The 57,671-nt window shown below is 43.7% G+C and carries 53 protein-coding genes and 2 riboswitches (1 of these 55 cut by a window edge); of the genes, 15 read left to right on the top strand and 38 right to left on the bottom strand.

Translation table 11 applies throughout. The features are described from left to right. From KHA99_RS08660 to KHA99_RS08645, 4 genes are all read left to right on the top strand, one after another. Nucleotides 1-363 carry the 3' end of a FixH family protein gene (locus KHA99_RS08660; RefSeq protein WP_249366567.1) on the top strand. The gene continues 555 nt to the left of window position 1, outside the view, so 363 of the gene's 918 nt are visible here — the last part of the coding sequence; its start codon lies off the left edge, out of view; its stop codon occupies nt 361-363. A 160-nt stretch (nt 364-523) separates the two neighbouring features. Next, nucleotides 524-700: a hypothetical protein gene (locus KHA99_RS08655; protein ID WP_213117061.1), complete on the top strand. Its 177-nt coding sequence runs from the start codon at nt 524-526 to the stop codon at nt 698-700. Nucleotides 701-730: 30 nt separating this feature from the next. Beyond that, nucleotides 731-958, top strand: coding sequence for a hypothetical protein (locus tag KHA99_RS08650; protein ID WP_213117060.1), 228 nt, complete (start codon nt 731-733; stop codon nt 956-958). After that, on the top strand, nt 949-1,116 hold the full coding sequence (locus KHA99_RS08645; protein ID WP_213117059.1) for a hypothetical protein: 168 nt from the start codon (nt 949-951) through the stop codon (nt 1,114-1,116). Before KHA99_RS08650 ends, KHA99_RS08645 begins: the two co-directional genes overlap by 10 nt. Before the next feature lie 130 nt (nt 1,117-1,246). Here the strand turns inward: KHA99_RS08645 and KHA99_RS08640 are convergent, their stop codons facing one another. From KHA99_RS08640 to KHA99_RS08630, 3 genes are all read right to left on the bottom strand, one after another. Then, nucleotides 1,247-2,320, bottom strand: a complete 1,074-nt coding sequence (locus tag KHA99_RS08640; RefSeq protein ID WP_213117058.1) for a PQQ-dependent sugar dehydrogenase — start codon at nt 2,318-2,320, stop codon at nt 1,247-1,249. A gap of 13 nt (nt 2,321-2,333) precedes the next feature. Beyond that, nucleotides 2,334-3,185, bottom strand: coding sequence for a Cof-type HAD-IIB family hydrolase (locus tag KHA99_RS08635; protein ID WP_307852028.1), 852 nt, complete (start codon nt 3,183-3,185; stop codon nt 2,334-2,336). 73 nt (nt 3,186-3,258) lie between these two features. Then, on the bottom strand, nt 3,259-3,897 hold the full coding sequence (locus KHA99_RS08630) for a DNA alkylation repair protein (protein ID WP_213117955.1): 639 nt from the start codon (nt 3,895-3,897) through the stop codon (nt 3,259-3,261). A 127-nt stretch (nt 3,898-4,024) separates the two neighbouring features. On the opposite strand from KHA99_RS08630, the gene KHA99_RS08625 reads away from it, so the two are divergent. Next, nucleotides 4,025-4,201, top strand: a complete 177-nt coding sequence (locus tag KHA99_RS08625) for a hypothetical protein (RefSeq protein WP_213117056.1) — start codon at nt 4,025-4,027, stop codon at nt 4,199-4,201. An 84-nt stretch (nt 4,202-4,285) separates the two neighbouring features. Here KHA99_RS08625 and KHA99_RS08620 read toward each other — a convergent pair whose 3' ends face one another. The 5 genes from KHA99_RS08620 to KHA99_RS08600 form a co-directional block, all read right to left on the bottom strand. Further along, nucleotides 4,286-5,386, bottom strand: a complete 1,101-nt coding sequence (locus KHA99_RS08620) for a PRK06851 family protein (protein WP_213117055.1) — start codon at nt 5,384-5,386, stop codon at nt 4,286-4,288. A gap of 139 nt (nt 5,387-5,525) precedes the next feature. Next, the gene (ybaK, locus tag KHA99_RS08615) at nt 5,526-6,002 is read right to left on the bottom strand and encodes a Cys-tRNA(Pro) deacylase (protein WP_213117054.1); all 477 of its coding nucleotides are present in this window, start codon (nt 6,000-6,002) and stop codon (nt 5,526-5,528) included. 428 nt (nt 6,003-6,430) lie between these two features. Beyond that, entirely contained in the window at nt 6,431-7,831 is a 1,401-nt protein-coding gene (locus KHA99_RS08610; protein ID WP_213117053.1) for a S8 family serine peptidase, read from the bottom strand. A gap of 228 nt (nt 7,832-8,059) precedes the next feature. Then, nucleotides 8,060-8,719, bottom strand: a complete 660-nt coding sequence (locus KHA99_RS08605) for a response regulator (protein WP_213117052.1) — start codon at nt 8,717-8,719, stop codon at nt 8,060-8,062. After that, on the bottom strand, nt 8,694-10,559 hold the full coding sequence (locus KHA99_RS08600; protein WP_213117051.1) for a GAF domain-containing sensor histidine kinase: 1,866 nt from the start codon (nt 10,557-10,559) through the stop codon (nt 8,694-8,696). Before KHA99_RS08600 ends, KHA99_RS08605 begins: the two co-directional genes overlap by 26 nt. A gap of 457 nt (nt 10,560-11,016) precedes the next feature. Between KHA99_RS08600 and KHA99_RS08595 the strand changes: the two genes are divergently transcribed. After that, nucleotides 11,017-12,819, top strand: a complete 1,803-nt coding sequence (locus tag KHA99_RS08595) for a TIGR04190 family B12-binding domain/radical SAM domain protein (RefSeq protein WP_213117050.1) — start codon at nt 11,017-11,019, stop codon at nt 12,817-12,819. 29 nt (nt 12,820-12,848) lie between these two features. Here KHA99_RS08595 and KHA99_RS08590 read toward each other — a convergent pair whose 3' ends face one another. The 11 genes from KHA99_RS08590 to KHA99_RS08540 all read right to left on the bottom strand — a co-directional run bounded on the left by KHA99_RS08590 (nt 12,849) and on the right by KHA99_RS08540 (nt 25,940). Beyond that, nucleotides 12,849-13,556: an ABC transporter ATP-binding protein gene (locus KHA99_RS08590; protein ID WP_213117049.1), complete on the bottom strand. Its 708-nt coding sequence runs from the start codon at nt 13,554-13,556 to the stop codon at nt 12,849-12,851. Nucleotide 13,557: 1 nt separating this feature from the next. After that, the gene (locus KHA99_RS08585) at nt 13,558-14,337 is read right to left on the bottom strand and encodes an ABC transporter ATP-binding protein (RefSeq protein WP_213117048.1); all 780 of its coding nucleotides are present in this window, start codon (nt 14,335-14,337) and stop codon (nt 13,558-13,560) included. Next, nucleotides 14,312-15,286: a branched-chain amino acid ABC transporter permease gene (locus KHA99_RS08580; RefSeq protein WP_213117047.1), complete on the bottom strand. Its 975-nt coding sequence runs from the start codon at nt 15,284-15,286 to the stop codon at nt 14,312-14,314. The genes KHA99_RS08585 and KHA99_RS08580 overlap by 26 nt, the downstream gene beginning before the upstream one ends. Before the next feature lie 14 nt (nt 15,287-15,300). Further along, nucleotides 15,301-16,182 (bottom strand): branched-chain amino acid ABC transporter permease, encoded by an 882-nt coding sequence (locus KHA99_RS08575; RefSeq protein WP_213117046.1) that lies wholly within the window; start codon nt 16,180-16,182, stop codon nt 15,301-15,303. Nucleotides 16,183-16,321: 139 nt separating this feature from the next. Continuing rightward, the gene (locus KHA99_RS08570; protein ID WP_213117045.1) at nt 16,322-17,506 is read right to left on the bottom strand and encodes an ABC transporter substrate-binding protein; all 1,185 of its coding nucleotides are present in this window, start codon (nt 17,504-17,506) and stop codon (nt 16,322-16,324) included. A 315-nt stretch (nt 17,507-17,821) separates the two neighbouring features. Next, nucleotides 17,822-19,033 carry an MFS transporter gene (locus KHA99_RS08565; protein ID WP_213117954.1) on the bottom strand — a complete coding sequence of 404 codons (1,212 nt, stop codon included), beginning with the start codon at nt 19,031-19,033 and terminating at the stop codon, nt 17,822-17,824. 199 nt (nt 19,034-19,232) lie between these two features. Next, nucleotides 19,233-21,092: an ABC transporter ATP-binding protein gene (locus KHA99_RS08560; RefSeq protein ID WP_213117044.1), complete on the bottom strand. Its 1,860-nt coding sequence runs from the start codon at nt 21,090-21,092 to the stop codon at nt 19,233-19,235. Beyond that, nucleotides 21,082-22,824: an ABC transporter ATP-binding protein gene (locus tag KHA99_RS08555; RefSeq protein WP_213117043.1), complete on the bottom strand. Its 1,743-nt coding sequence runs from the start codon at nt 22,822-22,824 to the stop codon at nt 21,082-21,084. Before KHA99_RS08555 ends, KHA99_RS08560 begins: the two co-directional genes overlap by 11 nt. Before the next feature lie 150 nt (nt 22,825-22,974). Beyond that, nucleotides 22,975-23,319, bottom strand: a complete 345-nt coding sequence (locus KHA99_RS08550) for an ASCH domain-containing protein (protein ID WP_213117042.1) — start codon at nt 23,317-23,319, stop codon at nt 22,975-22,977. Between the two features lie 96 nt (nt 23,320-23,415). Continuing rightward, the gene (locus tag KHA99_RS08545; protein WP_213117041.1) at nt 23,416-25,137 is read right to left on the bottom strand and encodes a GMC family oxidoreductase; all 1,722 of its coding nucleotides are present in this window, start codon (nt 25,135-25,137) and stop codon (nt 23,416-23,418) included. A 59-nt stretch (nt 25,138-25,196) separates the two neighbouring features. Next, nucleotides 25,197-25,940 (bottom strand): gluconate 2-dehydrogenase subunit 3 family protein, encoded by a 744-nt coding sequence (locus KHA99_RS08540; RefSeq protein WP_213117040.1) that lies wholly within the window; start codon nt 25,938-25,940, stop codon nt 25,197-25,199. Nucleotides 25,941-26,206: 266 nt separating this feature from the next. Here KHA99_RS08540 and KHA99_RS08535 point away from each other — a divergent pair, with 266 nt between their 5' ends. Continuing rightward, on the top strand, nt 26,207-26,893 hold the full coding sequence (locus KHA99_RS08535) for a hypothetical protein (protein ID WP_213117039.1): 687 nt from the start codon (nt 26,207-26,209) through the stop codon (nt 26,891-26,893). A gap of 41 nt (nt 26,894-26,934) precedes the next feature. Here KHA99_RS08535 and KHA99_RS08530 read toward each other — a convergent pair whose 3' ends face one another. The 4 genes from KHA99_RS08530 to KHA99_RS08515 form a co-directional block, all read right to left on the bottom strand. Next, complete coding sequence (locus KHA99_RS08530) at nt 26,935-27,732, bottom strand: ABC transporter permease subunit (RefSeq protein ID WP_213117953.1); 798 nt, start codon at nt 27,730-27,732, stop codon at nt 26,935-26,937. 16 nt (nt 27,733-27,748) lie between these two features. Then, the gene (locus KHA99_RS08525; protein WP_213117038.1) at nt 27,749-28,546 is read right to left on the bottom strand and encodes an ABC transporter permease subunit; all 798 of its coding nucleotides are present in this window, start codon (nt 28,544-28,546) and stop codon (nt 27,749-27,751) included. Nucleotides 28,547-28,549: 3 nt separating this feature from the next. Then, on the bottom strand, nt 28,550-29,437 hold the full coding sequence (locus tag KHA99_RS08520; RefSeq protein ID WP_213117037.1) for an ABC transporter ATP-binding protein: 888 nt from the start codon (nt 29,435-29,437) through the stop codon (nt 28,550-28,552). Nucleotides 29,438-29,523: 86 nt separating this feature from the next. Then, complete coding sequence (locus tag KHA99_RS08515; RefSeq protein WP_213117036.1) at nt 29,524-30,147, bottom strand: TetR/AcrR family transcriptional regulator; 624 nt, start codon at nt 30,145-30,147, stop codon at nt 29,524-29,526. A gap of 198 nt (nt 30,148-30,345) precedes the next feature. On the opposite strand from KHA99_RS08515, the gene KHA99_RS08510 reads away from it, so the two are divergent. Both KHA99_RS08510 and pepT read left to right on the top strand, forming a co-directional pair. Then, the gene (locus KHA99_RS08510) at nt 30,346-31,308 is read left to right on the top strand and encodes a nuclease-related domain-containing protein (protein ID WP_249366566.1); all 963 of its coding nucleotides are present in this window, start codon (nt 30,346-30,348) and stop codon (nt 31,306-31,308) included. Between the two features lie 333 nt (nt 31,309-31,641). Continuing rightward, nucleotides 31,642-32,874: a peptidase T gene (gene pepT / locus KHA99_RS08505; RefSeq protein WP_213117035.1), complete on the top strand. Its 1,233-nt coding sequence runs from the start codon at nt 31,642-31,644 to the stop codon at nt 32,872-32,874. Nucleotides 32,875-32,911: 37 nt separating this feature from the next. On the opposite strand, the gene KHA99_RS08500 is transcribed toward pepT, so the two are convergent. From KHA99_RS08500 to gltC, 3 genes are all read right to left on the bottom strand, one after another. After that, complete coding sequence (locus KHA99_RS08500) at nt 32,912-33,856, bottom strand: phosphotransferase family protein (protein WP_213117034.1); 945 nt, start codon at nt 33,854-33,856, stop codon at nt 32,912-32,914. Nucleotides 33,857-33,920: 64 nt separating this feature from the next. After that, nucleotides 33,921-35,510, bottom strand: coding sequence for a glutamate synthase-related protein (locus KHA99_RS08495; protein ID WP_249366565.1), 1,590 nt, complete (start codon nt 35,508-35,510; stop codon nt 33,921-33,923). 127 nt (nt 35,511-35,637) lie between these two features. Continuing rightward, nucleotides 35,638-36,543 carry a glutamate biosynthesis transcriptional regulator GltC gene (gene gltC / locus KHA99_RS08490; protein ID WP_213117033.1) on the bottom strand — a complete coding sequence of 302 codons (906 nt, stop codon included), beginning with the start codon at nt 36,541-36,543 and terminating at the stop codon, nt 35,638-35,640. A gap of 157 nt (nt 36,544-36,700) precedes the next feature. Here gltC and gdhA point away from each other — a divergent pair, with 157 nt between their 5' ends. The 3 genes from gdhA to KHA99_RS08475 all read left to right on the top strand — a co-directional run bounded on the left by gdhA (nt 36,701) and on the right by KHA99_RS08475 (nt 39,009). Continuing rightward, a complete protein-coding gene (gene gdhA, locus KHA99_RS08485) occupies nt 36,701-38,083 on the top strand; it encodes an NADP-specific glutamate dehydrogenase (protein ID WP_213117032.1) in 1,383 nt (460 codons plus the stop codon). Between the two features lie 109 nt (nt 38,084-38,192). Further along, complete coding sequence (locus KHA99_RS08480; protein ID WP_213117031.1) at nt 38,193-38,327, top strand: DUF4023 domain-containing protein; 135 nt, start codon at nt 38,193-38,195, stop codon at nt 38,325-38,327. Between the two features lie 373 nt (nt 38,328-38,700). Beyond that, nucleotides 38,701-39,009: a hypothetical protein gene (locus tag KHA99_RS08475; protein ID WP_213117030.1), complete on the top strand. Its 309-nt coding sequence runs from the start codon at nt 38,701-38,703 to the stop codon at nt 39,007-39,009. Between the two features lie 75 nt (nt 39,010-39,084). Here the strand turns inward: KHA99_RS08475 and KHA99_RS08470 are convergent, their stop codons facing one another. The 5 genes from KHA99_RS08470 to queF form a co-directional block, all read right to left on the bottom strand. After that, the gene (locus KHA99_RS08470; protein ID WP_213117029.1) at nt 39,085-39,678 is read right to left on the bottom strand and encodes a hypothetical protein; all 594 of its coding nucleotides are present in this window, start codon (nt 39,676-39,678) and stop codon (nt 39,085-39,087) included. A 15-nt stretch (nt 39,679-39,693) separates the two neighbouring features. Beyond that, complete coding sequence (locus tag KHA99_RS08465; RefSeq protein ID WP_213117028.1) at nt 39,694-40,860, bottom strand: ParM/StbA family protein; 1,167 nt, start codon at nt 40,858-40,860, stop codon at nt 39,694-39,696. 1,902 nt (nt 40,861-42,762) lie between these two features. Continuing rightward, nucleotides 42,763-43,209 (bottom strand): DUF3052 domain-containing protein, encoded by a 447-nt coding sequence (locus tag KHA99_RS08460; RefSeq protein ID WP_213117027.1) that lies wholly within the window; start codon nt 43,207-43,209, stop codon nt 42,763-42,765. A 114-nt stretch (nt 43,210-43,323) separates the two neighbouring features. Beyond that, complete coding sequence (locus tag KHA99_RS08455; protein ID WP_213117026.1) at nt 43,324-44,751, bottom strand: L,D-transpeptidase family protein; 1,428 nt, start codon at nt 44,749-44,751, stop codon at nt 43,324-43,326. 205 nt (nt 44,752-44,956) lie between these two features. Continuing rightward, nucleotides 44,957-45,457 carry a preQ(1) synthase gene (queF, locus tag KHA99_RS08450; protein WP_213117025.1) on the bottom strand — a complete coding sequence of 167 codons (501 nt, stop codon included), beginning with the start codon at nt 45,455-45,457 and terminating at the stop codon, nt 44,957-44,959. A 122-nt stretch (nt 45,458-45,579) separates the two neighbouring features. Continuing rightward, a riboswitch (PreQ1 riboswitch) is annotated at nt 45,580-45,626 on the bottom strand. Between the two features lie 219 nt (nt 45,627-45,845). On the opposite strand from queF, the gene KHA99_RS08445 reads away from it, so the two are divergent. After that, on the top strand, nt 45,846-47,312 hold the full coding sequence (locus KHA99_RS08445; protein ID WP_213117024.1) for a S8 family serine peptidase: 1,467 nt from the start codon (nt 45,846-45,848) through the stop codon (nt 47,310-47,312). An 84-nt stretch (nt 47,313-47,396) separates the two neighbouring features. Here KHA99_RS08445 and KHA99_RS08440 read toward each other — a convergent pair whose 3' ends face one another. Next, nucleotides 47,397-48,956, bottom strand: a complete 1,560-nt coding sequence (locus KHA99_RS08440) for a flavin monoamine oxidase family protein (protein ID WP_213117023.1) — start codon at nt 48,954-48,956, stop codon at nt 47,397-47,399. A gap of 295 nt (nt 48,957-49,251) precedes the next feature. Then, on the bottom strand, nt 49,252-50,343 hold the full coding sequence (locus tag KHA99_RS08435; RefSeq protein WP_213117022.1) for an LLM class flavin-dependent oxidoreductase: 1,092 nt from the start codon (nt 50,341-50,343) through the stop codon (nt 49,252-49,254). 246 nt (nt 50,344-50,589) lie between these two features. Between KHA99_RS08435 and KHA99_RS08430 the strand changes: the two genes are divergently transcribed. Continuing rightward, nucleotides 50,590-51,189 carry an NADPH-dependent FMN reductase gene (locus KHA99_RS08430; RefSeq protein WP_213117021.1) on the top strand — a complete coding sequence of 200 codons (600 nt, stop codon included), beginning with the start codon at nt 50,590-50,592 and terminating at the stop codon, nt 51,187-51,189. A 50-nt stretch (nt 51,190-51,239) separates the two neighbouring features. On the opposite strand, the gene KHA99_RS08425 is transcribed toward KHA99_RS08430, so the two are convergent. The 5 genes from KHA99_RS08425 to KHA99_RS08405 all read right to left on the bottom strand — a co-directional run bounded on the left by KHA99_RS08425 (nt 51,240) and on the right by KHA99_RS08405 (nt 55,867). Further along, nucleotides 51,240-51,953, bottom strand: coding sequence for an ABC transporter ATP-binding protein (locus KHA99_RS08425; protein WP_213117020.1), 714 nt, complete (start codon nt 51,951-51,953; stop codon nt 51,240-51,242). Beyond that, nucleotides 51,946-52,719 carry an ABC transporter ATP-binding protein gene (locus KHA99_RS08420; protein WP_213117019.1) on the bottom strand — a complete coding sequence of 258 codons (774 nt, stop codon included), beginning with the start codon at nt 52,717-52,719 and terminating at the stop codon, nt 51,946-51,948. Before KHA99_RS08420 ends, KHA99_RS08425 begins: the two co-directional genes overlap by 8 nt. Further along, on the bottom strand, nt 52,703-53,662 hold the full coding sequence (locus tag KHA99_RS08415; protein ID WP_213117018.1) for a branched-chain amino acid ABC transporter permease: 960 nt from the start codon (nt 53,660-53,662) through the stop codon (nt 52,703-52,705). The genes KHA99_RS08420 and KHA99_RS08415 overlap by 17 nt, the downstream gene beginning before the upstream one ends. A gap of 4 nt (nt 53,663-53,666) precedes the next feature. Beyond that, the gene (locus tag KHA99_RS08410; RefSeq protein WP_213117017.1) at nt 53,667-54,551 is read right to left on the bottom strand and encodes a branched-chain amino acid ABC transporter permease; all 885 of its coding nucleotides are present in this window, start codon (nt 54,549-54,551) and stop codon (nt 53,667-53,669) included. 155 nt (nt 54,552-54,706) lie between these two features. After that, a complete protein-coding gene (locus KHA99_RS08405; protein ID WP_213117016.1) occupies nt 54,707-55,867 on the bottom strand; it encodes an ABC transporter substrate-binding protein in 1,161 nt (386 codons plus the stop codon). Nucleotides 55,868-56,165: 298 nt separating this feature from the next. Then, a riboswitch (ZMP/ZTP riboswitch) is annotated at nt 56,166-56,244 on the top strand. A 49-nt stretch (nt 56,245-56,293) separates the two neighbouring features. Here KHA99_RS08405 and KHA99_RS08400 point away from each other — a divergent pair. After that, on the top strand, nt 56,294-57,493 hold the full coding sequence (locus KHA99_RS08400; RefSeq protein ID WP_213117015.1) for a phosphoglycerate dehydrogenase: 1,200 nt from the start codon (nt 56,294-56,296) through the stop codon (nt 57,491-57,493). The last annotated feature ends 178 nt before the right edge of the window (nt 57,494-57,671 follow it).

Here is a 57,671-nt window from a genome sequence, read left to right as displayed (position 1 = left end):
CAAAACAAATTGCTAACGCAAATTATCCGCCTCCGCTCGATGGCGTTGCTCGCTGAGGAAAAGGGACATAAGGTTGAGGCAGCGGAGGTCGATGCGGCTGTAGAAAAGGCGCGTGGACAATATGCGCAATTTGCCTCAGCCCAAGCATTAATCCAGCATTATGGGGAAGAAAAATTCTGGGACGTTGAAAAGCAGCAATACAAGCTAATTGTCCTTGCTCAAAAGGTCCAAAAGGATTTAGTCGACCAAGCAAAAAAAGAAAACCCTAAAGCAGGGGATCAGGAAATCTACTATCAAGCACAAAAACAATATGAAGACCTGCTTATCTCGCAAATTAACTCGCTTAAGATTGAAATATTATAAAGTGCCAGGCACTACGAGTCTTATGAAGGACATCTCTTGGTTGGGAACCATGAAAAATGTCCTTCATTCGGTTTATGATGGACATCTCTTGCTCTGGAATCATTCAAAATGGTCTTCATCATGGCTATGAAGGACATTTATCGCTCTGGAATCATTCAAAATGGTCTTCATCTCGACTATGAAGGACATTTCCTGCTCTGGAATCATCCAAAATGGTCTTCATCACGGCTATGAAGGACATTTCCTGCATGGTATCATCCAAAATGGTCTTCATCTCGGCTATGAAGGACATTTATCGCTCTGGAATCATTCAAAATGGTCTTCATCATGGCTATGAAGGACATTTCCTGCTCTGGAATCATCCAAAATGGTCTTCATCTCGGCTATGAAGGACATTTATCGCTCTGGAATCATTCAAAATGGTCTTCATGGCTATGAAGGACATTTCCTACTCTGGAATCATCCAAAATGGTCTTCAATCATGGCTATGAAGGACATTTCCTACTCTGGAATCATCCAAAATGGTCTTCATCTCGGCTATGAAGGACATTTATCGCTCTGGAATCATTCAAAATGGTCTTCATCATGGCTATGAAGGACATTTCCTGCTCTGGAATCATCCAAAATGGTCTTCATCTCGGCTATGAAGGACATTTATCGCTCTGGAATCATCCAAAGTGGTCTTCAATCATGGCTATGAAGGACATTTCCTACTCTGGAATCATCCAAAATGGTCTTCAATCATGGCTATGAAGGACATTTCCTACTCTGGAATCATCCAAAATGGTCTTCATCTCTGCTATGAAGGACATTTCTTTACCGAACCCCTTTGAAAATGTCCTTCATCTGGAATTTCCTCCATGATGCTGACACCTTTCCCTATTTATTTCAAATCCCTCAACAAAACCCGGTATAGTTTATCATCTTTTTCGTCAGGCGTACCGCGGCCGTCGGTGTTGTTGCTGACGAAGTAAAGGTATTCTCCATCTACAAACAAATCGCGGATGCGGCCCAGTCCGGTGATGACCGCCGTGGTGCGGCCGGCCGCGAGGTCAAATTCACGGACAGCGTTGCCGCGCAATGCGGCTACGTAAAGTTTCCCATTATAAGCAGCCATCCCTGATGGCGCCCATGTTTCATTCCCAGATTGAAAGAGCGGCGTCACCATTCCCGCCTTCCGCTCCGTCCCTTGAATCACCGGCCAGCCATAATTCGCCCCGGGCTTAATCCGATTGATTTCATCGTGTGCCGATTGTCCATGTTCACTTGCATAAAGCGTTTCACCAATCCAGACCAGCCCCTGCGGATTCCGGTGGCCGTAGCTGTACACATACGAGTTAGGAAATGGATTATTCGCCGGGATAGTCCCGTCCAAATTCATTCGCAAAATTTTCCCGTTGATGGATCCTCTATCCTGCGATGATTCCGGAACAGTCGCATCACCCGTTGTCACATAAAGCTTTCTGTCAGGACCTATTTTCATCCTGCCGCCATGATGGTAAGCTGCACTCGGGATACGGTCCAACAGTATTCGCCCCTCATCCCATTCAGCACCGTTCCAAGTTAACACGACGACCCGATTGAACTGGCCCTGCCCCTCTTCCGAATATGTGTAATAGGCGAAGGCCTGGTGATTTTCTGCAAATTGGGGATCCAGCACAAAGCCGAGCAGCCCAGCTTCCGCTGCCTCAGCCAGCGGTTTCCGTAAAACCACTCGCTGCCGTTCCATTTTGCCGTTTTCGATTTTGGCAATGCTTCCTGTGCGCTCACTGATGTAAAATGTTCCATTTACTTTATCAATTGACCATGGTACAGATAAATTTTCAGCGACAACCTCAATATCAGGCAGAAGGACAATGGCTTCATCGCCCTCTGGTTCCTCTTCTTTTTTTTCAAAAAAGGAACAGCCTGAAAGCAGCAAAATCAAAACTAACACGATGGACCTGGCTTTGTACATTTGGAGCCCCCTTTTATAAAACGTCCAATATTGCCTTTCCTACACCGCTATTTTCATTTGTATCGGTAATCACATCGCACAGCGATTTGATAGCTGGGCTGGCGTTGCCCATCGCCACTGCTCGTCCGGCTTTTTCAAACATCGATACATCATTATAATTATCGCCAATCGCCATTGTTTCCGACAAATCTATCCCTTTTCCATTGACGAAGGCCTCCAGGGCAATCCCTTTTTGAGCATTTTTATGGGTGATTTCAATATTTTCAATGCCCGATTTGGTGACCTCAAGCTCGCTAAACTCTTTTATGGCGCTGGCTGCATCGCCAAGTTTATCTAAATCAAAGGAGAATACTAAAAACTTATAAATCTGATACTCATCACTTTCAAAAAGAAGTTCATATTTTTCAATTGAATGAATCAAGCCATCTCTGATTCTTCCTCCCGCCGCGTGAACGACATAGTCCCGGTCAGCTTCAGGATTGGCGCTCATCACGATGTCCACGAGAATAGAAACAGCCTTGTCGGTATCGACGGAAAAAGCTCCCTTATTCGTGTATACCTCGAAATAGATATCCTTTTCGTACAATACTGCCGCCGCATCCTTGGCCATTTGTTTGGCAATCGGGGAAGCAGAAATAATCTCTCCTTCTTTTGAGCGGACCTCAGCGCCGTTCACACAAATAACTGGGCATTTCAACCCGGCCGCATTTAAAACATAGGTCGCTTCCTGATACGATCTTCCGGTAGCAACCACCACTTCCACTCCGGCTTCCTGTGCCTTTAAGATCGCCTGTTTATTTTCCTCGGTAATCACCTGCATGGAATTCAATAATGTGCCATCCATATCTGTCGCAATACATTTCATCATGATGTTCTCCTTCATCTCTTTTCAATATTGCCATTCTACCATGAACAACTGGCATTTTCTCCTAATTGGCTCAGTTTAAGTACTTGCTGCCTTCGCGAATACTTAGAGGTGCTAATTGGTGCCCCTCTATAAACCTCCCGACGGATCCAGGTTTTGTCTTCGAGTATTCCCGCAACGCCCAGCCAATTGCTTTTTGGATAAAAAATTCTTTGCTTAAGGCGTTCTCACGTATGTATTGATATAGCAGTTCATCATCCGTTTTTTCTTTATATTTCAGTTGAAAAAGAATCGCGGCTCTTCTTAGCCAGAGGTATTCATGGACTGCCCAGCCGTTAATTGTTTCTTCAATTACCTCAGGAAAGACCTGTGCAATTGTTCCAACTGGCTTTGGGGCAATCGCATCGACCGTGTCCCACCAGGATTTCGTGGTGATCAACCGCTCCATGAAAGGCAAATCTGACTTGTCCAATTTGTTTATCGACTTTTCTATATAAACAAGGGCAGTATATTGATATTCCCGTTCTTCTTTCACCCAAAGCCCCCAAACAAAATCTTGGTTGAAAGGATTCTTTAAAATTCCGGTTTCTTTAAAAAATTGCTTTTCCATTTCTGCTCGTAAAGGTTTCTTAATGCCGAGAAATGGGAAATGCCCTTTCATATATTTTTCCATCGGCCCGGCATTTTCTACATTTCGGTTCTTCTCAAACATCTCGGTTAAGAGTGCAATCTCTTTCAATAAACGACATCCTTTCTTTTTACCTTATTTTTGGTGAAGAAACTCGTGTATAAACTAATAGGCAGACGACAAACTAACATGTGCAGAAGGAGGGATGAAGATGACGAAAAAATTTAATAAAGGCAGCCGAAACCAAAATTCAGCGAGCGCCGGCCAGACGTCAGCTGAATTTGCCGCCGAATTCGTAAGCGGCGATAACAGCAAGGGAAACAAACGCAACAAGGACCAGCAAAGCAAAACAAAACAAACCCACACACATAACGGAAATAGGGCCTGACCCCCGCCGTTAACGAATTAACACAGTGGGGGCCTGACCCCAACGCATTAAATCTTATTGCGGGAGGGATCAGGCCCCTTGGTTCTAAGCGTTTACCCCAGCTAATGCATTGATTTCTGAAGCAATTTTAGTCTGGATTTTTTCGACCACTGTGAAGTCCATTGCGGAAATATAAATGGCTTCAAGCTCATCGTGGAGTTCTTTCGCTTTGGCGAGCCAGCTTGTGGCCTCTGTCATTTTGTTTCTATACTTGGTGGAAATTTTGCTGATAAAATCGGCGAAGATCTCATCTGTTCCCTGCTCGATTAGAATTTCATACATATCAATGATTTCATCACCGTCGCGGCTTGGGAAATACTCGTGCGGTGCGGTGCTGTCGAAAATGGCAATCCCCAGCTCTCTAAAAATACACATATCGAGGCTATTAGGGTCAAAGCCGCAATGATAGATTTCTACATCGACGCCCCGCTCCTCTGCTGCAGCAGCTAGTTTTTTCAGCATCGTGGACTTGCCGGAGCCTGGTCGCCCCTTAATAAAATAGCGTTTTTGAATGTCCTCCGTTAAATTAGGGACAAAATCAACAGCGCCTTTTGGTGTGGCGGCCCCAAGAAAACGGTGGCGAACATCGGCTTGTTTGCTTAACCTCATTTTTCCAAAAAAGGTTTCAATCAGCTTTTTGGTCAATTGGTCCGCTTTTTGGAAGTTCATACTGTTTATATAGATTTTTTCCCAATCATCATGAATTTCAAGCGCTTCCTTAAAAGTAGCGTAGGCTGTCGCAAAGGCCTCACTAATTTGATTAGTCAGTTTTTGAATGACCTTTTTTTGCGCACTTAGTGCCTTAGCATTCCATGCTTCACCCAGATTAATGTACTCTTCCACCGCACCAGGTGCTTTTGGCTCAATCACATGCGGGGCAGTTCCGTCAACAATGCCCACCTTTAAAGCCGGAATTATCACTCCATCAATGGAGTTATTATCAGAGGAGCAGTGAAGAAGCTCGATGTCATAGCCTTTTTCTACCCACTCCTTGCCGATTTTTTTCATAAGCGACGATTTGCCTGTGCCAGGCCCGCCTTTTAAAATAAACAAACGGTCAAGTCCCTGCAGGTTGGAATCGTACAAATTATGAAATCCCCTGGCGGTGTTGCCGCCGGCAAAATAGTTTTTAACTTTCCCTGCCATTCATTAACACTCCCTTTTTAAAAATCAACATTGCCATTAGGCAATTTCAATCACAAAGATTAAGTTCACCATATCTTATGCTTTTGTTGTTTATAGGTGAATGCCTATGCGAAAAACTGATTTTTTTATAAAGGGAAATTTATTTTATTACATCAGCCAACTCTGCGTCGGTGATTTCTTTTAATTGGTTGGGCGCAAGCACGATTTGCATGCCGATTTTTCCGGCACTGACGACGATTGCCTCAATTTCTGAGCAGCTTTGGTCGATGAAGGTTCGGTATTGCTTTTTCATGCCGATGGGCGAGCAGCCTCCGCGGATGTAACCGGTCCATTTTTGAATATCCTTCACCGGAATCATTTCGACGCTCTTCTCCCCGGCCGCTTTAGCCGCCTTTTTCAGGTTTAATTCCTCGGCAACAGGAATGACGAACACATAAAGGTTTTTGCTTGCCCCTTGAGTGACGAGCGTTTTATAGACCTCTTTCAGATTCCTGCCAATTTTCTCAGCAACCGACACTCCATCAATTTTTCCATCCTTATTTTCGTACGTAAGCACCTCATAATAAATCTTTTGCGCATCCAAAATGCGCATTGCATTGGTTTTGGCCTGTGCCATCCTAATCATCCTTCTAATTTTTCTTTTATTTTAGCAAAAAAAGAAGGGAATTTTTAAAAAACAGGTCATCGATATCCAGTTTTTTGGAATTACTTACACTTTTGCTCGATTTACTTTCCTTTTTTAAAAAATACTTACATTTATTTCGGATTTACTTTCCAAATCTTATAAAATACTTTCCAAATATATCACTTTACTTTCCAACCTAAACTTTTTGACGTAGATGGTAATTGGCGGTTGGCGAGTAAATTCAAGAAATCGGCGAGTAAATAGCAAAGTTAGGCGAGAAAAATTAAAAAGGGGGGAAATTACCTGAGCCATGCTAACCGCCTGGCTTTTTTTAGGGCTGGTCCGGAATTAGGAGGTAAATGCAAATAAAAAGAGAGCCTGCACCGTCGTACGGGCTCTCTCTCCTAACTTTACGAGATTTACTTGAATAGTACTTGTTGCAGGGCAGCATACGCGTTAACGTAGCCAGCGCCGACTTCCCAAGATTCGTAGCCCGGCATGGTGGTGGCGGTATCCTGCAGCACCTGTTTAACCTGGTCAGGGGTTAAGGATTGATCTGCTTCAAGCATCAGCGCCACGATTCCAGCAACATGCGGAGTTGCCATTGAGGTGCCGCTCATCGTTGTATAAAACGGCAGATATAAAGGTTCAATCAACCCTACATCTGTTGTCAGCCCTAGGCTGGAAACCGGGGCAACGACACGTGTCGAAATTATGTCGACTCCAGGAGCGGTAATGTCCGGCTCATCCTTCCACGTCCAAGCCCGTCCGTCCATGGTAAATGTACCGCCAACTCCCTTCGTTCCCCGAGAAGAGAAATCCGCTAATTTAAAGTTCTTATCCCCAGCGGCAACGGAAATGACCCATGGCGCCTTCGCATATGGATTATGGGTGTTTTCCGCCGGCCCTTCATTACCTGCCGCAAATAATACGGAAATGCCATTGTCATAGGCTGCTTTACTTGCGAGATTAATAGGGTCATTCGGATCAAAATCACCCGAGCCGCCCCATGAATTGTTAATAACGCGAATATTATACTTTTCTTTATTGGCAATGGCATAATCAAAGCCGCCGATTCCATCGAGTACAAGCAGGGCAGCACCGGTACCGTAGCCGATTAAATCAGCACCAGGAGCGACACCTTCATACTTTCCGCCTGACATGGCGCCAGTTGCGCCGATAATCCCTGCAACATGGGTCCCGTGTCCAGAGTTGGTATCTGTATTCGGTACATTTTCAAGATATTTAATTGGCACCAAACCGCCTGTCAAGCTATTCAAATTGGCACTGCCCAAGACATTCTGGACGAGATGGCTGCCAAACTGCAGGTCCCCGTGGGTACCGTCCACGCCGCTGTCGTTAATGACTACGCCGACACCCTTGCCTGTTATCGGAAGTCCGCCGTTTGCCTCTGTCATGGCAGTGTCTGCCCGCGCTTTATCAACGCCTGTCATGGCTGTTGCATCGGCATTATAGTATTCGAGGTTCCGATTCAAGTAAATCGATTTGACCCCAGGTGCAGCAGCAAGCTTTTCAATTTGGTCTTTTGTTGCGAAGGCACCGACAATCGGCAGTTCTTTCATTGAGATTCCTTTGGTAATGCCCAAATTCAATAATAGGTCCTCATTGTCTTGTGTCGGTGCACCCACGCCGTCAAAGGTAACAATGACCTGGAGCGGCTGGGTCCCATTCTTAAGTGCTTTCACCAGCCGTGAATCAAGGACAGCTGTCGTGATATCCGCTTTAGCCTTCGGAAGATTTGGCAGAACAAGAGTTAGTAATAAGGCACAGATGACAAAGCCAGTTAACCATCTTTTCATAATACATTCCCCTTTTCTAACATAGACTCCCTTAATTATCTAAAAATTCCACCAAATATCCTATTCAACAAAGAGTCTATTTCTAACAGGAAAAGGTACTATTTTGTAATCCTACCAACGTTTTACCAGATAGTACTCGCAAAATCCTGAAACAGGACAAATGGACCAGACCAAAAAAAGAGAACCTAGACCCGCCAGCATGGTTCTCTAGCAAACTTCATATACCCACTACGTCAACGGCACAAGCTGATTCTGTACAGCATAAATAACGACCTGGGACCGGCTTTTAACGCCAAGTTTCTTGAAAATGTTGGACACGTGGATTTTGACCGTTTTGTCACTGATAAACAGCGTTTGGGCGATTTCTTTGTTATTCATGCCCTTAACCAAGCATAGAAGCACTTCCTTCTCCCGTTCAGTCAGCGTCGAATCCGCAGCCTTTTCTTCCTCAGCTGGCTCTGGTTTAGCCGGAGGCTGGAAAAAGCCCAAAAACTTCTTCGTCATCGATGGGTGGATGACCGACTGCCCGTTTGCCACCGCCCGAATCGCATCGACCACATGCTGAGAAGGGGCATCCTTCAGCAAATAACCGTCGGCCCCTTCGCGAATCGCCGACATAAAATATTCATCATGGTCAAACATCGTCAGAATCAAAACCTTAATAGATGGGTACATTTTTTTTATAATGCTCGTTGCTTCAATGCCATTCTTCTCAGGAATGTTAATATCCATCAAAATCACATCCGGCATTACCCCTTTTACCTTTTCAATTGCGTCATTGCCATTGATCGCTTCCGCAATCACCTCAATATCGGTTTCCATTTCCAAAATATTTTTCAACCCATCCCGTAAAACGGCATGATCATCGACTAGCATAAGCTTGATCACGCAACTCACTCCCTTCAATCCCCATTCTTGGCACCGTTAAGGTTATCTCTGTTCCGGCTCCTTCTCGGCTGTCTATCTGCAGTGAGGCCTGAATTTTATCAGCCGATTCATTCATATGTAATATTCCAAAATGCGGGTGCTCTCGGGCCTTGACCATGGCCTGGAAAAGCGAAAAACCCTTGCCATTATCCTTCACCTTCAAAAGCACATTCTCCTTTTGATAGCTTAACAGAATATCAATTTTCGATGCTTCAGCGTGCTTTACGGCATTTTGAAGGCTCTCTTGGCAAATATCAAAAATAATTTTTTCAACCATCGGGCTCAGGTGAAATTCAGGACCTCTGGTCTCTAACTTGATATTCTGCTTATGCTCCCGCTTAACCGTATTTATTTTCGCGGATATCGCCGACAATAGTCCCACCCGTTCTGTTGGATATGGCCTTAACGCATAAATGGATTCCCGCACCTCTTTCAGACCCCGCCTTAGTTTCTCGGTGCTCTCGCCCATTAACCGAAGTGAATCCTCCGGCATCTTCGCAAATTTCCGCTGTGCCGTTTCCAGATTCATAATCGCACCGGCGAGCGACTGGGCCACACCGTCATGGATGTCCCGGGCAATCCGATTTCTTTCTTCTAAAATCAACCGCTTCTCCTGCTCGGCAAACAGCCATCTTGTTTTAATAAGGACTGCCAGCTGATTGGCAAGGGTAGCCGCAGAGCGCATATCCTCCTCGCTAAAACTGTTGGTCCGGCTTCTCCCAAAAACAAACATCCCAACCAGCTCTTTTTCTAAAATTAAGGGGGCATAAAGTATTGACCCTATTTCCTCCTTAAAAAAAATCCCTGCCGGACTCGGGTCTCTTTTGGCATTATGATAAACGGTTAATTTTGTCATTTTATCCAGGGCGGCAGCCGTTTCCTCCGACATCGTTAAATCTTCCTTGACAGGGCCAGCCGCAAATCGGAACAACCAGCCTTCCGGTGGACGTTTCCACAAAATCCATGCTTCCACATCAATAAATTCTTGAAGATTATTTTTTAAAAAAGTTAACCAATCAGACCTGGCAATTTTTTTATTCAGCTCTGATGAAATGCTGAACAATGCCTTCAGCTTTGCCTTTTCCTTTTTTAAATTGGCAATAATTGAGCTTAGCAGGGCCACACAGACCAACGGGATAAAAAAGAAGAAAAAAGAAAAAATATCAATCGTTCCCCGCCTTTGATTTCCCAAAACATGCAACAAAACAATATAACCATAGGAAAAAAGAAAACTATAAACCTCAAAGAGAACTTTCATCTTCCAGATTTTCAGATTATACGTTTGTGGCCTGATAGCAAAAACAAGATCCACAATGATATTATTCATGAAATAAAAGGGGATGATGAGCAAATTAAAATGGATGATTCCCTGCAGCACCCTTGACAGCCCTTCGATTGGCAACTGTGGATACAGCCACTGGCAAAGCAGATGGGCAATATAAAAACTAATGACCTGCATGGCCGGATTAAAGAAAATAATTCGGAGCGGCCGTCTATTCATAATGTTGGTGGCTGTAACAATAATCCCATAAAAAACAATCGTATAGGCTAAGCCATCCATAAGGTATATGGCATAAACCAATGGAAATGAGATGGTTATTTGGCCTTTCCAAACAGGAACAGGAAAAAGCTCCACAATAAAGAGAAACATCACCAGCAGCGTCAAAATCATTGGCTCGCGGGGTACCATTAAATTAAACAAGCCAAATTGAAAATAAATAAACACTCCAAAGACAGAGATAAATTGTAGGAATTGCCTTGATAGCTTCTCTTTTTTTTGCAAAATGCCGATATCGCCCAAAGCTTCCCCTCCAAATCTATGACGATTTACTTAATTTTCTGTTTATTTTAGTTTAATGTATTTATAGATTGAAAACAATATGAATGCCTGTTCAGCCGGCCAAACGTCCGTAAAAATAAGGACCCAACCCGGTCTAATGAACACACTAACCGGACTGGGTCCCTCGCAAACCATAATGGTTTGATATCCACTATTATGTCATAAACCGCTATGCGTTTTCTATTTGGCTAAAGGATTATTCTTGCCTACTACCTTTGTAGTAAATTCGGCACAAAATCACCTAAAATTTGTCACCTGTTTGTCACTCTAACTAACAACTACTATAGTAAACTAAAATAAACAGCGATAATAGTATTAGAAAACCTTGTGAATTTCCTCACAAATTCTTTCTTAAAAAAACATTTATATATATACCCCAAAAGGAGTTATTACACTACAAATCAAAGAGGTGTTTCCCATGAAATACGATTTAGTACTGCTGCATGCTCCAAGTGTTTACGATTTCCGAAAAAATCCTTTGCTTGCCGGACCAATCAGTGATGTTGTTCCATCCTCGCCCGTTTTTGAAATGTACCCGATTGGACTGACCAGCATCGCCGACTATTTGGAGCGTTATGGACTCCGCGTAAAAATCATCAATATCGCCAACCGAATGCTAATGAACCCAAACTTTGATGTCGAAAAAAAATTAAAATCGATCAGGGCAAGTGCGTTTGGCATTGACCTGCACTGGCTGCCACATGCCCACGGGAGCATCGAGCTGGCGAAAATCGTCAAGCAGCATCATCCGGATACACCGATTATTTTTGGCGGATTGTCGGCCACGTATTATCACAAGGAGTTAATCCAATACCCATTTATTGATTTCGTGATGCGCGGGGACTCGACAGAAAAACTGATGCTGCTGTTGATGAATAAGCTAGAGACTGGAAATACTCACTTTGCGGATATTCCTAATTTAACGTGGAAAAAGAGCAGCGAGACTGGCTATAATCCGTTAACGTACGTGCCAAAGGATCTCGATGATATCGATGTTCCCGGGTACCGCTACACCATTCGGTCCGTTTTCAAATATAGGAATTTCCTCGACCCGCTGCCATACAACGGCTGGCTTCAATACCCGAACACCGCACTGCTGACAGCACGCGGATGTACACAGAACTGCCTGATTTGCGGCGGCTCGAGGGAGGCATATGGGCAAAACTGCAACCGTCAAACGCTAGCATTGCGGTCACCGAAAAAGCTCGTCGAGGATATTCAATTTATTTCCCGGTTCAGCCGCGCGCCGATATTTATCCTCCATGATCTGAGACAAGGCGGACAAGAATATGTTGAGGAATTTTTTAACCGGTTAAAAAAATTGAAGCTAAAAAACGAAATCGTCTTTGAGTTGTTCCAATATGCAGATGAAGAATTTTTCCGGCTGATGAATGAAAGCGTCCCTCATTACAGCATTGAAATTACCCTCGAAACTCATGATGAAAAAATTAGGAAATATAACGGGAAATTCAGCTGCTCAAATGAAAAGGTTATCGAAACACTGCAGTTCGCGCTCAAAAATGGCTGTAAAAAAATTGACCTGTTCTTTATGGTCGGGATTCCAGGACAAACGTATGAAAGTTCTATCGAAAATATCGACTTTTGTGAAACTATCCACCTGGCCTGTGGGAAGGACTCAAGAATCTTTTACTTCGTTGCCCCGCTCGCACCATTTTTGGATCCGGCGAGTCCGGCCTTTGAGCACCCGGAAATCCATGGCTATAAAAAATTGTGCCAGACACTCGAAGACCATCGCAAGGCCATCACCCAGCCATCCTGGAAACATATGCTCAGCTATGAAACAAAATATATGACGCGAGAGACAATCGTCGGCGCCACCTATGAAGCAGCACACAGGTTAAATGAATTTAAATTAAAATACCAGCTAATTGATCTAGCCGGCTTTCAGGATATTAAAGGGAAAATTGAAAAATCGAAGGCCTATATTAGAAAAATTGACCAAATTCTGGCCCTTCCGACAGAAAAACAGTCTGAAGAGCTGGCTAAGCTTGCCAAGGAAATTGAGGAACTAAACTATTACAGCATTTGCGGCAAGAACGAGTTAAAGTGGGAGGTCCAAAAGAATTATGCTAATTTCTTCTCGCTTGCTTTAGTGGGGCTTGAGCAATTGTATGTCGAATACAAAAGTAAAATTAAGCATTCATTCCAGCCGAAACATCGTTTTCAATTTACACTTGATTCGGAGCAGCAAAAAATTTAAAGGTACCGGAGTTCACTCCGATACCTTTTTTAATGCCCACCTAGGTAGGCTTTTCTAATTTGGTCACTGGCACTGAGTTCTTCAGCTAAACCAGAGGCGACTATTTTTCCTGTTTCAATGACGTACGCGCGGTCAGCGATGGATAACGCCATGTTCGCATTCTGTTCAACCAGCAGGATCGTTGTTCCCGTTTTATTGATTTCCTCAATAATCTGGAAGATTGTTTTGACGAGCAGCGGTGCAAGGCCCATGGAAGGCTCGTCCAATAATAGCAGCCTAGGGCGTGCCATCAGCGCCCGGCCCATCGCGAGCATCTGCTGCTCACCGCCTGACAGCGTACCCGACAGCTGTTTTTTCCGCTCCAAAAGGCGCGGGAACAGCTGATAGATTTTTTCAAAATCCTCCTGGATGCCCTTCTTATCCTTACGTAAAAAGGCGCCTAGCTCCAAATTTTCCTCTACCGACATATTGGCAAACACGCGGCGGCCTTCTGGAACCTGGGAGATCCCGCGCTTCACAATCAATTGCGGCACCTTGCCGGCAACATGCTCGCCTTCAAACACAATCTCGCCAGTCTTCGGTTTCAAAAGCCCGGAAAGGGTCTTTAACAGCGTGCTTTTTCCGGCACCATTCGCACCGATCAGCGTCACTATTTCACCCTGGTTAATATCGAGGGATACTCCTTTTAATGCATGGATATTTCCGTAATAGACATTGATATCGTTGACTTTTAGCATACTAAGAGACCTCCTCGCCAAGGTACGCTTCGATGACTTTTGGATTGTTGCGGATTTCCTCCGGAGTACCATCGGCAATTAGCTGGCCATGGTCCAATACATAGATTCTTTCACAAACACCCATAACAAGATTCATATCGTGCTCGATTAAAAGAATGGTTAACGAGAATTTTTCGCGAATTAACGCAATCAGGTTCATCAGTTCATCAGTTTCCTGCGGATTCATCCCTGCTGCCGGCTCATCCAAAAGCAATAGCTTAGGATTTGCTGCTAATGCCCGGGCAATTTCCAAGCGGCGCTGCTGTCCGTATGGCAGGTTCTTCGCCATTTCATGCTGGACATTATCAAGCTTAAAGATTTTTAAAAACTCGATTGCCCTTTCTTCCATTTCTCTCTCACCGGAAAAATGGGAAGGCAGGCGGAAGATTGAACTGAAAATCGAATGCTTCGCCAGTGAATGATAGGCAACCTTTACATTATCGAGGACCGATAATTCGCCAAACAAGCGGATGTTTTGGAATGTCCGGCTGATTCCCTTTTTGGTAATTTTATATGGCTTATTGCCGTTTAATTTTTCACCGGCCAAAGAAATCGTCCCCTCGGTTGGAACATAAACACCTGTTAACAGGTTGAAGAAGGTCGTCTTACCGGCACCATTTGGCCCGATCAGTCCGACGAGTTCTCCCTGCAAAAGCTCTAGGTTGACCCCGGATACTGCTTTTAAACCGCCAAATCGGATGCCTGCGTTCTCTACTTTAAGCAACTGTGTTTTTGTTCGCATCTTGAGACCCTCCTTGCGCGGATTTACCTAGCTTGAAGAAAGACGTAATTTCCTTTGTTCCCATCAATCCTTGCGGGCGGAACAGCATCATCGCAATTAACACAAGGCTGTAGATAACCATCCTAACTTCCGGATAATTGGCTAGGAACGTTGAAATGATCGTTAATAAAATCGCTGCCAGCACTGCACCAGACATACTTCCTAATCCGCCTAGCACGACAAAAATCAAAATATCAAAGGACTTCAAAAAGCCAAAGTTGGTTGGCTGGATGATGTAAAAGTTATGGGCATGCAAGGCACCTGCCACACCGGCAAAAAAGGCACCAATGACAAACGCCATTACTTTGTAATAGGTCGTATTAATCCCCATCGCATCGGCAGCAATTTCGTTTTCGCGAATCGAAATGCAGGCGCGGCCGTGGGTAGAATTCGTAAAGTTGACAATGATGATAATGGTAATGGCCACACAGGCAATCAGCCATGGCCAGGTAATCAGGTGGGAGACCGTCATCCCGGAAGCGCCGCCAACATAATCAATATTCAAGAAGACAATTCGCATGATTTCCGCAAAACCTAGAGTAGCGATGGCAAGATAGTCGCCTCGGAGCCTTAGGGTTGGAACCCCGATGACTAAACCGGCAACAGCAGCGGCCGCACCGGCAGCCAGAATCGCGACCGGGAAGGGCAATCCCAATTTCATTGTGATAATGGCTGAAACATATGCCCCAACGGCAAGGAAACCGGAATGGCCGATCGAAAACTGCCCGGTAATGCCAATGATCAGATGAAGCGATGCAGCAAGGATAATATTAATGCCGATTGAAAACAGAGCATTTACATAAAAAGGGTTTAATGTCCCGCCATTAATCAGGAACTGTACGACAACTGCAAAAACGACAGCTAAAACAACGGAACCCCAAAAGCCTTTTGCGTTATTTAACTTTTTCATCTCACCAGCACCCCCTAGACCTTTTCCCTGACATTTTTGCCAAAAAGACCAGCAGGGCGGAAAATTAAGATTAAAATTAACACCACAAAGGCTACAGCGTCACGGAATAGCGAGCCTCCAGCTGCGCTGACAAGGGCCTCAATGACACCCAATAATAATCCTCCGGCCATTGCCCCAGGGATAATACCAATTCCTCCTAGAACAGCGGCAACGAAAGCCTTAAGGCCCGGAATGATCCCCATCAATGGCTCAATTTTTGTATAGTACATTCCAAATACCACCCCGGCTGCACCGGCAAGGGCAGATCCGATTGCAAAGGTAGCAGAGATGGTGTTGTTGACGTTGATTCCCATCAATTTGGCTGCATCCTGGTCGTGGGAAACGGCGCGCATCGCCTTACCAATCTTAGTTTTATGGACAATAAATTGAAGAATAATCATTAAACAAAGGGAAACGGCCAAAATTAGGATGGACTGGCCGCTAATCTTAACGCCGAAGATCTCCAGGCTTTTTAATGGAACGATGTTGCTTGGATAAGCCTCAGGCTGGGCGCCGCGGATATAAATGGTGCCATATTCAATGAAAAGCGATACCCCGATGGCGGTAATCAGCGCCGCAATTCTTGTCGCATTCCGAAGCGGCTTGTAGGCAATCCGTTCAATCAATACGCCGAAAATTGCGCAGGCCACCATTGAAATCAATAATGCTGGGAAAAATCCTAAATGGAGAACAGTAATAGAATAAAAACCGATAAAAGCGCCGACCATGAAGACGTCCCCATGGGCGAAGTTGATTAACTTGACGATGCCATATACCATTGTGTACCCAAGGGCAATCAATGCGTAAATACTTCCCAATGAAATGCCGTTGACTAGCTGCTGTATTAGTTGTTCCATGTCGCAACTCCTTCCAGTGGGAATAGGAAATTTTTCCTAATCCTTATAAATTGGAATAGGGAACATCAACATGCTCCCTATTCATTTGACGTTATAAAATTTGTCTAGCTCCAGCGCCTAGGAGCTTACGCTTTTCCAATTACGGATTAACTTTCGTTTTGAATGTTTGTTCGCCGTCTTTGTACTCTAAGATGACAGCTGATTTGATTGGGTTGTGGTCCTTATCAAGCTTCATTTGTCCTGTTACTAGATCAAGGCCATTTGTTTCTGCAAGAGCCTTTTGAATTTTCTTGGAATCTCCGCCGCCAGCACGTTTGATGGCATCAGCAAGGAAATAAGCAGAATCATATCCTAAAGCGTTAAACGCATCTGGAGATTTGTCCTTGTATTTTGCTTTAAAGGCTTTTACAAACTCTTGAACCTTTTGGTCAGAATCGCCAGAAGAATAGTGGTTTGTAATGAATGTGTTATTCAAAGCATCCTTGCCGGCAAGTTCTACTAGTTTAGGAGAATCCCAGCCGTCAGCACCCATCATTGGCGCATCTAGACCTAATTCACGAGCCTGCTTGACAATTAAACCAACTTCTTCATAATATCCAGGGACGAAGACGAATTCTGGGTTTTTCCCTTTAATATTCGTTAATTGGGCATGGAAGTCTGTATCCTTCGCCACATATGCTTCTTGAGTGACAACCTTGCCGCCTTCTTTTTCAAACTTTTCTTTGAAGGAAGCCGCTAAACCTTTTGAATAATCACTGGAGCTGTCAATAAATACAGCAGCTGTTTTTACTTTTAATTCTTTAGCCGCAAAGTTTGCTGCGACAGTGCCCTGGAATGGGTCAATGAAGCATGTACGGAAAACATAATCATTTAATTTGCCGTCTTTTACCGTTACGTCAGCAGCCGTACCAGTCGGCGTGATGATTGGAACATTGTTGCTTTGCGCAATTTCAATCTGTGCTTTTGTATTTCCGCTTGTTGCTGCACCGATAATGGCTGAAACCTTGTCTTGGCTGATCAGCTTTGTCGCGCCATTAATCGCTTCAGGTGCTTCAGACTTATTATCAACGACAACCAGCTTCAATTTCTTGCCGTCAATTCCCTCTTTATTGATTTCCTCCAGTGCCAGGTCAATACCTTCCTTAATGGACTGGCCATAGGATGCTACCCCGCCGGAAAGCTCAAGGTTGGCACCGATTTTGATTTCGCCGCCCTTTTCATCCCCGCCGCCTGAACTAGTGGATGTGGATGATCCACAGCCGGCCATTACGCCTGCAGCTAGCATAAATGAAGCAAACACACCTGCTAATTTTCTTTTTCTCACGACATTACCCCCTGTTTTTTAAAAGTTTCCCAAATCATTGTGCAACTCTTCCCAAAACATATAATATTCTGAAAACATTGTACATAATAATTAGGGGTTCGTCTAGTACCTACATCCACTATTTTAAAATAATTTTGAAAATAATAATAAAAGCTTATTTCTGGGCGTTTTTACACGTTATTCCGCTAAAGCGGAACTGTATTTATTTTTACTTTAAAAAGCAAACTATTTTTAAATTATTTTGTCTAAATATGGATATATTCCTCGTTTTTCCAGAAATAAAGAACCCTTGAAAAAGGGCCCTCCAATAAATCATTATACCAATTCTTGTTTTTTCGTTTCTTTTCCCAAAAGAAACACTGCCAAAGCACCAATTAAAATGGATATACAAAATATTGTAAAAATCGTAGAGACAGCATACTTTTGAGCCACTAAGTAGCCAACCAATAATGGACCGAGCACACCACCGATACGGCCGATGGCAGCAGCCATTCCGGCACCTGTACCGCGGATTACCGTTGGATATTGCTCCGGGGTATAGGCGTAGAGCCCGCCCCAAGCGCCAAGGTTGAAAAATGATAATAAAATTCCTGCTGCCATTAACAGTGCAGTAGAGTCTGCGGTTCCAAAGAAATAAGCGCTGGCAGCCGTTCCGGTTAGGTAGACAACCAAAACAAACTTCCGGCCAAACCTTTCAATGCACCACGCCGCCGTAAAATAACCAGGCAGCTGAGCTAGCGTCATAATCAACACATACTCGAAGCTTTTAATCAAACTGAAGCCCTTCATCACCATGACACTCGGCAGCCATAAGAACATTCCGTAATAGGAAAACACGACACAGAACCAGACAACCCAAAGCATAGCTGTCTGTCTGCTATACTCTTTTGACCAAAGCTGAGTGAGGTTATGAAGGACGGAGCTCTTTTCCTTCGTTTTAACTGCTGCAAATCGTGGTGAGTCAGGAAGCCCCATCCGCAAATATAAGGCATATAGGGCAGGAATCGCACTGATAAGCAACGCTGCCTGCCAGCCAATCGATGGGATGATGAAATAGGAAATGACCGCTGCAATCAGCCAACCGCCTGCCCAAAAGCTTTCCAATAGAACAACGATACGGCCGCGTTTTTCAGCCGGGACACTTTCGGAAACAAGCGTTGAAGCGACCGGCAGTTCTCCTCCTAAGCCCATTCCAACTAAGAACCGGAGAATTAAAAAGACAGTCAAAGAGCCTGCAAATGCCGATGCACCGCTTCCTATCGAAAATAATAATAAAGTAATGATAAAAACATGTTTCCGCCCGATTCGGTCAGCCATTAAGCCGAAAATTAGCGCACCGACCGCCATTCCAATCGAGTTGATGCTGCCAATCCAGCCCATTTGGCCGGGAGTTAAACTCCATTCTGCCGCCAATGCCGCTATGATGAAGGAAAGCATCCCTACATCCATGGCATCAAACATCCAGCCCATCCCGGCAATACCGAGCAGTTTCGTGTTTGATAACTCCTGTTTCTTTCCTGATTTCATCTTAATAAAATCATTGCCAGAAACACTATTTGTGTTAGCCATCATAAGCCCCCCTCTATTTTCAGAGTTTCTGATATTATTCCCCAGTACGTTTCTTTTTAAGAAAAAACTATAAGCCCCTGTCCTGTCATAATTTTAACAGATGTCTTTACACCAGTCAGCAAAAAAAGAGAAAATCTCAGTTTGAAATTTTCTCAAGCTACGCTTCATGGGTTTCCGCATTTTTAAATTGATTTGAAAACAAGGTAAAATATCTCTCTTCTTTCGCCATCAATTCCTCATGGCTGCCTGATTCAACGATTTCCCCATGGTCAATGACCGTGATAGTGTCGGCATCACGAATGGTGTTGAGGCGGTGAGCAATAATAAAACTAGTGCGATTTTCCATTAAAGACAACAAAGCCCGCTGAATGTGCAGTTCCGTTCTTGTATCAATGCTGCTTGTCGCTTCATCCAAAATCAGCAGCGATGGTCGTGCCAAAATAACCCTGGCAATGGCCAGCAGCTGGCGTTCTCCCTGACTGAGGTTACCGCCGTTTTCCGATAGAAGGGTGTCATATTGCTTGGGCAGACGTTTAATAAAGCCCTCTGCACCTGCCATCTTTGCGGCCTCCTGCACTTCCTCCTGCGTCGCGGCCGGATTTCCGTACATGATATTTTCTTTGATTGTTCCCGAAAAAAGATAGGTATCCTGGAGCACAAAGCCAAAGCTGCGCCGCAGGCTGTCCCTTGTGTAGCTGCGAATATCGCGCCCATCGAGGAGGATCCGGCCCCCGGTCACATCATAAAATCTTGTCAAAAGATTTACAATGGTTGTTTTTCCAGCACCAGTCGGACCAATCAGGGCGGTGCTGGTTCCTGCCGCCGCCTCAAAGCTGACGTTTTTTAAAATCGGCACATCAGGGCGGTAGCCAAAGCTGACATTTTCAAATACAACATGGCCATTCGGATTCTTAAGCTGCACTGCGCTAGGGGAATCCGCAGGTTCCTCCTCTTCATCAATGACTTCAAAGACCCGCTCTGCTCCGGCGACACCTGATTGAAGAATGTTAAAAATATTGGCCAGATCATTAAGCGGCCGGACAAATTGCCTTGAATACGTAATGAAGCTGGCGATCGCTCCAACCGTGATGTGCCCTTTGACAGCGAGGATGCCGCCGACAATAGCGACGACCGCAAAGCCAAGGTTATTGATGACATTCATAATCGGCATTAGGAAACCGGACCAAATCTGCGCCTTGAGGCCGACCTCACGGAGCTTGGTATTAACCTTTTCAAATTCCTCGATTACCTTTTCTTCATGATTAAAAGCTTTTACAACCTCGATGCCAGAAATGGTTTCTTCGATATGCCCATTTAATTTCCCCAGCTGAATTTGCTGATTTTTAAACAGGACGCTCGTTCTTTTTGCAATCGTTTTTGTAAGCAAAAATACAAGCGGCACGGTAATCAGGCTGGCCAGCGTGAGGATTGGGCTCAGAATCAGCATCATAATAAGCGAGCCTAGGATGATGATGACTCCGGACATTAACTGTGTCGTCGATTGGGATATCGTGTTGCTGATATTATCAACATCATTTGAGAGCCTGCTCATTAGTTCCCCATGTGTCCGAGAATCAAAGAAAGCAACAGGGAGCTTTTGCAGTTTTTGAAAAAGAGAAGCTCTTAATCCTTTGACTATCCGTTGGGCTACCCCCGCCATCAGCCAGCCCTGCAAAAAGGTAAGGACGGCGTCGCCGGCATAGGCGCTGATCAGGACAATAATCATGACTTCAAGAAAGGCGAAATCCACCTTCCCGTGATTAAGCGTCATGGCATCGATGGCTTTCCCGATGAGAAAAGGGTTAAGCAGCATTAAAGCTGCATCAATCGTGATAAACAAGAAAATGAGGGAAAGCATTCCCTTTTCGCGGCCAAAATAGTCCCAAAGGCGTTTTAAGGTACCTTTAAAGTTTTTTGGCTTAACCACTGGACCGCGGTGGTGGGCACCCCCACCAGGCCTAAGCGGCGGCGGACCGGGAGGGGTGGTTCTTTGCGGCTGATTTGCGTTATTTGCCATTTTGCAGTCCCTCCCTGCCCATTTGTGAGCGATAGATTTCTTGATATACCTGACAATCCTTGATTAGCTCTTGATGGGAGCCAATACCCGCCACTTCCCCCTGATCGAGGACAATGATTTTATCGGCATCGATAATCGAGGAAATCCGTTGGGCAATCAAAACACAGGTCAGGCCGCTGGCGAATTTTTTTAAGGCGGTTTTCATTTTGGCTTCAGTGGAGGCGTCGACCGCGCTGGTGCTGTCATCCAAAATGAGAATTTCCGGCTGCTTTACCAGTGCCCTGGCAATAGAAAGCCGCTGCTTCTGTCCGCCGGAAAAATTGACACCGCCCTGGCCTATTTTTGTGTTATAGCCTTCCGGTGAGGCCTCGATAAATTCCGTGGCACTGGCTATAGCTGCCGCTGTTTCGATTTCCTGCTGTGAGGCATTTTCCTTTCCCCAGCGGATATTCTCAGCAATTGTCCCGGTAAACAAAATATTTTTTTGTGGAACAAAGGCAATTTTCTCCCTTAGATTTTTCGGGTCTATATCTTTAATATTCGTGCCATTTACCTTTATCGAGCCGCTTGATGCGTCATAAAAGCGGGGAATCAGGCTGACGAGCGTCGTTTTCCCGGAACCGGTAGAGCCGATGATGCCGACTGTTTCCCCGGGAAGAAGGGTAAGGGAAATGTCTTTGAGGACCGGCTCGCCGGCAGCCTCATCATAGGAAAAGGAGACATTTTCAAAATCAATTCTTCCTTTTTCACCGGTTGGCGATTTCATTTTATCGTTTTTCCAAGTAATGTTGACTTCCTCAGAGAATACTTCATCAATTCTTCCCGCTGAGGCCTTCGCCCTGACAAACATGGTAAACACCATGGAAATCATCATGAGGGAAAATAAGATCTGCGTCATGTAGTTGATAAAAGCAATAATATGGCCAACCTGTATCTTTCCTGACTCAACCCCAAAGCCACCCATCCAGAGGACAACGACAATCCCGATGTTAACTGTCAGCATAATCGCCGGGCTGAAAACAGCCATCAGTCGGTTGGCGGCAATCGATTGCTTCTGGAAATGCTCGTTAGCTTTTGAGAATTTAGCTGTTTCTACTTCAAAACGGTTAAAAGCTTTGACAACACGGACACCAGATAAATATTCACGAAGCACACCGTTCACCCGGTCCATGGCATTCTGAACTTTGGAAAACAGAGGAAATCCAAGCTTTAAGTTGATGATGATAAACAATGCCACAATCGGCACCACCACCGCGAGGACGACCGCGAGGTGAAGGTTAAGGCGCGTTGCCATAACCAGACCGCCAATCGCCAGTAACGGAGCTTTTACGAAAATCCGCATCGTACCGTTTACAAACACTTGTACCTGGGTTACATCATTTGTAAGCCTTGTGATGAGGGATGCGCGGTCAAAGTTGTTCAGGTTTCTAAATGAAAGTGATTGAATCTTGCTAAACAGGTCAGATCGTAGTTCTGTTCCAAAATTTTGCGAAACGATGCTGGCCATGATGCTTCTGGTGGAAGCGGCCACGGCCCCAATAGCGGTAATCAGGAGCATTAGGCCGCCCATTTTTAGGACATAATGGATATCTCTGTTGGCAACACCCTCGTCAATAATTTTCGCCATCACGGTCGGCTGCAGCAAATCGCAAATTGCCTCAAAGGTGAGGAATAGAACCGCAATACAAAAGGACTTCCAATACTTTTTTATGTACTTTGCAAAATGCTTCATGAGGTCTCCCCCTGCTCCTAAACTGCCAGACAAATGTAATAAACCTATTATAAATTCGGGCTCTTAAAATAGACAAGCAAAGGGGCCTGCCCCCGCATAGCTTTCGCGTATCGCATTAAAGCAGCGGAGGACAGGCCCTTTTCATTGATTTTATTTTACCTGGCTAAATTCATGAACCCAGACGCGCATTTGCGGGAGCCACGGCATTCCCGGGTGAATGGAAAGAATCGATTGTTTGTATTCTTCCACATTGTTGAAGCCCTCGCGGCGGGCATCCTCATCTGTTAGTTCACCAAGGCTTTGTGAGTAGACTTTATCTACCACAAACTGATGGCCCTCCAGGGTCATGATTTCGCCTGGGTCAGCATAGCGGCCATTGCGGCGGGTCGCTGTTTTTTCACCAGCGATCACCTTCTTAACGTCTTCCTCCATTGTGACCATTCGTTCAACGGAACAGGTTTTCGGTGGTAATGTATTGTTTTCATGTTGAGTCATTTTTAATATCCTCCTTTTTCCAATTCAGTTATTTATTTTAACACTATTGCTATTGTAATAAAAACGAACGGAAAAAAGCAAAGAGAAGGCCGTGAATTAGACTACCTGCCCGCCGGTTTGCCGGTATTTGTCGATGCCTTCTGCGCAACGGTAAGCGAGAGCGCCGACGGTTCCAGTCGGGTTGTACCCGGAATTGTGGGCAAAGTTAGCCGCGCCCACCACAAATAAATTGTCCACATCCCACATTTGTAAATAATTATTGACGGCAGATGTAGACGGATCTGCACCCATAATAACACCGCCGGTATTGTGAGTGGACTGGTAGGTGGTAATATCGTAAGGTCCCAGCTCCTTCAGCGAATCAATATGATTTGCGCCCATTTCCTTTAAGATTTGGGCAGACTTCTCGGCCAGGAACACAGCGAGGTTCCGGTCCTGGTCCTCGAAATCAAAGGTAATCCGGATTAAAGGATCGCCGAAAGCATCTTTATAAGTAGGATCTAAATCGAGATAGTGATGCTTAAACGGCATGGATGAGCCTTGACCGCCAACGGAAAGAAAACGGTTGGCATATTTGAGCGACTGTTGTTTGAACTCTTTGCCCCAAGCTGGCGTGCCCTTCGGAACAGGATTATTTTGAATCGGCCTTAACCCTGTTTGGGTGAGTGATATGCTGCCCCCATGGATAAAGCCCAGGTTTGAATGATCAAAGTTATCGCCATTATAATCGTCAAGGACGATTCCGAGTGACCCGGCACCGGCAAAGGTACTGAATTCCTTATCATTGAAAAAGCCAACCGCATTTCCTTTCATAACTTGATAAGCATAGTTTTTCCCAATCACGCCTGTCCCTGTTGCCGGATCATACGGTCTGCCCAAGTCCGACATAAGCAGCAGGCGGACATTATTAAACACATAGCTTGTCAGGACCACAATATCGGCCGGCTGTTCAATTTCTTCGCCTGTTGTTGTATCGACATATAAAACCCCGGTCGCTTTGTTGCCCGTATGTAATATCCTTCTTACATGGGAATGGGTTCTAATCTCGAAATTTCCTGTTTTTTTGGCAACCGGAATAACCGTGACGACCGGATCGGCTTTAGCCCCGTACTCGCAGCCAAATCGCTCGCAGTAGCCGCAGTATTGACAGGCCGCCCTTGAGATGCCATCTGGGTTTTTATACGATTCTGATAAGTTAGCTGACGGCATCATATAAGGATTCAGCTTCAAGTTCTTTGCCGCTGTCTCAAACATTTTTATAGCCGGTGATTTCTTCATCGGCGGGGTTGGGAATTTATCCGACCGCTTTCCGGCACCGGGATGCGGGTTCTCCTCACCCGAAATTCCGCATGTTTTCTCAAATTTGTCGTAGTAAGGCTCCAGCTGGTCATAGGTAATGCCCCAATCCTGAATAGACATTTCCGCTGGGATTTTGTTTTGCCCATATTTTTCAATCGTTTTACTGCGAATCTCAAAATCATAAGGAAGGAACCGGTATGTCTGTCCGTTCCAGTGAACACCAGACCCTCCTAAACCATCCCCGAGCAGAAATGAACCATACTGTCTCATTGGCAGGGCGCGGATTCTTTCGTTACCTCGAAAGGTAATCGTTTCTTTGGAAAGATCCTGGAATAGATCATAGCGCAGTGCATATCTAAGTTCATCATGAACCATGAAATAATCTTCGGTCTTTCTTTCCTTGCCTCGTTCCAATCCGACCACCTTCAGGCCCTTTTTCGTCAGCTCAGATGCAATAATTCCGCCAGTCCAGCCAACTCCCACCAGGACGACGTCAGCTTTTGGTAATTTTCTCGCCATTTTTCCACCTTCTTTTTTAAAAATAAAATCTATTAATATTGGTACTTGAGCCCTTTGGTTTAATGCTTCATATGGCTTTGCAGGCTTTGCGGTTTAATCTTCTGGAAGTCCTTCTCGATAATCTCGGCATAGGCCATTTGGCTGCCAGGGTAGTTTCGCATTTTCCAGCCATCCATATTTTTATTTCCTCCATATAATGGATCACTGTAAACTCCCTCTAAGGTTGCACTTCTCAGCAGCTGGAAAAAGCCGCTAGGGGATAGGGTCGTTAAATTCACCTTATCCTCTTCAAAATCTTTCAAAATTTTGTCCTGCTCATCACCCGAAAGTTCTTCGAAATTTTTCTTACCTACTGTGTTACTGTAATTTTGCAGCTCACGCAGTCCAATATCAAAAATATCCCTTCGTTTTAAGCGCCCCTGATAACCCTGAACTTTTTCACCAGGAAAAAAGGGTGACTGCATATAGTCCCTGGCATTGAAGCCCCAATCACCCGCTAACTGGTGATCAATAAAATAGGCAACGCCCAATGCCTTTGCCCCCGGTCCGTTATCATCTTCAGGAAATATTCGTTCGGTGGCAGCTTCAGTAATCCTAAATTGTTCCGGGGTAAAGTACATCAGCGCCTGATTGAAATCTTGGTCTTGAGGCGCCGGCGGATTGTTCTTGTTATCATCCTTTCCCCTTGGGACCAAACTGCCCAAGATCCCGCCAACAGCAAGTCCCCCTACGGTAAAACCGGTATTGCGAAGAAATCTTCTTCTCGATAATGTTTCTTGTTTTTCTTTGTTTTCTTCAGCCATGGAACACACCTCCAAGGAAATTAGAAAAGCGGAAGCGCCTTGCTCAGCCCCGACAAGCATAAGACGAGCCGGCAGGAAGGTTGCTTTTTAACCTTCATGACGGATTGGCTTATGACTCGAGGGGCTAGGCGCTGCAGCTAGACAATAGACAACATTATTTGAAAAATACGGCAGTCCGCCGCTATTGCTTGATAATGTTCCCAAAATAAAGCATGTATACTCACAAAAAATCAGGGGATTTTATTTGGTAAAAAGGAGGAAATAATATGAAAAAAATTAGAAACATGTGGTATGTGCCGATGATTGCTGTTCTATTAATTCTTGGCGCATGCTCAGCCCAGCAGGAGCTGAAAGGAAATGCAGAGGATCTTCATCAACAATCTTTAAATGAAAAAGGAAATGGCCATGTCCAAGGCCAAAATAATGTTGACGTGATTCCAAGCGTCGACAGATCGAAGAAACACACTACAAGTACAAACAATCAAACAGCGGGCCTTGGAGAAAATGTTTACAGTTTAATTGGAAGCTCAAGCCTGCATGATGGCGGTATCTCATCCCATTTAGAGTCCAGGCTTGCAGGGCAGGGGATTACCGGTATCAAGGTGTTTGTACTTGATGACACGGTGATTTTGGCAAGGGCGGAGCCAGCCACAACCTCCACCACTTATGATGAAATGCAAAATAAAGTATTAAAAAACACTACCGGTTTATCCGGAAAAGGGACCCTTGACGGTGTCGATGTCAATAAACTAAATACTGACGATAACCTTGCCAAGGCCAAGGATTTAATGAACAAAGCCTTTAACGGCCAAGTTCAGGTTCTTTCCATTACAAATCCAAATGCTCTGCCGCTTATCGACGGCATCAAAGCCAATATCAAAGCACCATCACCATCCTATAGCAAGCTTTCAAGCGATATCATCACATTAGTTAAAATGGCAAACGAAAAATAAAAGGTCTGACTCCCGGCTCACTTGCGGGGGTCAGACCTTTTTTATATGTTTAAATCTTTCTTTTTATAATATATTAATGTGACTGTTAAAAGAGTGATAAATAAAACAGCAGAGATTAACACGTAGACAGTATCGAGCCCGCCGCCGTACATGATGTTTTTGGCTTCAAAGTATTTGAACGGCGTCACGAATTTCAGGAACTCGATGCTTCCATTCAAATCAATGACTACTGATAAAACAAATGTAAGCAACAGGATTCCGGACGCCAGTGATGCAGCCTTTTTCGGTTTTCTTTTTAAAGCAGAGATGCTACTGCCAATGGCCATAAATAAAAGTTGCAGGATGAACATCCCCATCATGGTGATGGCAATATCACCATTCACCGACTCTCCATCAGCGTATTTCCCAACGATGACAATTGACGATCCCCAAGTAACGAGGGTAAAAATAAAGATATTCGTAAAGGCCGCCAAAAGTTTGGCGGTAATAATTTTAGCTCTCGAAACGGGTTTTACAAACAGGAACTCGGAGGTTTTATCCCGCTCTTCCTTGGCAATGATGGTCGCTCCGAGCATTGCCGCATGAATAGTTGCCATCAATAATAGATAGATAAACAGCATCCCGTAGTAGCCGCTGACCTTATCCATGTCAAGCGCACCAACACCCATCACCACCTGAAGGGACTTTGGCATATCCTGAAACAGGTCATTCAGCGATTGGCCTGATGATGATAACCCTGCGAATTTTTGCATCCCGGAAACCACCATCAGGAAAACGCCAATACACCAAATGATGAGCGATTTCCGATGGGACTTCAGTTCTCTTAAATAGATATTCATTTGCACGAGCTCCCTCCTACACATCATGGATATCTTTTTTTGTATAAACGAAATAACTCGCCGCAACTGCAAGCAAAATAATCACCGCACCCACAATCATAAATGATGCTTCATAGCTCGAATGTTTTAAAATATAATCATTATTAAAATACTTGAACGGTGAAAAGTAGCGCTTCGCTTCATCATCCGTTGTGGCGCTGATTGCGCCGATAAAATAGAACGCAAACACTGTCCCAAGTGACACGGGCAGCACGGACTTGAGTTTCCGAGCGAGAACAGAAACAATGAAACCAAAGGCAAGAAACATCAGTTGAATGAAAAACATCGTCATCGAAAGCAGAATGAATTGTTTCATACTAAACTCGGCCGTTTTCACCTGGGAGGCAATTACCGTTGCAGCTGCAATATATACAATATTTGTGATGACGAGTGAAGCGAATGCCGCCAGCAGCTTGGCGGTTAACACCTGTTTTCGTGTAACTGGTTTGGTCAATAGAAAATCCGCCGTTTTTTCCCGGACCTCCTTGCTAACAATCGAAGTCCCAAGATTCATGGCCTGAATCGCTCCACACAATATGATAAACGTCAAGGCATAACAATAGAATCCTAGAATCGTAAATAAATTGCCTAGGTTGAGGCCGATGGCTTTCCTTAAAGCTTCCGGATAGCCTTCCAGCAGCTTTTTGAATTCATCGGCATCTTTTGAGAAGGCCGGAAACATGGACATAAACAGCGCAAATACGGCAATTAGCGAAATCGTCCAGATGATCGTCGACTTCCGGTAGGCCTTTAATTCATGAATAAATATATTCATAATTTATTTGGCCTCCTTTTCGTAATAATGAAGGAATATTTCTTCAAGGTCTGGCTCTTCAATCCACAAGTTGGTTATTTCGATTTCTGCGACTTTCCTCAGGACCGCGTTGATATCCCCTCTAAATAAAAAGCTCGTTACATTTCCTTTCCCAGTCAGATTGCTGACTCCATCTATTTGAAAATAATTCTGGTCCAGCGGCACCTTTGTTTCGACTTTAAACTTTTTATAATTGTTTTCTTTTAACGTACTAATCTTTTCAACTGTAACAATCTTACCTTCTTTAATGATAGCCACTCGGTTACAGAGTCTCTGAACCTCACTGAGAATATGCGAGGAAAAGAGGATGGTGGCGCCTTTTTTATTTTCTTCCTCAAGAAGTTCAAAGAATTTCTGCTGCATCAAGGGGTCGAGGCCGCTCGTTGGTTCATCGAGAATGATGAGCTTCGGTTCATGTAGCAGCCCTTGGACAATGCCGACCTTCTTTTTATTTCCCAAGGAAAGGTCATCAATTTTTTTATTCAGGTCAAGGTCCATAATGTCCGCCAATTCCTTGATCCGCTTGCTGCAGTCCTTTTTGTAAAAGCTGGCCGAATACTTCAAGAGGTCCTTTACCTTCATATTGTCGTAATAGAACACTTCCGACGGCAGGTAGCCGATTTCTTTTTTTATTTCCGGAGCAAATTTGATGCAATCTTTTCCAAAAATTGTTGCACTGCCGCTTGTCGGATATATGAGCGACAGGAGTGTGCGGATTGTTGTCGATTTACCGGCTCCATTCGGTCCGATGAAGCCGAAAATCTCGCCTTCTTCCACGTTAAAGTTGATATCGGTGATTCCCCTTGCTTTGCCGTATGTCTTTGTCAGGTTTTTAATTTCAATTACGTTCATGATTGAGGCCTCCCTTTATTTGGCTAATTCGCATAAATTCGACTAAGCCACAGCCGGCGCCTATCGGCTTGTCAGTCGGCAAGTCTTCATTTATAAAAGCATTTAATTAAAACCTCGAAATATTCTTCTGCTTCTCGGCTGACCTTTTTGTAATCAATTTTGTGGTCTGGCTGCATCTTTGCTTTATAAAGTTCCTCATCACTCATTTTTTCGAAAGTCCAGGTGATAATTTTTAAGATTTTTTGTATGTCAACGTCATCCCTGAACTTCGACAAATCAATTCCCTCATAAACTTTTCCAAAATTGATGTCGATTAGTTCCTTTTTCTTTTTTTCCATTTCCACTTTAATTTCTGCCGAGTCCTCCATTAAGCCCTCCTGCATAAAGTTAAAAAGGTCTGGATATTGCGTCAGCAGATCCATTTTAATCATGATCGCCTGTCTCATTCTCGAGAAAAAGTCCGTATCGGCAATGTCAACTTTTTTATAAAATTCATCCGCAATGAGCTCATAGCTATATTCAAACAGAAATAGGTACAGTTGCTTTTTGTTCTGAAAATAATGAAACAAAAGCCCCTTCGAGATTCCCGCTTCCTTTACAATTTCATTGGTCGATGCCTTATCATAGCCTTTCTGGGCAAATTCCTTAATTGCTGCATTAATAATTCGGTCTTGTTTTTCTTGATCTAGGTTGAGGAATTTCGAAAACATTTGGGTGTTCCCACTCCTTTGGTTATTAGACGTTGACCGTATCGGTCAATTACATTTTATTCCTATTGACCATTGTGGTCAATAGTGGTCAATCCTATATTTTTTTACAAAAAAATGAACTTATATTGATGGCGATAGTATGGGGATTTGGGGTGTGGTACGATGCGGATGTGCGACAAAATTTTAATGGAGGTGCTCATGAAAGACAGAGATCGATCATTAACGTTAGAAGGTTTGATAGCTGCCCAAAACAGGCTGCCACCGAAGCATCCAATGCTTCCTATATTATCTGGCAAGCAGGCTTCCGTAGAGGCCGGGATTGCCGGGGAGGAGCGGGTGGCAGAGATTTTTCGAAAAACTTCATTTTCCTTTCCGCACCAAGCTTACCATGATTTACGGCCTTCCTCAGATGAAAAATTTCAAATTGACAGCTTTGGACTGACACCCTGGTTTGGCAATATTCTTGAAGTCAAAAACATCGCCGGGGTCCTCGAATTTAAGGACAATCCACCCCAATTAATCCGAACCCGTGATGATGGACACAAGGACGGATTTGAAAGTCCAGTAGTCCAATTGGAACGAAATTACGAATTATTGAGTGATTGGTTACGGAAGCACAATATCCGCATTCCTATTTACGGTTCGGTTGTCCTGGCCTATCCGAAGCAGATTGTCGCCGTCCCCCCGGCAAAAACGCGGCTTTTATTCCCCAACTTGATTCCCTCATTCATTCGAAACATTCCTCAGCCAGACTTTAAGTTGGATCCAGAAACCTTCCATTGGCTTTCGTCAGAGCTCCTCAAAAGCCACCAACCTTTTATTCCAAAACCGGTCTCAGAGTCTTACAAAATCCCGCGGGGTGATTTTAAAAATGGCGTGCGTTGCGTTGTGTGCAACAGGTTCGGTATGGTGAAGAGTCCAAGGACATGGATTTGCCCTTTTTGCGGTGCAACAGACCATTTGGCTCATCAAAGGACATTATTGGAGTGGTTTTTGGTGGTGAGCAGGACCATTACGAACCGGGAGTGCCGGGAGTTTTTGGGGATTGATATTCATACTGCTACACGAATTTTAAAGAACTTGAACTTGAAAAGTGAAGGTACATTTAAAAATCGTATTTATCTTTTGGATAAGGTTTCCCATGGCCAAAACCATCTCTAATTAAGTTATAGGTAATACCATTCATGAGTATTTGACTCGTTCCAGGAGTATTCGCTGCTTATCCGAGAGTATTTTCCTCGACCGAGAGTAAATTCGCCTTATCCGAGAGTGTTCGCTGCTCATCCGAGAGTATTTCCACCTTATCCGAGAGTATTTTCCTCAACCGAGAGTAAATTCGCCTTATCCGAGAGTATTCGCTGCTCATCCGAGAGTATTTCCACCTTATCCGAGAGTAAATCTAAAACGTGCCCACCGCCCCCTTCAAAAACGTGTATCCGCTCCCGTAAAGTGATATGATAATCATGAAAATATATAAAAAGGGAGTGTGCTAACTTGAAAGAGGAATTGATTCAACGATTTACTTCCTATGTGAAAGTGGATACGCAGTCGGATGAGAGCAGTGAGACTTGTCCATCAACGGATGGGCAGTGGACGCTGCTGCGCATGCTTGTCGATGAGCTCAACCAAATCGGCATGCAAGAGGTGACCATCGACGAGAACGGCTATGTGATGGCGACGCTGCCGTCCAATACCGATAAAGAAGTGCCAACCATCGGCTTCCTGGCCCACGTTGACACAGCGACTGATTTTACCGGCAAAAACGTCAATCCACAAATTCTTGAAAGCTATCAAGGTGGGGAAATCGTCCTTAACGAGGCCCTGAACGTCATTATGTCGCCAAAGGACTTCCCGAACCTCAAAGACTATAAAGGGCACACCCTCATTACAACCGACGGCACCACGCTGCTTGGGGCCGACAACAAAGCCGGCGTAACAGAAATCATGACGGCGATGGCGCACCTAATTCAAAACCAGGAAATTAAGCACGGTAAGGTCCGCGTTGCGTTCACACCTGACGAGGAAATCGGCAGGGGGCCCCATAAGTTCGACGTTGCGGCCTTCAATGCGAAGTATGCCTACACTGTTGACGGCGGTCCGCTTGGCGAGCTTGAATATGAAAGCTTTAATGCCGCCGGAGCGAAAATCACCATAAAAGGTAACAATATTCATCCTGGTTCTGCTAAAGACAAAATGGTCAACTCAATGAAGATCGCGATGGAATTACATAGCCAACTACCGCCACAGGAGGCACCGGAGCATACAGAAGGGTACGAAGGCTTCTACCATCTGCTGTCCTTTAACGGCGATGTCGAGCAGACTAAGCTCAACTACATCATCCGCGACCATGACAGAGAAATTTTTAATAAAAGAAAAGCGACGATGGAAAGCATTGTCCAGCAGCTTAACGAAAAATACGGCAGTGACACCGTCCAGCTTGAGATGAAAGACCAATACTATAACATGCGCGAAAAAATTGAGCCGGTCAAGCAAATCGTCGATATTGCTCAGGAGGCGATGGAGAGCTTGGATATCAAGCCGCTTATTAAGCCAATTCGCGGCGGTACAGACGGTTCTCAGCTATCATTCATGGGTCTGCCGACGCCAAATATCTTTACCGGCGGCGAAAACTTCCACGGCAAATACGAATTCATTTCCGTGCAAAACATGGTGAAAGCAACCGAAACCATCATTGAAGTCATTAAGCTTTTTGAAAAAAAAGCTTAAAAAAAGAAAGCTAACCGCCCTAGGTTAGCTTTTTTATCTATACATCAGCAAGCGCCTCCGCGCACTGCCGCAGGCTAAACACTGTCTCTTCCAATTGCCGTTTCAGCTGCTCCTTCGACCACTTACCGTCATCGGCTTGTAAATCTCTTTGAATCAACAAAATCATCCACATCGAAAACACCGCCGAGAACAAATAGTATTCCCGAACAAAAGCCGGACCGTCCAGCTTCATTCCTACCTGCCCAAGATAAAACCCCAGCACCTGCTTCCGAAACCCCTTAGTTACCTTTTTGGGGAAAATCGGATGTGCCATATCCAACAGATGATATAAATCCCAGAAGGGCGTATTCAAATGGGTGTGCTCCCAGTCCAAGATGATTAATTTCCCCTTCACAACAGCGTAATTCCCCAAATGCAAATCCCCGTGTGATAATACCAGAAGCTTTGAAAATATGAAACTATCAAGCTGTTTAAACACATGAAGAACATGTTTTCCAGTGAGCCCCAATCGCGGAAGCACCCTAAGAAGGTCATCCTTATTCTCGCAGACCTCCTCGGCCACCACTTCAATCCGCGGCTTCAACCCATTCAACGGCACATCCGGAAACGACTCCAACGGGAGGGAGTGCCACCAAGCCATCCACTTAACCACACCAAGGACCGTTTCCTCCGTAAACTCATGCGAAAGCTGGCCAAGGTCCTCAAGAATCATCCAGCTTAAATCAGGGTTATCATGCTTGGAGTAAGCCAAAATTTTTGGAAAAATGGCCGGGAACCGGCAGAGTACATGCTCATGAATCCAGGTCTCTTTACCCATCTGGGCGTTATTCGTCAGCGGTTTAAAAATGTAGCTTTCTTTAGGAGACAAATAAAACCGCTCAACGAACCTGCCGTTCATGCCCTGATAAAGGCGTTCCTTTTTTAATATCAAACTGGCATTTAAACTCCCATTCTCATGGACGATATCGTTTGGCAGCGCCATAGACCCACAACCTTTTTAGTAGGTTTTCACTATGAATATAACGACAATCCCATAATTTGACAAGTTATTTATCCACGACAGCTGGACCTTCCTCTGGAAGGGGAAATAGCTCCGATAATCGCCTAACCTGGTCATCCGCACCCATAAAAACAATATGCTCACGGGTAAATTTTCGGGGAGAATCAAGGCCGCACGCCGCCGCGAGGGCAAACAGCCCCTGACGGATGCTGATAATATAGTTCATGACCCGCCATTTCTTCTCCTCAGGAACGAGTGCCTCCTGCTGCTTAGGGTCGGTCGTGGTGACACCGGCGGGGCATTTGCCTGTATGGCATTGCAGTGCCATAATGCAGCCATTCGCCATCATAAAGCCGCGTGCCGAGTTCACCGCATCGGCACCGATCGCTAGGGCAATTGCTATTTTATCAGCCGCAATCAGCTTTCCGGAAGCAAATATCTTAAACCGGTTGCGAATGCCATATTCATGGGCCTTGTCAACCACAGCAAGCAACGCAGGGTAAAGCGGCAGCCCCATTGTATCGGCCATCGCTTTATACGTTGCCCCAGATCCCCCCTCGCTGCCGTCCACCGTAATAAAATCAGGATAAATCCCAAGCCTATTCATCGCCTCAAAAAACTCATCCAAATGCAACCGATACCCCACGACAATCTTTATGCCAACCGGCTTGCCGCCTTCCTCCTGCAGCCGTTTAATGAATCGCAATGCTTCTTCTGGATTTCGTAAAAACGAGAAACGGTTTGGCGAAATAATTGTCTCGCCCTCTTTCACCTTGCGAATGCTTGCTACCTTTGCCGTCACCTTCGCGCCCTCGAGATGGCCGCCCTGAATTTTCGCCCCCTGGCCAAACTTCAGCTCAAAGGCTTTAATCGACGTCTCCGAGGAAATTTTTCCAAATTCCTCCATTGAAAAATTGCCCTCATGGTCCCGAAAACCAAATAAACCTGGCCCAATCTGCGCCACGACATCGGCCCCGCCCTCCAAGTGTTCCGGGGCAATCCCGCCTTCACCTGTATTTAACCACGAACCGCCCGCCATTTGGCAGCCATACCCCGTTGAAAGAATATAATTCTCTCCAACAGAACCATAGGAAGTAGCCGATGCACCAAAGGGGCCGTAGAGCTTCCATGGCTCCCTCCGCTCCACACCGACCACAATAGCCTCCTCCTCATGAAAAAGCCAGCGTAGAATCTGATCCTCCTCCAGGTGCTCCTTGCGAAAAAATAAACCCTCATGGTCAATTTTGTATTTCATCCCCTCGACCTTTTCTTGATTGTCGACCCTCAATTCTTCCTTTAAAAGCGGGAACAGGCCGTTGGCAATATAGTAGCCGGGCTTCTCAAAGTCCCGTTTCGAACCAAAACTAATTAAATCAGTTCGATATTTCGCTGAAAAAACAACCCCTAAATAATCGGCACGGGAAAACGGTCTAGCACCATTATCATCATCAAACCAATACTGCCTCAACTTCGGACCCAGCATTTCCAGCACATAGCGGATCCAGCCAAAATAGGGATAGGCCCGGATAATCGAGTGCTGCGGCTTTTTCGCCAAATTACGCAGCCATAGGAAGAAGCAAAGCGGCCCGCCCATGAAGACTACCAATAGAACAGTCAAAATTGTCCATAACACCATCAAAAGCCTCCTTATTTATTTGGCATTTGCAGATGTACAGTCCAAAAGCAACAAATGCATACCTAATACATATGTATGATGGTTATGGTAATATCCATGGACAACTTATTAACGTCAATTTTTCAAATCAAATTTGAAATCGGTCCAGCATGCCAAAAAACTCGCTCAAAAACTCATAAAAAAGTTTTTCGGTTGGCAGCAGGCTGCGTTCTGCCGGGATGATGACGCCGACCGTGCGGCTGACGTTAGGCTCTGTAACAGCAATTTTAACCGTTGAGCGGGGGAGACTGTCGATGAGCGTAATTTCTGGAATCAGCGTAATCCCAAGGCCCGCAGAAACCAAGCCTTTAATGGCATCAATATCCTCTCCCTCGAAGGCCACCATGGGCTCAAAGCCAAGTTGCGCGCAGGCATCCACAATGATCTTACGCAAAATAAAGCCCTGAGGAAATACGATAAAGGGTTCATCCCGCAAGTCACTTAACTTCAAAACTCGTTTACTAGCTAGTGGATGGGACTCAGGCAGTAGAGCCACAATGTTTTCGGTAAAAAGCGTTTTCCCGGTAATTTTCTTTTCCTTCTTGGGCACCGGGCCAATCAGCGCCATATTAAACTCTCCCTTTATTACCCCTTCAATTAAATAGGCATAGGATCCCTGATTTAAATGAAACTTCACATTAGGATACCGCTCCCTGAAGGCAGAAATCGTCGTAGGCAAGGTGTAGCCGGCCAGACTGCTGGGAAACCCAATGCGGATTGTCCCTTTCTCAGGGTCGAGGAATTCCTCTACCTCACTTGTGGCATCTTCAATCAGCTTTACCGCCTGCTCCATATGCTTTAAAAACATTTCACCAATCGGCGTCAGTTTGACATTTCGCCCTTCGCGGATAAATAAGCTGACCCCAAGCTCCTCCTCCAGGTTGGAAATCTGCCTGCTGACTGCAGATTGCGCGACGTGGAGCCGATACGCCGCCTCTGTCACATGCTCCCGTTTGGCTACTTCAATAAAATATTTAATCTGCCTTAGCTCCATTTTTTCCGCCCCTTCCAATCAATCTCATTTCTATATTAATTATATCTATTATTAGCATTGATTAGATTAATTTTACATAATAAAATTAATTGACGTGAAAAAATAAAATATTCAGTATTTAGGACATATTAATTATTTTTAAAAAAGGGGTGATTTCATGCAAACTATTGAGCATGTAAAACAGTCAGGATCACAGGCAGCAAGGGATTATGTAAGTGAAGTTTATGAAACGGTGAAGATCCGCAATCCATTCGAGAGTGAATTTCATCAAGCCGTTAAGGAAATTTTCGATTCGCTTGTGCCTGTATTTGCGAAACACCCAAAATATATGCAGGAGGGAATTCTCGAAAGAATCGTTGAACCTGAGAGGGTTATTACTTTCCGTGTTCCATGGGTGGATGATTCAGGCAAGGTGCACGTGAACCGTGGCTTCCGAGTCCAGTATAACAGCGCAATCGGGCCATACAAAGGCGGTCTGCGCTTTCATCCATCAGTTAACGCCAGCATCATTAAATTCTTGGGCTTTGAGCAAATTTTCAAAAACTCTTTAACCGGCCAGCCAATCGGCGGCGGCAAAGGCGGCTCCGACTTCGACCCTAAGGGTAAATCAGACCGCGAAATTATGCGCTTCTGTCAAAGCTTTATGGCAGAGCTTTACCGCCACATCGGCCCAGACGTCGACGTACCTGCAGGGGATATCGGTGTCGGCGGCAGAGAAATCGGCTATCTTTTCGGTTATTATAAAAAAATCCGCGGCAGCAATGAGGCTGGCGTTTTAACCGGAAAAGGCATCGGCTACGGCGGAAGCTTAACAAGAACAGAAGCGACCGGCTATGGCACCGTTTATTTCGTACAGGAAATGCTGAAAGATCAAGGCCTAAGCATCGCTGGCAGCACCGTCGTTGTCTCCGGCTCCGGTAATGTTTCCATCTATGCGATTGAAAAAGCTGCCCAGCTTGGCGCAAAGGTTGTGGCCTGCAGCGATTCATGCGGCTATATCTATGATGAAAACGGCATTAATGTCGAGACTGTGAAACAAATTAAGGAAGTAGACCGCAAGCGCATCAGCGATTATGTAAAGTACCATCCGGAAGCACAGTATTATGAAGGCTGCTCCGGCATCTGGTCGATTCCATGCGATATCGCCCTTCCTTGTGCAACACAAAATGAAATCAATGAAGCGTCTGCAAGAATGCTGGTGGCAAACGGAGTGAAAGCAGTTGCCGAGGGAGCTAACATGCCATCCACCCTTGAAGCAGTCGATGTATTTTTAAACAACGATGTTCTGTTTGGCCCTGGTAAAGCGGCCAATGCCGGGGGTGTAGCAGTTTCCGCTCTTGAAATGGCACAAAACAGCCAGCGCTTATCTTGGACGTTTGAAGAAGTCGATGCAAAACTGCATCAAATCATGATTAACATTTACCAAAACGCTGTGAAGGCATCCGAAGAGTACGGCTTCCCTGGCAACCTAGTAGTTGGCGCCAATATTGCCGGATTCACTAAAGTCGCTGACGCGATGATTCTGCAGGGTGTTATTTAAGGTTTTGGTTAAGATCCCCTCCTTGTGAGGGGATCTTTTTGTGCCTGCATGTTTTTGGGTGTGGTTGGTTACATTAACCATTGTTCAGTTTAATTAGGAGGTTCGAGTAATGGATAAAAACATTGAAGGCAGCACCCATGAATTTGTCGAAAAGCTTCATGAAAGACAGGCTAAGGATTTAAAAAACAGACAGAATCAGGGCAGCGATACGCCTAGTAAGAAATTGCCGAATAAGACGCATTGAGGTTAATAGTGGAGAACAGGGAGGCACATTACAAGTGTCTCCCTTTTTTAATTATTGTTCACTATATTGATCACGATTAATTGAAATCAATTTGAATTTTGGCTTTACAAACTAGGAAGACAGCTATTTAATTGTCACTTTTCAGTCATTTTTGTTCCAAATAGCAAAAAAATAGTTCTATATATTGTTGGTTATTGTTGAATATAGGACTATAATCATACTCAACGTTGTTCTATATTAGGAATAGATGATTCAACAAAAAGTTAATTAATACATGCAATGGGGGTGCCTATCAAAGCAAAAACAGGTTTCAAAAAAAGGGAAAATCATCAATTAAGCTACTAATCTAGTAACCTATAAGGGGGAAAAATTTATGAAATTCAAATCAGCTTTAGCTTTAACTGTATTAGCTGGGGGAGTAGAAAACGTCAGAAACAGCGGTTTATCAGCCAGTATTACAACTACAAAATCAGTACCAAACGGAAGCGCTATAACTGTCTATGATAACAGGGTGTTTCCAGGGGACCACCCATTATGGGGCAACCAAGGTAATCCCGGCCCAATACCTGCCGGTGAAACATGGTATTACACTATTACATTTACTAATAATAGTGGCAACAATGGTAAAATGACTGCCAATTTTAAAGTCCAAGTTAGAGGAGACCAAGTGCCAGTACCATAAAAAAACAGCCCCGTTGGAGAATTAAGGGCTGTTTTTCTATGTTTATTATTCGAGTCTTCTTAATTGAAACTGTTCTTATTTATTCATACTCGCCAAAAACCCGCCCAGCAGGTCATCGGCATCAAGATCCCTCTCGCTGTCTTCCTCCTCAATAGGGGACATCTTCTTGTCGATGGTCTCGAAAGCAAACTCGTCCAAATCGTCATCAGACAAGTCGATTCCTGCAGCTATTTCCTCTTCAAATGGCCTCTCCGATAAAGAATGTGGCTCACGGGCAGGGAAGGCCATATTCTCCTGCAGGTACAACGCCTCATCAATATCCACAGCCTTGCTGTTCAACGAGGCCAGCAGTGCGGTCGACCTTACCGGGTCGGAAATCAACTGATAAAGAATGCTTCCCAGCAGTGCTTCGGAATGCTCGTGCTTCAGCCAATCACGCTGTGCTTTCGTCAGCCCCTTCGGAAGGGGGATGGTGACCGTTTCCTTTTCCCGGGAAAAGGATTGGCTGACACCCTCCATGACAAATGAAGCAATCTTGCTGGAAAAATTCCGGCGTTCTGTTTCCTTAATTTTTTGAAGCTGTTTTAATATGTGATCCGGAGTATCAGAAGGGATGCGGAAGGATATGGCCTGGCCCCTCTTGATTTCGTTTTCGGATGCCTTTTTCATGGAATCACCCTAAAATTAACTTTTTACTGGTGCTTTATCTTGGGCAGCCCTCTGCTTCTCGGTTTTACGAACAAAATCCGTAATTAACTTATAATAAGCATTCGACATCATCCAAATGCTTTCCTTCTCGTCCTCAAAGAAATCAATGTTAAAACCATCTAAACCGTTATTCAATGCTTTTAAATATTCCTTTAAAATGATGGATCCGCCGCCGACAAAGTAGCAGATTTCCGTCTGCGAGTTCTTAGACCAGACATTACGCAGCAAGCGGTACTGTTTTTTCGCAAGATCAAGCAGGATGCGGTCGGTAATGTCATGGACACTTGTCCGGCTTCCTTTTACCATGATGTGGTTGCGGTCGTTTTTCTTCGTAATAATTTCTACGACATCGCGGCGGCTGTCGAGCTCCACACCATGTTTTTTGCGAATTTCCTCACGAATCATTTCTAGAGATTCGGAAACCCCAAGGTTAAACCCTTGCGCCTTGTCATCGTCGACATTGCGATTTTTAATGACGGCGATGTCCGTAGAGAGGCCCCCGATGTCTTGAATTAAAATGCGTTTATCGATTAAGTCCTTATTAATAACTTTTAAATTATTATCCATGACAAGGTTGATGTAGGCCGCAAATCCTTCAGGGTAAACCTTTACCTCATTGAACTTAATATTAACTTTAATGCCTTGATATTTAGGGGTCACAAGAAATTCGACCTGATGGACATTTCCAAGCAGTCTTGAACGGTAGCCGGCATCCTTGCCTTCCTTCACTTCACGAAGCGGCAAGCCAGTTCCTAATGTGTAATTGGCATCAATAATGTTTTTCGTACGTGGGAATTCGGCTTTTACGGCATCCATTGCCAATGACGCAAATAGCATAATTAATGTTTGGTCTTCCTCAGACTTGCTGCTGCCAGGGTCCAGCTCGGTGGTGTTATTGCTCTTTGTCGCCAAATTACCGACACGGTAGATAATATTATTTTCCTTTAGGGCAGGGGAGTGCACTTTAATATGTATCCCATCCAATGGGTCTTTGCTGTCTAGTTCTTCAATGCCGATGACAGGGCGGTCCTCGGTGTCTCTAGCGATTATGTTAGGAATATTTAATTCATATTCTAATTCACCAAAAATAGCCTTGATGGAGTCATTACCTACATCGATAGCTGCAATTCTGGATTTAGTCATATTGATCATTCCTTTTCATTTATTTAATAGATTTGTAAATTCGTTTCTTTCTATTAGCGTATAGAAGATTACTAGTTTCTTCAATGAGGCAGGACGAAAAGAAACACAAGTGTAAAATTGTAAACAGGATGTAACCACGGGGAAATTTGTAAACATTAATGTTTACAAAAATAACAAAGTTGTATACACGGCTTGGAGTATGGATGTGTACAACTTTGTATACATGTAAACAAGTTTGTATACAAAACGCAGACAAAAAGTATACATGTTTACAAATAGTAAACGCACGTGGATTATTACAAATATTTCAGTGAAACTAACTAAAAAGAGGTACCCATAGCAAGACACCTTTAAATCCATTTCCTTTGTTTTAACAAGCTCTATTCGAATCGCTAGATACATTTACAGGGGTAGAAAGGATGGGTTCATAATTTTCCATTCGCTCTTTCCCTTTTTCCGTAACGGCAAGGCTTCGCTTTATAGTTTCAATATTCTCTGCCTTTCGAAACCTTAATGCAAGACCCATCAACGTCGATAGCAAACCTGCCGGACATGCAGTAGTCTTCATCAGCCAGTAAATATATCACCGTGTCCATGCTGCAATCAGAACTTTATAGGTCTTGTAAGACTTTTTCGAAAAGCATAGCCATAAAAGCCCGTCTTCTTTTACGAACTTCTCAGCACTCTTGGCCAAAGCTACCAATTCTTCATTGTTTTTCCCAAATATCTGCAAAAAAAAATCATAGCGATCCATTTCCGCCGCGTGGTTAAATCAACTTCAAATGTTTGAATAACCTTATCTTAGGACTTCGGTGTGTTGAAAATTAACACTGGCTGCCCTTGGTCCTTAAACTGCAATTTTTTAAGAACTGTGACATTGAACTTTCTTTCAAAATGGAATGGGCTAAAAAGAAACGTAAATGTAAGCAGGATGTAAACACGGATGAATACAAAAAAACAAAGTTTTATACAAGGCTATACGTCGGGTTGTATGCAACTTTGTATACGTGTAAACATATTTGTAAACAAAATGCATACAAAAAGTAAACATGTTTACAAATTGCATACATTGGTGGTTTATTACAATATTTTGTGAAACTAAAAAGAAGGTCCCCAACATAGGCAGCATCAAATTCGAGTATTACCTTTTCAATTTATATCTGGATGAAAGGGGACGTTTACCTATTTTTCCCTTCGCTCTTTTCCTTTTTCCGTAACAGCAAAGCTTGGCTTGTTTTAATATTCTGTCCCTTTCAAAATCTTAATGCAGACCAATCATCGTCGATAGTAAACCTGCTGGACAAAACAGTAGCCTTCATCCGCCAGTAAATATATAACCGGGTCCCGGCTGCAGTCATTACTTTATAGTTCTTGTAAGACTTATTCGGATAGCATAGCCAGCATAGCACGTCTTCTTTTAAAAACTTCTCAGCAGTCTTTGCCAAAGCCCTCAATTCTTCATTGCATGTCCTAAATATCCGGACAAAATCATAGGGATCCATGTCCGCCGCGTGATGGACCTCAACTTCAAAGTTTGCATAACCTCATCGTAAGACTGCGATGCGATTAACACTGGCTGTCCCATATCCTTAAACTGCAATTTTATATGAACTAACATTAAACTTCCTTTCAAAATGACTATGTAAACACGGATGAATACAAAAACAACAAAGTTGTATACATGGCTACACGTCGGGATGCATACAACTTTGTATACATATAAACTGATTTGTGAACAAAATGTACACGAAAAGTAAACGTGTTTACGCATTGTATACATGGGTGGATTATTACAAAATTCCAGGTGAAACTAAAAAGAAGGTACCCAACATGAGTACCTTCAAATCTGTTTCTTAGCTTTTCAATATATATGGGGATGAAAGAGTGTGTTGACTTATTTGCCTAATCTTCCGTCCGCTCTTTTCCTTTTTCCGTTACAGCGAAGCTTCGCTTCATGGTTTTAATATTCTCAGCCTTCCGAAATCTTAAGGCAGACCAATCGTCGTCGATGGCAATCTGCCGGACAGGTTCGTAGCCTTCATCAGCCAGTAAATACATCACCGTGTCGCGGCTGCAATCAGAGCCTTTATAAGTCTTGGAAGACTTTTTCGGATAACATAGCCAGAAAAGCCCGTCTTCTTTAACGAATTTCTCGGCGCTTTTTGCCAAAGCCCCTAATTCTTCATTACTTGTCCCAAATACCTGCACAAAATCATAGCTTTCCATTACCGCTTTGCGGTGGACCTCACCTTCAAACGTTCGAATGACCTCATCATAGGACTGCGGTGCGTTGACAATCAACACTGGCTGTCCCTGGTCTTTAAACTGCAACTTATTTAGCACGGACATTGAACTTCCTTCCTTTCAAAGAACCTACAAATATTTTAAACTTTTCCTTTGACTTATCATACCTTTCATGTAAAAAAAGAAGACACTCCGCTAAGTGCCTTCTCCTTGCGATTCTTAATTTTGTACAAGCTTATTCTCATCATTGATGAAGTTTTTTGCCATATCAGCATTAACATAGAGATAGTACCAATTATTCTCGAAGTTCAACCAGCCAGTAACAAGAGTAGGGTTTTTCTTTAAAAAGTATTTATTCCCGCCAATATTCGTCCAGCCGGTATTTTCCGTAACAGCGGGATCAAAGTCCTCGAGCTTGCTGATGACGGTGTTATCCATCACGCCATTGGAGTTGATGTAATACCATTTGCCTTTATAATTGATCCAGCCCGTTTTCATACCCTCTAATTGATCAAGATAGTACCATTTTTCTTCATCCTTAACCCACCCGGTTTGCATCACGCCATCGCCGGCAAAATAATATTTCTTGTCGCCCGCTTCAAGCCAGCCGGTCTTCATGGCTCCAGTATTATCTAAATAAAATCTATTTCCGCCGTCCTCCAGCCAACCCGTTTTCATCGCACCGGTAGCGTCAAGGAAATATTTAATCCCGTTATCCTCGATCCAGCCCGTTTTCATTGCCCCGGCAGCATCAAAATAATACTTATTGCCGCCGTCTTCCAACCAGCCCGTTTTCGCCGCTCCGTCTTTATCAAGATAGAACTTTTGGCCACCATCTTCAAGCCAGCCAGTCTTCATCACACCATCGTTTGCAAAATAATATTTCTTCCCTTTAATCTCTTGCCAGCCTGTTTTCAACACGCCGCTGCTATCCAAATAATATTTCTTGCCGGCATCCGTCAGCCAGCCAGTCTTCATTATTCCGGCTTTATCAAAGAAATATTTTTTGCCGTTTATCGTCTGCCAACCTGTTTTTACTGCTCCATTTTCATAATAATACTTATTGCCGCCTGCTTGCACCCAGCCGTTTTGAATTTGTGGTGCTGTCGTACCTGGATTCTCCCCATTAACTGGTACGGTTACTCCGTATCCATTAGCCATGGCGATAGTGTCAAAACTGTCACCGGAATGGGTAATAACCACTTCAGTATAATTTTGAATTCGGTCAAAGAGCCACCGAATTTCCGAGTTATGCATGCGTACACAGCCTGAGCTGACGTACCGGCCAATGGAGCTTTCATTGTTATTCCCATGGATGCCATAAGTGGTTCCATATGTTCCTCTTGCCTCAAGGCCCATCCAGCGGTCGCCTAGTGGGTTGCGGGGGTCCCCCCCGGCAATATGTCCTGTATAATAAGGGCGATTTACAATTTTATTAACGATCCTAAATTTTCCTTCGGGAGTTAAGTCCCTTGACCTTCCTGTCGCCACCTTAAAAGTCCTTACTAATGTGCCTCCATCGTAATATGCGAGGGTATTTGTCTTCTTATTAATAATAATTAACTGAGAAGTGGCAGCCTCCGATTGGCTTGAAAAGAAAAAGAAAGTTAATACAAAAATTAAAACCGCAGACGATAATTTCCTCATATTTCTCTCCCCAATTCTGTTGATGAATATAAAGTACCACGAATTAAAGGAATATTTTGTAAAATTTCGGTGAGAAATTTGTAGAATTTCTAATTTTTTAACATAAGTGAAAATATTGTAAAGACTTTTTAATAAAAAAACCTCCCATGGCCTTAGGACCAAGGGAGGGAGGAAATTCTAAGTATATCTTCTTGTTAGCTGTATCTTATCGGTTATCTACTTTTTCAGGATAAAGATCATGATTCATCAACCGGAACTGGGCCATTTCCTCATATTTCGTGCCCGGTTTACCATAGTTGCACCATGGATCAATTGAAATTCCGCCACGCGGCGTAAATTTTCCCCATACCTCGATATAGCGTGGATCAAGGAGCTTAATTAAGTCATTCATGATGATGTTGACACAATCCTCATGGAAATCACCGTGGTTGCGGAAGCTGAAAAGATATAATTTCAGCGATTTGCTTTCTACAATTTTCTGATCGGGGATATAGGAAATATACATTGTTGCAAAATCCGGTTGTCCCGTCAGCGGGCAAAGGCTCGTAAACTCAGGGCAGTTAAATTTTACAAAAAAATCGCGGTTTGGATGCAGGTTGTCGACAGCCTCCAAGACCTCCGAAGAATATTCAAATAAGTATTTGGTACCCTGGTTTCCGAGCAATGTTAAATCCTTTAAACCTTGTTCATGTGTACGTCCAGACATAAAAAAACCTCCTGTAAAATGTGCCCCAGCACTTTCACAGGAGAGGTACTTCACCATTCTAATCAAACTAAAGGGATAAAAGCAAAAAAGCCACATCCTTATGGACATGGCTTTATTGACATGAATCCATAGTTTTTTATAGAGGGTATCAGCTATGAACCTCTCCCGTTCGATACGGGTATTCTTTTTTCTATCTATACTATATTGGACAGTGCAATATTCGTCAAATGGAAAAAATTTTTAGCGAGGGGACATGCATATTGTATCTATCTGTCTAAAAATTTTTAGCATTCCAACCGTTCGTTCGACACATTATTTTATGACCTTGTCCTAAAATCAACTCATAACGCCTCAAACGTTAATTAGTAGATTACTAGGGGGAATTGGGTTGAAAAAAAGATTAGCGGTTCTATCGGTTTGTTCAGTTCTTTCCATTTCATTGCTTGCCGGAGTGCAGGCGGACAAGCCTAAGGCAGAAGCAGGACAAGAACATTATGTATTAGCTTATAAAGGAAAGCTTCCGGCCAACTTCACTGCAAAAATTGAACAGGCAGGCGGAAAAGTAGAAAGAGTAGTTAAAGAAATAGGAATCGTCGAAGCCGCTTCCTCTGATCAGGACTTTCTATCAAAAATTTCACAGGATACGAATATCCAATCGGCTGGAAGGGAACTTGAAGCATATTTGGAAACAGACCCGGATGATGCTGTTCAATTTACCCCGGGTACACCTAATGGGCAGAAGGTAACTCTAGATCCAAATGCCGATAGCTACTGGGATAAACAATGGGATATGCAGCGATTAACACATGAAGGGGATTCTTATAAATTAAATCAAGGAAATCATGATACTGTTGTGGCAGTTATCGATACCGGGATTGATTTTAGCCACCCAGATTTGGCAGCCAATGCTGATGAGGCTGGATCTAAGACCTTTGTACCTGGCACAACAGATGCTTGGGATAAAAATGGCCACGGCACCCACGTTGCCGGTTCGATTGCCGCAAATGGAAAGGTAAAGGGCGTAGGCCCTGAGTTAACTGTTCGTGCTTATCGCGTTTTTGGGGCAACAGGTGGAGCTCAGCAATCCTGGATTACCGACGCTATTGTAGCTGCTGCTAATGATGGAGTCGAAGTCATTAACATGTCGATTGGCGGTTGGCGCTGGATGGCCCATAACTTGGGAGAAAAGGGTGACTCCGCTTCTATGGTAGCTTATCAGCGTGCTATTCAGTATGCCACTCAAAAAGGGGTTACGGTCGTTGTATCGGCTGGGAATGATTCAAAAGACTTGAATAACTTACATGATATGCAAGCCTATTGGAAAGCTACTTACGGTATTGATATTAAAGGTCCGTCCCGGGTAGTACCTGCACAAATTCCTGGCGTCATTACGGTGTCCTCATCGAATGAATGGTCGGATAAAAATATCGCCTTCTATTCCAATTACGGTAATTCTATCGATGTAGCCGGTCCTGGCGGGGATAATGGTCCGTTATATGACAGCTTGTATCGTCAAAATCCAGCCGGAGACTTTTTAAATAAACGTGATTTTACTTATCGGACATTGTCAACGTATCCTACTTACCCTGTTTCAGGAGGTAATGCCACAACACAATTCAACGATGGACAATGGCATGGGTACTCCTATTTACATGGAACTTCAATGGCGGCACCAAAAGTCGCAGGTGTTGCCGGGGTTATTAAAGCCGCCCACCCAGAATACTCACCAGCACAAGTAGCTGCGGCTATTAGACAAAGTGCTATTGATTTCGGTAAAGTCGGGGTTGACCCACTTTACGGATCCGGTGAAGCAAACATTTACAAATTCCTTGCAAAAGATAAGGCAAAAAAATAAAAGCGAGTCTGATTCCAAACAGTTGGGTGGTGCCTGCCACCACCCCATTTTTCTTGTTTTACGTCTTGTCCAAGCATTTCCTTTTTAAAGTGAATCATTAATCACCTCTTTCGCAGCCCTTTCCCCGGATTCCACTGCCCCGTTTAAATAGCCTGGATAGTTAATGGAGGTGTGCTCACCAGCGAAGAAGATATTGCCTTCCCGCTCCCCAGCTATTCCGGCAAATTTCGTGTATTGGCCAACTTTCCAGTAGGAATAGGCTCCTTTTGACCATTGATTACTTAGCCAGTGATCAACCGTTACTAAACCATTCCAACAGCTTGTACTTCCTGGAAACACAAGATCCAGCTTGTCCAAAAAATTTATAGCAGCTTCCTTCTTTTCTGTTACCGTTAACGCAGACAGTTTGGCCGCTGTTTCGCCCCCTGTATAATTGACCAAAATTCCTGAAGTGCCTTGTTGGGCACGTGATGACTCGAATGTCTGCTGATAGCCAGTATCCGTAAAGGTTTCGCCATTATTCCCAAGTCCATTCCAGAATCGCTGGGCAAACTGTGCTTGTAGCTTTGTATTTACTCCCATTCCCAGTTCTTCAATTGCCATTTTCTTTAATTCTCGAAAACTGGCATTCTCAAAATCTATCGTTTTTAAAATTTTAAATGGTATAGACAGAATAACTTTATCCGCCAAAACCTCCCATTCCTTTATACGATTTCGAAAGGTAAGTCTTATTTCATTTTGGCTGGTTTGTTCAATTTTTATAAGAGGGGAATTAAACTCGATTTGTCCTGTAAGATTTTCAGCTAATAAGGTGGGGAGCTGATCATTTCCACCTCTAATATGAAAGGACTCATCTGAGTCTCCATATATGTGAAAATGATCCTTTTGGGCAAAGCCCAACATATAGAGGAGATTTAACGCACTTTGAAGGCTGGCATCTGCTCCATTTTCGACGGTATAGGCAACTTCAAGTAATTTGCCGAATTTTGATTGGATTCCTCCTGGTACAATTTCATTAATATAATCAACCACTGACAGACGATCCAGTTCATATCCGCGTTTAGTATAATGATTGTAAAGTGTAGTTTCACCAACCTCTATTAAATCCTTTTTCAGTTTAGGAAAAATACTCATAAAATCATTTGTGACTTCCTCAAAGGTATAGGAGCAGCCATCAAAAAAATAAAATGGCATTGTCCCTTTTGGCTCTGCCATCACTACATTATCAAATTCCAAGCCAAGCTCTTTTCCCAAGTCTTGAATCTCTTTATGACCTGTATCTATTAACTCCCCACCCCGTTCGACGATTTGGCCGTCTTTAAAATGCCCCCTTCTTGTCCAACAACGCCCCCCAACGCGATTGGCCGCTTCATAAATGGTTGCATTAATCCCTTGCTGTTTAAGTCGAAAGGCGCTCGTTAGTCCCGCTAATCCTGCTCCCACAATGACTATCTTTGGAGCTTTATTAAAACCGTCGCTATTTTTGATTAACTGCTTCTTTTCCTTTTCTGGAATGTCATCGACTTTTTGTGATGTGGTACCTTCCTTCAAATCAGCTTGTCCAGTACTTTTTTCCTTATCCACTGAGGCACTGGCCACAGCGAAAGACTTCTGCAAAATACCTGCTAATGGTGTACGTGCCAAAGCCTGTCCTCCTTATACAAAATAAGCCATGTACGATGATGGATTCACTATCCTGCGAAAGTGAATATATACAATAAATTATGCATGGCTTCTTCTTTTGGCTTTAGGCAAGCTGTAGGTCATCTGATCTATTTTTTTATCAACGGATTGGTGTTTGGATACTGAGGAACACAATGGCTAGCAGCATGGCCAGAATTCCCACTTATGGGGCTTTAGCAAGGAGTAAAAAATGACTGGTTTTTGGTTTATAAACGCAAAAAAAGAGCCCAATTAATTGGACTCCAACTACTGCTGCTTACAATAATGCAGTCTGGCTTAATTCTTTTTTCGTTTCACGGCGAACAACTGGTGCTACCTTTGTTGCCAAGAGCTCGATACTTTCTGCTACCTTTTTAAATGGCATGCCGCCGATATCCATTTGCGCCATGAAACGTTGATGACCGAAAAGCTCATATTGGCGGAGGATCTTTTCAGTAATCTCCTGCGGACTGCCGACAAACAGGGCGGTATCCGGTCCAGTAAGCTTATCAAACTCCTCTCGCGCCATGGCATTTACCCCGTGTTCCTGATTGAAAAACCCACGATAATTTGCGTAGTAAGGGAAATAATTGTCTTTAGCCAGTTGGCTCGTCTCTGAAATAAACGCATGTCCCGTTACGGCCACCTTTAAATCATCAAGTGCAAACCCGGCTTCTGTTGCTGTCTTGCGATATACATCCACAATCGGCTTAAATCTCATCGGATCACCGCCAAGAATCGCCATTGTTAAGCCAGCCCCATATTTACCGGCACGGATCGCACTTTCCGGTGAACCGCCGACTCCTACCCAAAACGGAATCCCCTTTTGGACAGGTCTAGGGGCGATTTCCGCGTCCCTTAATGGAGTACGAAATTTACCCGTCCAAGTTACTCTTTCATTTGCATTCAACTTCAAAAATAGATCTATATTTTCTTCAAACAGCCCATCATAATCGTCCAAATCATATCCAAACAGTGAAAAGGATTCTACAAAGGCCCCGCGGCCTGCAATCACTTCTGCACGTCCATCTGATAAAAGGTCCAGCGTCGAGAAGTCTTCAAATAACCGCACCGGATCAACAGTCCCTAAGACAGTCGTTGTACTTGCCAGTTTCACCCGCCTTGTCACTTGGGAAATGGCGGAAAGAATCACAGGCGGTGAAGACGCCGCATAGTCGAGCCGATGGTGTTCGCCGACACCAAAGACATCGAGGCCTGTCTCATCGGCCATCTTTGCAGCTTCCAAAATTTCTGCCATCCTTTGTCTCGCACTGATGGTTTTACCCGTTTGGGGGTCTGCTACCAAGTCCCCTAGTGTATATATACCAATTTCCATGCCGTTATTTTCAATTATATTATCTGGCTTCATTCGCGGTATCCTCCCAAAGTACTGTAGCAACAAAACCTACTATTAGTATTCATTACTTGACAATATCCATTCATTATTCTATCATAAATCTCGAGTTGAAGATATTTTAATTCAAAGTGAATGATTTGTAAAGGCGCCTATTATATTTCATTTACCTTTGTTTATATAGGTTTTATTTTTTGCAATAAAGCAAAAAATAAGGTCACATGCCTAACATCAAGAACATACAAGGTGGTGCAGTAGCAAATGGGTTTTTTTGACAAATTATTCGGCAATTCAGCTAAGGAGGAAGAAACAATGACAACTGAAAAATTAAACATCGGTATTATCTTAGGTAGCACACGTGAAGGTCGCGTAAGTCCACAGGTTGGAGAATGGGTAAAAGGGATCGCTGACAAACGCGGCGATGCAAATTATGAAATCGTAGATATCGCTGATTTCAACTTACCATTCTTAGGAACAACTGATGGAACAGAACCAGGAATCGCAAAATGGAATGAAAAGCTTGCTAACTTGGATGGCTTCGTATTCATCGTTCAAGAATACAACCACAGCATTACTGGTGCTTTAAAAAATGCACTTGATTTCGCACGTGAAGCATGGAACAACAAAGCAGCAGGTATCGTAAGCTATGGTTCTACAGGCGGCGCTCGTGCGGCTGAACATTTACGCGGCATTATGGGAGAGTTAATGATCGCTGACGTTCGCGTACATCCAACATTATCTTTGTTCACTGATTTCGAAAACGGATCTGTTTTCAAGCCACAAGCATTACACCTTGATAACGTAAATGCTATGCTTGACCAAGTTAATTCTTGGAGCGGCGCGTTAAAAACTGTTCGATAATATTTGAAGTAAAAAAGGAGATTGCATCGGCAATCTCCTTTTTTATATTGTTATTTTTCCGACTTTCTACCAAGGTATGCCTCGACGATTCTTGGGTCTTCCAACAGGTCCTTTGCCTTCCCGTGAATGATAACCTTCCCGGTTTCCAACACGTATCCATAGTCAGCTATTTTCAAGGCCTGTTTCGCATTTTGTTCGACCACAAGCACAGTGGTGCCGGCATCCTTGATTTCCTTGATGATTTTAAAAATTTCCGCCACAATCAATGGTGCTAATCCCATTGAAGGTTCGTCCAGCAATAATAGTTTAGGACGTGCAAGCAACGCACGGGCTATCGCTAGCATTTGCTGCTGGCCGCCTGAAAGTGTTCCGCCAAGCTGATTCTTTCGTTCTTTCAAAATAGGGAACCGTTTCAAGACATCTTCAAGGTCTTTTTCTACCTCTTTATCTTTTCTTTGATAAGCACCCATATCAAGGTTTTCCATGACAGTCATTCCAGACAGAATGGCCCTTCCCTCAGGAACAAGAGAAATCCCCTTTTTAACTAGCTGGTCCGGTCTCAAGCCAGTGACATTTTCCCCAAGAAACTCAATGGTTCCGGTCTTCGGCTTAATTAATCCGGCAATTGTTTTCATCGTTGTTGTTTTTCCGGCCCCGTTCGCCCCTAGGATCGTGACAATTTTCCCTTGTTCCACTTCCAGGCTGACTCCTTTTAGGGCCTGAATTTTTCCGTAAAATGTCTCAATTCCAGATACTTTAAGCACTTTCATCATCTCCCTCTGATCCGAGGTAGGCTTCAATAACAGCTTGGTTATTTTGAATTTCCTCCGGTGTTCCCTCAGCAAGCTTTTTACCAAAGTTTAAAACAGTAATTCGATCACAAAGCCTCATAACAAGCGGCATGTCATGTTCAATTAACAAAGTTGTGATGCCTCGCTCCTGGACCTTTTTAATCAAATGATATAAATCGGCTGTTTCCGTGTCATTCATACCGGCAGCAGGTTCATCCAATAATAACAACTTTGGATCGCTTGCTAAGGCTCTCGCAATTTCAAGCCGTCTTTGCTGGCCATAAGCAAGGTTTTCCGCAATCGCATCTTCAAACTCCGATAGGCCTACTAATTCGAGAATCTCCTTCGCTGTTACACGTAATCTTTCTTCTTCAGCACGCTGTCCCTTTGTCCTCAGTACACCGCTAAAGACACCTGATTTACTGCGGGTATGCCCTCCAACCAACACATTTTCCAGCACCGTCATTTGAGAGAAAAGACGTATGTTTTGGAAGGTCCGGCAAATCCCCTTATTGGTAATTTTATGCGGTTTAAAACCGGTAATTTTTTCATCTAAAAAGGTAATTTCGCCCGACGTTGGAGGGAACATATTTGTAATCATATTAAACATAGTCGTTTTCCCTGCACCATTTGGACCAATAAGACCGTAGATTTCTCCTTCCTTAATCGAAAAAGAAACATCGGTTAACGCAGAAATACCGCCAAAATTTTTCGTGATGTTGTTAATTTTTAGAACCATGTTTACCCCTCCTTTTTGACAGCTGAAGCTTCTGTAAAAGGGGAACATCAATAATTCCCTGCGGGCGGAATGCCATCATTAAAATCAAAATGGCCCCATAAATCATATAACGGTATTCACTGATAAAACGCAATACCTCTGGCATCAAGGTCATAAAGGTGGCACCAAAAATAGAGCCCCAAATGACTTCGCTTCCTCCGAATACCGCGAAAATCAAAATCTCAACGGCGCGATGGTAGGAAAAATCAGCAGGGCTGATATAGCCCATGACGTGGGCAAATAATGCGCCCGCAAAACCTGATATAACCGCCCCTTGCACAAAAGATAAAACTTTATAATACGTGATATTGACTCCCATTGCCTCCGCCGCTTTCTCATCCATTTTAATGGCTGCAAAAGCCCGGCCGACACGGGATTTATTTTGTCTAACAAGGAACCAGATTAAAAGAATATTGATGATGACCAATATGATTAGTACCAGCAAATAAACGTATTGATTATTTTTTAAGCCAATGTCCAGCGGGTTAAATCCAGCATCTCTGGAGACCTTTAGCAGTTCCCTGCCGATTTGCGGAATACCTGAAAGACCAACTGCACCCTTAGTAAGAGATTCCCAATTAATCATGAACACCCGAATGACTTCTCCGAAGCCAAGTGTGGCAATCGCCAAATAAACCCCCGTTAACCGAAGTGACGGAATTCCGATTAGAATACCGACTAGTCCTGCAACGATAGCTCCTGCAATGACACTTACAACAATTGGCATATCGTAGTTAATGGTTAATAATGCTGATGTATAGGCTCCAATCCCCATAAATCCGGCATTCCCTAAAGAGAGTTGTCCGGAAGAAAGGGTAACATAAATACTTAAGCCTAAAATAATGTTAATCATAATAAACGAAGCGACTTGAAGGTAGTATGGATTTAAAAAGTCTCCAAGCATATCATCACGGCCTTCCCTCAGATGTCTTTTGGCCGAATAGTCCCTGCGGCCGGATTAAAAGAATCACGATGATTGCGAGGAATGCAATAGCATCCCGATATCCTGAATCTCCATAAGCGACAATGAGCGTTTCGGCTAATCCAAGAATCAATCCGCCAGCCATGGCGCCTTTCACATTGCCCATTCCACCAAGAATAATAATGGCGAGCCCTTTAAGTCCCATGGATAAACCCATTTGCGGGTTAACTGAGTTAAACGCCATCCCGACAAGAATACCGGCAATTCCGCCCATCGCGGATGCCATCACGACTGTTAAGGTGATAATCTGTCTCGTATTGACACCAAGGATACTAGCTGTATCCAAATTTTCCGCTGTCGCACGGAGGGCTTTTCCTGCTCTTGTTTTTGACAACCAATACGAAAGAGCCATCATTAACACAACTGAAATCACAAAAATGACGATTTGCACCACATAGATGGTGATAGAACCAATTGTAAAATGTATTTCTGCAAACGCATTTTTAAATGGATGGTTACCCGCTCCGAATAAGTGATGCGATAGATTTTCCAGTAAAATTGATACCCCAATCGTGCTGATTAATGGGGCAAGGTGCGAAACGCCTTTTTTCCCGCGAAGCGGTCTTAAGGCAAATCGCTCCAGCATATAACCTAAAATTGCGGTGACAATAATTGCAGCTAAAAATGCCATCCAAATCGGCCAACCCAATGTACTTGTGACCATGACGCCTACAAAAGCGCCAAACATAAAGATTTCGCCATGCGCCATATTAATGATGCCAAGAACTCCAAAAACCAGCGTAAATCCAAGGGCAACGATGGCATAGATGCTTCCTAGTGTGATTCCGTTTATTAGCTGTTCTAATAGCAAAACATCTCACCCTCTAACTTCAATTTTTACAAAAACTAATGGTATTAATTAAAGCCCCCCGCCTTTAGGCTTTGGCAGCCTGGAGCGGGGAGCAGCTGATAGTAGTGATTCATTCTGTTCTGATTGATACCCTTCAAACTATCGAACGTTCAAGCTTATTCGAAAATTTGGAACTTCCCGTCCTTGATAATAAGAACGGTTGGATCCATCACAACGTCTCCATCCTTGTCAAAGGAGAATTTACCAAGGATCCCAGGGAAATCCTTAATTTCAGCAAGAGAATCACGCAGTGCATCGCGGTCCGCTTCGCCTGCATTTTTTAGTGCTTCAGCCATGATATAAAGCGCATCATAAGCCTGCGCTGCGAATTGGTCTGGTTTCTTGCCATATTCGGATTCATACTTTTTCACGAACTCTTGAACCTTTGGATCTTGCTTATCGCCAAACCAAGGAGTTGCCACAATCAGTCCATCAGCAGCCTGTCCGGCAATTTGAATAACCTGTGGAGAGTTAAATCCGTTACCGCCGACAAATGGTACATCAATTCCCAGTTTGCGGGCCTGGTCCATAATAACAGCACCTTCATTATAGAGAGCTGAACATAGAATTAAGTCCGGCTGAAGACCCTTAATTTTTGTTAATTGTGCATTATAGTCAGCCTGACCCTTTTGGAAGGTTTCAGTTGTTACTACATCAAGCTTCATTTTTTCGGCTGTCTTTTTCATCGTGTCATAACCGGATTTTGTAAACACATCATCATTTCCGTAAAGAATAGCCACTTTCTTCACTTTGTATTTATCAACTGCTTTTTTCACTGCTGCAGGAATAGCTAGTGCTTCTGGCAGTGAGTTTCTAAATACATAGTCCCCGATTTGTGGGATTCCTTCAGCAGTAGTAGATGTACCCATGATTGGAATACCATTCAAGTCTGCCTCAGGCCCGACTACATTCATTTCTGTACTTAATGTAGGTCCCAATAAGGCTACAATACTATCGTCACTCATTAACTTTTGAGCTGCAGATAAAGCTTGTTCCTGTTTACCTGCTGAGTCTTCAACAACAAGGTCGATTTTGACATCGCCTTTTGCATTAATTTCTTTTTTCGCTAAATTAAAACCGTTAGTAATAGCTTCACCGTAAGCTGCTCCAGGTCCAGTTAAATAGGAAACAACACCGATTTTTGCTTCCACGGCCTTGCCGCTTTCTTTCGAATCGCCCTTTTTGCCAGAAGTTTCTGAATTATTACTGCATGCTGTTAAGACAACAAGTAAAAGAACAGTAAACAGCAGAAACGACTTATTAAGGATTTTTCTCATGTCCTTCTTTCCCCCTATTTTTCGACAAAATTAGTTATATATATCTATTAAATACCAATATTATTTTAATGTAAAGATTTTGTACCGAATTTTTAGAATCTTATTTCTATTCGAAAAAATAGTTAAACGCTTTCATTCTTGTAATCTAGGGATTTTATTAAAAATTTGATGAAAAATTTTTATTACTGTTAATGATATATGGGGACGGTTCTTCTTCTTCAGAAACAAAAGAGCCGTCCCCATACATCATTTAGGGTAGAAAATTATGAAAATTTGTGATACGATGAAATAAGTTTAAAAGGCCGTGTGTAACTGGCGAAACGCGGATAACCGCGAGGGAGCACACGGTTTCGAAGCCGTTCGCCTGGGCAGAGGTAAGGGAATTAACTCCCTTACCTCTTTCTGCTTATAAAAGGAGGAAGAAAAATGAGCACGATCGCTTTAGAAAATGTGAACACCATCAAAACCCTTAATAATATCGCGGAAAGAGGGCTAAACGTATTCAATAAGAACGGCTTTCTGGTTGACAACGGCAGTGAAAACCCTGATGCCATCCTTGTTCGCAGCTTTAATATGCACTCATTAGAATTCGGTGAAAATTTAAAGGCAATCGCAAGAGCAGGAGCAGGTGTCAACAATATTCCCGTCGATAGATGTACAGAGCAAGGTATTGTTGTGTTCAATACCCCTGGAGCAAATGCCAACGCTGTAAAAGAAATGGTCCTAACCTCATTAATAGCTTCATCCCGTAACCTTTTTGCTGGTGTAGCTTGGACTAAGTCGTTAGATGGTGAAGGCCAACAAATTCCAAAGCTTGTCGAAGCAGGCAAGAAGCAATTTGTCGGAAAAGAAATTAAAGGGAAAACATTGGGTGTCATTGGTTTAGGAGCGATAGGTGCACTTGTGGCGAATGATGCGCTGGATTTAGATATGGATGTCATCGGATTTGATCCATTTATCTCTGTCGATACCGCTTGGAATTTGTCCCGCAACGTACAGCGGGCAATGACAATTGAACAGTTATTTGCAGAATCTGACTATATCACTGTTCACGTACCGCTAACAGATGACACAAGAGGTATGTTTAACCAAGCGACCTTCAGTATTATGAAGCCTAGTGTTCATATTTTAAACTTCTCCCGTGGTGAACTTGTCAATGAAACAGACATGGCCGCCGCTCTCGAAAGCGGAAAGGTTGGGAAGTATGTTACCGATTTCCCGAATGAAAATGTGCTCAAAATGAAAAATACAGTTCCAATTCCGCACCTAGGCGCCTCCACAAATGAATCAGAGGAAAATTGTGCGATCATGGCAGCTCGGCAGGTAAAGGAATTTTTAGAAACAGGAAATATCAAAAACTCAGTGAATTTCCCAAACACCAGTCTTCCTTATACTGGTAAGCGGCGCGTGGCGGCATTCCACCAGAATGTTCCTAACATGGTCGGACAGATTACATCTGCAATATCCAGCTATCATTTAAACATTGCTGATATGGTCAACAGAAGCCGTGGGGGTTATGCGTATACAATTATTGACATTGATAATAAAGTAAATGGCGATGTTATTCCAGGTTTAGAGGAAAAAGTAAAACAAATTCCTGGAATGGTGACAGCTCGGATTATTTAATAAGGAAAATTAAGTTAACATGAAAATGGAGCCTGGTTTCATGAAGAGACCTAGTTAAATAAGACAAAGGAAAAAGCACCCCCTGGATCGTATTTAAATAATACGTAACTCAGGAGGTGTTTTCTTATGGGGAAGAAAAATGCTTACTCAGAAGAAGTTAAAATGGCTGTTATTGAGA

This window comes from Neobacillus rhizophilus (assembly GCF_018343535.1).
Classification (GTDB): Bacteria; Bacillota; Bacilli; order Bacillales; family Cytobacillaceae; genus Neobacillus; species Neobacillus rhizophilus.
This window is presented reverse-complemented; position numbering and strand designations above follow the sequence as displayed.

Bases quoted from the DNA above. Each gene is read 5' to 3' on its own strand.
- KHA99_RS08655 (WP_213117061.1), top strand. From the start codon at position 524: ATGGTCTTCATCTCGACTATGAAGGACATTTCCTGCTCTGGAATCATC.
- KHA99_RS08650 (WP_213117060.1), top strand. From the start codon at position 731: ATGGTCTTCATCTCGGCTATGAAGGACATTTATCGCTCTGGAATCATT.
- KHA99_RS08645 (WP_213117059.1), top strand. From the start codon at position 949: ATGGCTATGAAGGACATTTCCTGCTCTGGAATCATCCAAAATGGTCTT.
- KHA99_RS08640 (WP_213117058.1), bottom strand. From the start codon at position 2,320: ATGTACAAAGCCAGGTCCATCGTGTTAGTTTTGATTTTGCTGCTTTCA.
- KHA99_RS08635 (WP_307852028.1), bottom strand. From the start codon at position 3,185: ATGAAATGTATTGCGACAGATATGGATGGCACATTATTGAATTCCATG.
- KHA99_RS08630 (WP_213117955.1), bottom strand. From the start codon at position 3,897: ATGTTTGAGAAGAACCGAAATGTAGAAAATGCCGGGCCGATGGAAAAA.
- KHA99_RS08625 (WP_213117056.1), top strand. From the start codon at position 4,025: ATGACGAAAAAATTTAATAAAGGCAGCCGAAACCAAAATTCAGCGAGC.
- KHA99_RS08620 (WP_213117055.1), bottom strand. From the start codon at position 5,386: ATGGCAGGGAAAGTTAAAAACTATTTTGCCGGCGGCAACACCGCCAGG.
- ybaK (WP_213117054.1), bottom strand. From the start codon at position 6,002: ATGGCACAGGCCAAAACCAATGCAATGCGCATTTTGGATGCGCAAAAG.
- KHA99_RS08610 (WP_213117053.1), bottom strand. From the start codon at position 7,831: ATGAAAAGATGGTTAACTGGCTTTGTCATCTGTGCCTTATTACTAACT.
- KHA99_RS08595 (WP_213117050.1), top strand. From the start codon at position 11,017: ATGAAATACGATTTAGTACTGCTGCATGCTCCAAGTGTTTACGATTTC.
- KHA99_RS08590 (WP_213117049.1), bottom strand. From the start codon at position 13,556: ATGCTAAAAGTCAACGATATCAATGTCTATTACGGAAATATCCATGCA.
- KHA99_RS08585 (WP_213117048.1), bottom strand. From the start codon at position 14,337: ATGCGAACAAAAACACAGTTGCTTAAAGTAGAGAACGCAGGCATCCGA.
- KHA99_RS08580 (WP_213117047.1), bottom strand. From the start codon at position 15,286: ATGAAAAAGTTAAATAACGCAAAAGGCTTTTGGGGTTCCGTTGTTTTA.
- KHA99_RS08575 (WP_213117046.1), bottom strand. From the start codon at position 16,182: ATGGAACAACTAATACAGCAGCTAGTCAACGGCATTTCATTGGGAAGT.
- KHA99_RS08565 (WP_213117954.1), bottom strand. From the start codon at position 19,033: ATGAAATCAGGAAAGAAACAGGAGTTATCAAACACGAAACTGCTCGGT.
- KHA99_RS08560 (WP_213117044.1), bottom strand. From the start codon at position 21,092: ATGGCAAATAACGCAAATCAGCCGCAAAGAACCACCCCTCCCGGTCCG.
- KHA99_RS08555 (WP_213117043.1), bottom strand. From the start codon at position 22,824: ATGAAGCATTTTGCAAAGTACATAAAAAAGTATTGGAAGTCCTTTTGT.
- KHA99_RS08550 (WP_213117042.1), bottom strand. From the start codon at position 23,319: ATGACTCAACATGAAAACAATACATTACCACCGAAAACCTGTTCCGTT.
- KHA99_RS08545 (WP_213117041.1), bottom strand. From the start codon at position 25,137: ATGGCGAGAAAATTACCAAAAGCTGACGTCGTCCTGGTGGGAGTTGGC.
- KHA99_RS08540 (WP_213117040.1), bottom strand. From the start codon at position 25,940: ATGGCTGAAGAAAACAAAGAAAAACAAGAAACATTATCGAGAAGAAGA.
- KHA99_RS08535 (WP_213117039.1), top strand. From the start codon at position 26,207: ATGAAAAAAATTAGAAACATGTGGTATGTGCCGATGATTGCTGTTCTA.
- KHA99_RS08530 (WP_213117953.1), bottom strand. From the start codon at position 27,732: ATGAATATCTATTTAAGAGAACTGAAGTCCCATCGGAAATCGCTCATC.
- KHA99_RS08525 (WP_213117038.1), bottom strand. From the start codon at position 28,546: ATGAATATATTTATTCATGAATTAAAGGCCTACCGGAAGTCGACGATC.
- KHA99_RS08520 (WP_213117037.1), bottom strand. From the start codon at position 29,437: ATGAACGTAATTGAAATTAAAAACCTGACAAAGACATACGGCAAAGCA.
- KHA99_RS08515 (WP_213117036.1), bottom strand. From the start codon at position 30,147: ATGTTTTCGAAATTCCTCAACCTAGATCAAGAAAAACAAGACCGAATT.
- KHA99_RS08510 (WP_249366566.1), top strand. From the start codon at position 30,346: ATGAAAGACAGAGATCGATCATTAACGTTAGAAGGTTTGATAGCTGCC.
- KHA99_RS08500 (WP_213117034.1), bottom strand. From the start codon at position 33,856: ATGGCGCTGCCAAACGATATCGTCCATGAGAATGGGAGTTTAAATGCC.
- KHA99_RS08495 (WP_249366565.1), bottom strand. From the start codon at position 35,510: ATGGTGTTATGGACAATTTTGACTGTTCTATTGGTAGTCTTCATGGGC.
- gltC (WP_213117033.1), bottom strand. From the start codon at position 36,543: ATGGAGCTAAGGCAGATTAAATATTTTATTGAAGTAGCCAAACGGGAG.
- gdhA (WP_213117032.1), top strand. From the start codon at position 36,701: ATGCAAACTATTGAGCATGTAAAACAGTCAGGATCACAGGCAGCAAGG.
- KHA99_RS08480 (WP_213117031.1), top strand. From the start codon at position 38,193: ATGGATAAAAACATTGAAGGCAGCACCCATGAATTTGTCGAAAAGCTT.
- KHA99_RS08475 (WP_213117030.1), top strand. From the start codon at position 38,701: ATGAAATTCAAATCAGCTTTAGCTTTAACTGTATTAGCTGGGGGAGTA.
- KHA99_RS08470 (WP_213117029.1), bottom strand. From the start codon at position 39,678: ATGAAAAAGGCATCCGAAAACGAAATCAAGAGGGGCCAGGCCATATCC.
- KHA99_RS08465 (WP_213117028.1), bottom strand. From the start codon at position 40,860: ATGACTAAATCCAGAATTGCAGCTATCGATGTAGGTAATGACTCCATC.
- KHA99_RS08460 (WP_213117027.1), bottom strand. From the start codon at position 43,209: ATGTCCGTGCTAAATAAGTTGCAGTTTAAAGACCAGGGACAGCCAGTG.
- KHA99_RS08455 (WP_213117026.1), bottom strand. From the start codon at position 44,751: ATGAGGAAATTATCGTCTGCGGTTTTAATTTTTGTATTAACTTTCTTT.
- queF (WP_213117025.1), bottom strand. From the start codon at position 45,457: ATGTCTGGACGTACACATGAACAAGGTTTAAAGGATTTAACATTGCTC.
- KHA99_RS08435 (WP_213117022.1), bottom strand. From the start codon at position 50,343: ATGAAGCCAGATAATATAATTGAAAATAACGGCATGGAAATTGGTATA.
- KHA99_RS08430 (WP_213117021.1), top strand. From the start codon at position 50,590: ATGGGTTTTTTTGACAAATTATTCGGCAATTCAGCTAAGGAGGAAGAA.
- KHA99_RS08420 (WP_213117019.1), bottom strand. From the start codon at position 52,719: ATGGTTCTAAAAATTAACAACATCACGAAAAATTTTGGCGGTATTTCT.
- KHA99_RS08415 (WP_213117018.1), bottom strand. From the start codon at position 53,662: ATGCTTGGAGACTTTTTAAATCCATACTACCTTCAAGTCGCTTCGTTT.
- KHA99_RS08405 (WP_213117016.1), bottom strand. From the start codon at position 55,867: ATGAGAAAAATCCTTAATAAGTCGTTTCTGCTGTTTACTGTTCTTTTA.
- KHA99_RS08400 (WP_213117015.1), top strand. From the start codon at position 56,294: ATGAGCACGATCGCTTTAGAAAATGTGAACACCATCAAAACCCTTAAT.